The sequence below is a fragment of the Lachnospiraceae bacterium oral taxon 500 genome, from assembly GCA_002999035.1.
In the GTDB taxonomy this organism is placed as follows: Bacteria; Bacillota; Clostridia; order Lachnospirales; family Vallitaleaceae; genus W11650.
On the sequence record CP027241.1, the window covers coordinates 1182402 to 1240072 of the forward strand.

Here is a 57671-nt window from a genome sequence, read left to right on the forward strand (position 1 = left end):
CTTTTTCGGGATTAGCCGCCGCCGGCAGCAGCCCGACTTACCGGAAAAAGCAGGGAGATTTCAAAGAGCCCGGCAGCGGTCATTCTATTTTTGATGCCAAACAGTAGCAATTAGAACGCTTTTACTTAGCGGCTGAAAAGCCGGATGACAAACCGATAATGATTTAAACCATAAAGGAGAAAACCATGAGTTCGATGAGCAGCTTTTCCCGGGCAGTTTCCGGAATGATGAGTCATCAGCATGCACTGTCGGTGACGGCGCATAATTTTACTAATGTGAAAACCAAGGGCTACAGCCGGCAGTTGGTTTTATTCGGCGACGCGCCGTATGCTAAAGTCGGACAGAACGGCACGACACTGATGCAGGTCGGCATGGGGACAGATGTCCAAATGGTGCGTCAAGCCAGAGATATGTTCCTGGATCAGGCCTATCGGGCGGCCAACGGCAAAAAGCAGTTTTATGCCGGAATAGAACAGGCGATGTCAGAGCTGCAGACGATTTTGGGTGAACCGTATCAGCAGCAGTTCGGCAGTTCGCTCAATGATTTGGCCAGTTCCATGCATGAGCTGGTTAAACACCCGGACGGACTGGAAACTCGCGGCGTGTTTATTAAGAATGCCGGACATTTTTTGGAAAAAGCCAATTTGATTGGCCAGCAGCTGAGAGATTATCAGCTTAATTTAAACGAACAGATCAAGCAGAAAGTGAACCGGATCAATGAGATCGGACACCAGATTCGGGAACTGAATCAGCTTATTTCCGGCGAAGAAATCGGCCGGGATCAGCCGGGACTGTCGGCGAATGCCAATGATTACCGGGATCAGCGCAATCTTTTGCTGGATGAACTTTCCGGTTTGGTGCAGACCCGTTATTATGAGGAAAAAAACAGCGTGGTCAATGTTACGATTGAGGGAGTTCCCTTTGTGCAGGAGGATAAGGTGTATGAACTGGGCCTGATTCCGGCCCGGGAAAAAAGTCCGCTGGTCGATCCTTATTGGCCGCATTTAAGCAATAAAACAGCGACCCCGCCCCAGTATTATAAGTTGATTTCGTTTGAGAATCCGATCGGGCCGGAGTATGACAACAATTCCGGAGAACTCAAGGGCCTGCTGTTAGCGCGGGGCGATCATGCCGCTAACTATACGGAAATGCAGAATCAGGCCTATTATGAGAAATATATCAAGCCGTCGGCGGTCATGAATATGCAGGCGCAGTTTGACAATCTGGTGCATGATATTGTGACGATGATCAATAATGTGCTGGTGCCGAAAAAACCGTCGGCTACGCCGGGTAAGCTGGAACTGGATACGGCCACCGCACCGTATGGCTTAAAGGACGCAAACGGCAATGCTTCGCGGGGCGAGGAACTCTTTGTCCGCAAATACATTCCGCATCATTCCCAGACAGGCGGGCTGTATGAAGCCGAGGATCCGGCGAATGAGTTCAGTCTGTATTCGGCGTCCAACTTAAAAATCAATGAAGTCATTTTAAATGATTACAATAAACTGGCTCTGTCCCAGAATGTTCACGACCTGGCTGATTCCAAGTATGTTATCAACAAGATGATTGATCAATGGAACAACAATCGTCTGCTGATTGAGCCGGGAGCCACTTCCAAGGAATCGTATACTTCCTATTACCGGAGTATGGTTGACGGCCTGGCGAATCGGGCGCAGTCGGTGGAAAGTAAATTAAAAGGCGGTGAAGCCTTACTGAATAAAGTGGATTATGAGCGAAGTACGATCAGTTCGGTGTCGGAGGACGAGGAGTTTGGCAATCTGATTAAATATCAGCATGCATATAATGCCTCGGCCCGCTTAGTCAGCGTGATTGATTCGATGATGGATCGGTTGATCAATCAAACCGGTCTGGTCGGCCGGTAGGCAGAATGTAAAAAAGAAAGGAGCAGAAAATGAGATCATCATTTTTTGGGATTGGCGTAGCGCAGCAGGGATTATTTTCCGCCCGGGGCAATATGGACGTCATCAATCACAATATTGTGAATTCAAAAGTAGAAGGCTACAGCCGCCAGTACGCAATTCAAAGAGCAAGCCGGCCGATGCGCAGTCTCCATCGTGGCATGGTTGGCACCGGTGCGGAGATTCTGACCGTTGATCAGTACCGGAGCGGTTATCTGGACAGCAAGTACCGCAATTTTAATAAAGATTTGGGAGAATATAAATCCAAAGAGGAACTTTTAAAGCAAATGGAGTCGATTTTTAATGAGCCCTATTCCAATGGCTTATCGACTTACTTAGACCGGCTTTATGCCGGACTGCAAACCCTGACCACCGCGCCAAATGAGGATGCGGCCAGAACCAATGTGGTTCAGTTGCTCAAGGGCTTTGCCGATGTGATTAATGATACGTCTAAAAAATTGCGAACCTTGCAGAATGACGTCAATTTTGAGATAAAAAGTACGGTTGATCAGATCAATTCCTATGCTGAGCAGATTGCAGCGCTCAACCAGCAGATTCAGGACTCGGAAATCGGCGGCCACAAAGCCAATGATCTGCGCGATCAGAGAAACCGTTTGGTCGATAAATTAAGCGAGATTGTACCGGTTGCGACCCGGGAAGATATTGATGCGCTGGGCCAAAAAACCTTCCATGTCAGCATTAACGGTGCGCAGTTGGTGCATGGTCCGATTGCCAGTTATCTGGAAGTGCGGGCGCGGGAGTATCTAAATAATCCCGAGGATAATGCCGGTTTATTTGATGTTTACTGGAAAACCGGCCAGCAGCTGAATGTCAGCGCCAATAGCTTTGCCGGTAAGCTGAAGGGCCTGGTTGATTTGCGTGACGGAGTCAATAACCGCAACTTCCGCGGGCTGGTGGACAGCATGCCGGGGGCGATGAACTTGACGGTTAAAAATGTCAACCGTTTTGATTTGCCGAAGGTGGGCAAACTGACGATTAACGGCCAAGAAATCGAATATGAAGATTATGAAATCAATGAGGCGACCAAAGAAATTAAGTTCAAATTAAAGAATCCGGCCCCGGCCGGGCTGCATGGCAAGTATGCCATTATGGGCGAGGATAAAGCCTTCCGAGGAATCCCTTATTATCTGGGGCGCTTAAATGAATTGAGCCGGATTTACGCGCAAAAAATGAACGGACTTCATCAAAAAGGCAGAGAGAATACCGGCCTGCCGCTGTTTGTCGGACAGGGTAATTATGCCGGCAAGGTGGCCGTTACGACTGCCGGAACCGTGACCAACTTAAAGGTTTACTCCGATGAAGCGGGTGATGTGCCGAGCAAAGGGAAGCTGACCATTCACGGTCAGGATGTGGAATACACGGCAGCATCGGCACCGACTTTGGTAACTTTGCCGGACGGTTCCAAAAAATATGAGCGGACATTTACGCCGGCAGCGCCGCTGCCGGGAACGGACAGCCGGATGCAGGAGGGAGCCACGGTTCGGGTGCAGGATATTAACTGCGATAACCTGACGGTGAATCCGGAGATTGCCGCTGATTTGAAAAAACTGGAGCTGCACTATAGCAAAAAACCGATCGGTGATAAGAGCGACACGGCGCTGCTTCATGATATGATCAGTCTTCGTCAGGATACGAAGTTTTTTGACCGGGGAACACCCGATAACTTTGTCCAGGCTTATATGGGCGAGATGGGGATTGATAAATCGCAGGCGACTTCCTTTAGGGAAAGCAGCGGAGATTTGATGCGGATGGTTGATATTCAGAGAATGTCGGTTTCGGGCGTGAATGCCGATGAGGAAATTTCGGAAATGATGGCTTATATGCGAGTTTATCAGTATTCGGCCAAAGCCATGAGTGTGTTTGATCAGATTTACGAAACGACGATTAATATAGGAAGGTAGGTAAGCGATGAGAGTAACCACCAATATGATTCATAAAAATTTGATATATTCTCTGAATGAGCGGACCTTAGACCGTATCCGGCTGAACAATCAAATCTATACCCAGAAAAAGATCAGCCGGCCGTCGGAGGACCCGATTGCCGCCACCAGAATCCTGAAGTTCCGCACGACTTTGAGTGAAATCATGCAATATAAGACCAACGGCGAAGCAGCCCGTAACTGGGTGGGCATGACCGAGGGAGCAATGGAAAAAACCAAGGAAGTGTATGGGCGGATGTACAGCAAGTCGATTCAGGCATCCAATGATGTGCTCAACTTTGCCAATCGGCATTCGGTTGCCAGTGAGTTTAAAGAATTGCAGGAGCAGATTGCCACGCAGGCTAACGCTTCCTATGCCGGCCGCTATATTTTTTCCGGCTATAAGACCGATAAATCGGCGATGTTTGAGGAAAAGCAAAGCTTTACCACGCCTTATAAAATTGAGGAAAAGTTTACCAAGCAAAATGTGCAGAAAATAGAAAAAGCCTTTAACAACACGACCAATGAAGTGTACCGGGTTCGGTTAGGCTATTCTAATATTGATAACCTGACCATGACGCCGCCGCTGGTTCCGGCGGTGACCACGACGACTTCCGATGCCGCCGGTGCGTATGATGCTTCGGCCGGGCCTAAGTTTTTAAAGGATACGGGCGAGTTGATCATGACCAAGGCGCAGGCAGCGGCTTTTGCCGATACGACGGTGACTTATGAGAAAAAGGACTTTGCCAAGGGCGATTTGCGGCCGGAGATTTATTTTAATGTAACCGCGCCGGACGGAACCGTCTTTGAACAAAAGGAAGAAAATATTGACTATCAGATTAGCTATAACCAGAAGTTTACGGTCAATTTACGGGCGAAGGATGTCTTTACGGTCAATATGAAACGGGATATTGAAGAAATTATCCGCGATACCGAGCTTTTGGCCAAGTCCGACGATCAACTGACAGAAAACGATAAGGTTGCTTTAAAGCTTTTGGGGCAAAGATATCGGGATTTTGCCGATAAGATGCAAAAACATTCCGATCATATGTCCAATGAAATTGCCTTGGTTGGCGCCAAGGAAAGCCGCCTGATGCTGACGGTCAATCGTTTGGATGATGATAAATTAAACTTTCAGGAATTGCTGTCGGATACCGAGGATACTAATATCCCGGAAGCAATTACCACCTTATCCAGTGTCGACAATGCTTATTCCATGGCGCTGGCGGCCGGAGCCAAGATTATTCAGCCGACGCTGCTGGATTTCCTGCGCTGATAAGGGCATAAGCAAGGCAACCAATGTATGAACCGGAATACGAGAGGAGAAAATATGGTTATTCAAACAAAATATTTTGGAGAGATTCAGATTGATGAAACCAAGGTGATTCATTTTGAGCAGGGCATTTTTGGCTTTGAAGATCAAAAGGAATTTGCCATTTTGTATGAGGGTGAGGCGGATGATAATCCGTTTTGCTGGTTACAGTCGGTACATGAAGTTCATGTCTGTCTGCCGCTGATTGATCCTCTGATCTGGTTCCCGGAATATCAGCCGGATTTGCCGGATGAGGAAGTTCAGAAGCTGGGCGAGTTGAATCCAGAGATTATCAGTGTTTATACGGTGACGGTGGTTCCGGAAAACATTGAGCAGATGACGACCAATCTGCGGGCGCCGATTGTGCTCAATCTTGAGACCAAAAAGGGAGCGCAGATTGTGATTGAAGAGGGAGATTATCCGATTCGGGAAAACTTGTACCAGAGAATTAAGCAGACAAGGGAGGAATAATATGCTGGCACTTTCAAGACGCATAGGCGAGTCGATCATCATCGACGATAATATCGTGGTGACGGTAATCGGCATCAGCGGAGAGCAGGTTAAGTTAGGCATTCAGGCGCCGGGCCATATTAAGATCTACCGAGAGGAAATTCAGGAGCAGATCCGGCAGGAGAATGAAGCAGCGATGAATGTTTCCGATTCTTCGGCAGAAGCCTTGAAAAACTTGATAAAGAAGATATAATGTTTAAAAATAAGGGCTTGTCCGGCAGGGCGGGTCCTTTTTTCGGTTTGCCTGGTGCTATTTTTTATTTAAAATTTTCCCTGAAATTCCACAAATTGCGGTTTGCTTGTTGTCATCTTTCTCTATATCTCTTTTTCGTACGACAGTCGAACGGAAATGCTGTGCATTTCCTGCCTCTCTATGCAGACTGATTGCTCGCCGAGGCAAACTTTGCACATACTTTTGGGGCATTAAAATATGCCTGATTTTGAGTATGTGCTACAGACGACTTTTTTTAAAAATTTTTCCTTAAATTCCACAAATTGCGGACGACTTTTTTATGGAAGTGTGGTAGACTAAGAGTAAGGATAGCTATTCCGTAATTTGATTTTTCCTTGTCTGGAGCTTTTGCGGCCAGCATGGGAAAATCGAGGTCGTATTTTTGCTTTTCTAAGTGGAAAGGAAAAATATTTTGTTGGGCGGGAAAAGGAGAATGAGGTAATTTTTAAACTTTAAGTCAGTTCAAATGGCGGGAAGGCGGGGGAATCGTTAAAATTTAGGCAAAAGGATAAATTATTTACGTCTTGCAATTTAAAACAAGCTATGGTATACTTCATAAGTTGATGTTGCTTGCTTTAACCACCGGCGCTGATTGTGAAAACAAGTACAGCAGGCCGGCAGCATACAATCAGGCAGTAACTTGTCCTTGCTCCTATATAGGGGCCGCAGACCGTAAGGAGGTGTAAAATGAATAAATACGAATTAGCTCTTGTTATCAACGGCCGTTTATCGGATGAAGAAAGAGACAATGCGCTGCAGGCAGTAAAAGGCATTGTTGAAAGATTTAACGGCAAGATCGGAGAAGTTGAGGACTGGGGAAAGAAGCGTTTGGCGTATGAGATTCAAAAGATGCATGAAGGATTTTATTACTTCATTCATTTTGAAGCAGAATCATCGGCGCCGGCGGAAATTGAATCCCGTGTCCGTATCCTTGAGCCTGTTCTTCGCTATTTGATTGTGAAGGAAGGAGAATAAGGCGGTATGAATAAAGTCATATTGATGGGCAGATTAACCAGAGATCCGGAAGTCCGGTATTCCCAAGGGGCAAACTCGATTGCGGTGGCCAGATATTCACTGGCAGTAGACAGACGGTTTCGCCGGGACGGAGATCCGGAGGCAGATTTTTTTAATATTGTCGCTTTTGGCAAAGCGGCTGAGTTTACGGAAAAATACTTTAAAAAAGGCATGAAGGTTGTAGTGGTCGGACGCTTGCAGACAGGCAGCTATGAAAAAGACGGGATTACCCGTTATACCACCGATATTATTGCCGAGGAGCAGCATTTTGCCGAAAGTAAAAAAAGCTTTGAAGGAAATCAGGACAGCGGATTTTCCCGCCCGAGTTCAAGGCCGCAGTCGGCCGCTCCGGCCGATGACGGTTTTGCGCCGATCGGAGACGATTTCGATGATGATGATATTCCTTTCTAAATTAGAAGGAGGAGCAAAAGATGGCTTTTCAGAAAAAGCAGCAAAGACCGATGAAGAAAAAGACTTGTTCTTTTTGTGAAGAAAACGGCGAGAAATTAAGCTATAAAGATGTGAATAAATTACGCCGCTTCATTTCCGAACGCGGTAAGATTTTACCTCGCCGCATCACCGGCGTATGCGCCAAGGATCAAAGAACTTTGACCACGGCGATCAAAAGAGCAAGGCATGTGGCCCTGTTGCCGTATATTGAAGATTAATAAGGAACCGCCGAGCTTCGGCGGTTTTTTACTTTCTAACGATATTTTAATTGGAAACTCCCTTGATTTTTTGGGCTTGCTTGTGTATGATAAAGCAAGTAATCGGCTAACGAGTGTGTCTTGCCGATGAGAAATCATTTTTGAGGGAATAGGGCGCATTTCGGCCGGGCAAGGAAAGCGGATAGGTTTTTCCGGCTGCTTTGGCGGCGGCCGGGATTTTGACGTGTATGCCTGTTTCCATACCGGCGGCAAACAAGCTGCCCGGGCAGGATGAAAGGGGATTTATGGAATATATTACGTTAAAAGCGGGCAAGTATGAAGCGCATATTCTGCCGGAGCTGGGTGGAAATGTGATTTATTTTTATGATCATCAGCAGCAAAGAGAGATTTTAAAGGGAAGTCATGACCGGGAAGCGCTGAAAAACCGGCCGACGACATATGGCATGCCGTTTTTGTTCCCGCCCAACCGAATTGACGGCGGAAGCTTTCTTTATGACGGCCGTCAGTACCGGCTGCCGGTTAATGAGCCGGCGCGGAATAACCATATCCACGGCTTCTTTAAGACGGCGGATTACCGGGTGGCTGCGGAGCAGCATACGCCGGAAAGAGCGGAAGTCATTTTGGAATATGTTTTTGATGAAAATGACGCTAATTTTATTTATTTTCCGCATAAAATCAGGATTCGCAAGGCTTATGAGCTGACCGGGCAGGGTTTAAAGACGACGCTGACCATTACCAATCAAAGCAATCAAACGATGCCGGTGATGCTGGCGTATCATACCGCCTTTCCGCTGATGCCGGATCGGCAGCAGTCGGTGGCAATGAATGTCCGCTTGTCGATTAAAGCCCGGGTACAGTTAGATGACCGGCTTTTGGGCACGGAAAGCTATGTGGCCGGCGACCAAATTGCGGCGATGGCGGCCGAGAGCGGTTTTTCACCGCTGGCGGAGGTGCTCGATAATGTTTACCAGATGAAAAGTTTCGGCTTTCGGGGAGCAATCATCACCTATCCGGCTTACAAGGCGCAGACGGTGTATGAGGTCGATGATATTTTCCATTATTTTGTGGTCTGGAACAGCGGTGCAAACGGTGAAATTCTTTGCACGGAGCCGCAGACCTGCCGGAACAACGGCATTAATTTACCTTCCTGGCAAAAAGACGGAATTGATTTGCCGGCTGGGGAAGACATCCGGGTGGTGACGAAATTGTCCTCGGAGGATATGGCATAGGAACGATAATCAAAAACAAAGAAAGCAAAGGAGCAAAAGATGAAAAAGTGGATGAGTCTGGCACTGGTGTTGGTGCTGGCAGTCAGTATTTTAGCGGGATGCGGAAAAAAAGAAGAAAACGGGGCAAAAGAAGAGAGCAAGCAGGAAAATCAGGCAGAGAAGGATAAAGACAAGCAAGACGCCAAGACCCCTGAGCCGGGAAAGCTGCCGAATGATAAGGTGGTTTTAACGGTCGGTGATTATCAGATGACCAAGGCGGAAGCCAATGTTTATGTCTACACCACCAAGATGAACGTGGAAAGACTGGGGGGAGCGACAATTTGGGTGAACGAGGTGCAGGAAGGGAAAACCTTTGAGGCCTTGCAGCTGGAGCGGTTGAAGGATACACTGGCATATGTGGCGATTTTAAACGAGGAAGCCAAAAAACGGAATATTACTTTAACCGAGGAAGAAAAAACCGAGGCTTTTGCCGATATTGATGCAATTTTAGAATCCCTGCCGCAGAAGATAAAGGATTATTACGGATTTAACAGAGAGATTTTTGAGCGCTTTTTGCAATCGCAGGCATTGGGCGGCAAGGTTTTCCAGGATGAAATGAAGGATTATCCGGTTGACCAGGCTAAACTCAAGGAAAAATATGAAGCGGACAGCACTTATCAAAAACTGGAGGCGTCCGGAGATGAGCATTATTATGATAGGGTCAGAGCCAGACATATTTTAATCAGCACTTTGGACTCGGACCGGAAGCCGCTGCCAGAGGAGCAGAAAGCGGAAGCCAAGAAGAAAGCGGAGGAAATTTTGGCCAAAGCTAAGGCCGGAGAAGACTTTGCGGAGTTGGCCAAGACTTACACCGATGATCCGGGCAGCAAGGAGAACGGCGGCGAATATACTTTTGGCCGCGGCGAAATGGTGAAAGAGTTTGAGGACACTGCTTTTGCATTAAAGCCGGGTGAAATCAGCGGCTTAGTGGAAACGACCTTTGGTTATCATATTATTAAATTGGAAGAAGAGATGGCTTCAACGCCGGAACAGGTCGAGCAGGCCAAAGAATTGCGTAAGCAGATTATTTCCCAGTATGAGGACGAACTGAAAATGGAAGAGTTTCAGAAGAAGTACGAGGAAATGAAGAAAAATTACAATGTTGAGTTTGATGAAGAGGCTTTTGCTGATTTGAGCTTAAGCTATACCGTGCCGGCCGAATAAATTGCGGCCGCTTGCCGGGGTTAGGTAAGTCTTTGGCAATTCGCCGAAATGGGAGAATATGCTCTATTTCGGCGAATTACTTACTCGGCTTTTCTCTGTTCGGCCAAATGGCCTTTTGGGGCAGACTGCCCGGGCAGAAATGCGAAGCATTCAATCAGGCCGGGTTGTCCGTCAGGGCAGAAAAAAGATGAATTGCTCAAACGGCCACTAAATAAGTGGTTTCAACGATTTGGCGGAACAAAATTTTTAAAAGAAATATTAATAAAAAATTTAAAATATATTAAATTCAAAAAAGTAAATGTTTTTCTTGACAAGTCATAAGTTCTTTAGTATAATCTACTATGTTGCTTGACCACAAAGGTTAGCAAAAAAGGCCCAATGGTTCAGTTGGTTAGAACGCCGCCCTGTCACGGCGGAGGTCAGGGGTTCGAGTCCCCTTTGGGTCGTGAATAAGAAGTTTTTCTTATTAATCCCAGAGCTTTTTTAAGGGCGCTTAGCTCAGCTGGGAGAGCACCTGCCTTACAAGCAGGGGGTCACAGGTTCGAGCCCTGTAGCGCCCATACGATTGCCGACATGGCTCAATTGGCAGAGCAGCTGATTTGTAATCAGCAGGTTATCGGTTCGATTCCGATTGTCGGCTTATGGAGGGGTTCCCGAGCGGCCAAAGGGGGCAGACTGTAAATCTGTTGCTTTATGCTTCGATGGTTCGAATCCGTCTCCCTCCATTTTATTCATCGCGGAGTGGAGCAGTCTGGTAGCTCGTCGGGCTCATAACCCGAAGGTCGTTGGTTCAAATCCTTCCTCCGCTACTTCGCCCAGATAGCTCAGTCGGTAGAGCAGAGGACTGAAAATCCTCGTGTCGGTGGTTCGATTCCGCCTCTGGGCATTACCTCTGAATATCAAATTGGTTTTGGATTCGGAGTCAGAAAAGTTTATAAGATGGGTCATTAGCTCAGCTGGTAGAGCACCAGACTCTTAATCTGGGTGTCCAGGGTTCGAACCCCTGATGACTCACGAAAACAGCCTTATTGAAAAAGATAATTTCAATAAGGCTGTTTTTTTGCAGTTCAGGCAAGCGAAGTTATGGTTGGAGTGTGCAAAGAGCTTGCCTGGGGAAGGCTTTTTTAAGATAGGAATTGAAAAAGAAAGGATTATCTTATATAATGATATCAGTATCAAAAGTGTGAAAACCGGTCTGCCGCCGGAAAGTATTTGGCTTTCTGCGGGCTGCTTATTGCCGGTTGAGGAATGATTATTAAAGGAAGGGATAAAACGATGGCATATCGTCAGAAAAATAAAGCAGTTTCAGAAAAAACAAAGGCAAAGCGGGCCGGCAGCCGGCCAGCGGCAGAAATGCCGCGGTGGTTGGTTTTGCCGGTAATCCTGGTGATGGCGGTGGTTCCGCTTTTGGTCAGAGTCAGAACCTACCCGCTCGGCTTATCGCAATTTGCCTGGTTTAGCGGGCAGGAGGAAGGAGTCGAGCTGTTTTTGATGATCAAGCAGCAGGCGCTTATTTTGGCGGCAATCGTGATGTTTGTATTGACCTGTTACTATGCCGGCAAAGTGTTTGGGGGACGCGGCATACTGCCGGATAATTTTTTAACGGAAAACGGCAAATGGAAATGGGATAAGGCACTTTTTGCGCTGCTGGCCTATTTGGCGCTGGCGATTCTTTCAACCGTAGTTTCGCCTTATGCGTCCTATGGCTACCGCGGCGCGCATGAACAGTTTGAGTCGCTTTTTGTCCTTTTATCGTACGGCGTAATTGTGATTTATACTTTCTGGGCGGCGGGCAGTGAAAAAAGCATGAAACTGCTGGAAACCGGATTTTTGGTGGGGATTTCCGTTATGTGCCTGCTGGGAGTGCTGCAGTTTAGCGGCCATGATTTCTTTCGGACCAAGTTTGGCCAAAGCCTGATCTTACCCGGCGGCGGCGAACTCAAGTTTACTTTTCCGCCCAATCAGGTGTATCTTTCACTCTACAACCCGAACTACGTCGGCCAATATGTTTCTTTGCTGCTGCCGGTAATGGCGGCTCTGCTAATCAGCCGCGCCGATAAAAAAATGCGGATTTGGTACGGCCTTTTGATTTTGGGGCTTTTGCTTTGTCTGGTGGGTTCCGGCTCGAAGACGGCATTTATCACTTTGATTTTTTCGGTGTTTTTGATGCTGCTGGTTTACCGGCGGAAATTAAGGGAAAATAAAAAAGTTACAGTTTTGGGCCTGACTGGGGCAGCGGTTTTTGTGGCAGTCATGATCGCGCTGATGGGCAACAGCTTTTTTGAAAGGCTGGGGGCGGCGCTCCGGTTCCCGACCAACCCGGAATATGCTTTGTCGGCGCTGACAGCGGATGAAAATAAGATTCGTTTAACCTATCAGGGAGAAACGGCTGATTTAGTGGCAGACAGTAGCGCACCGGGCGGTTTTCGACTGCTGGCGGCAGACGGCCGGGAGATTCCGGCTCAGTTTGATGCGGCCACGCAAACTTATACCTGGCAGGAGGGAAGCTGGCAGCAGATTCCGCTGCAAATCTTTCCGGACGGTACGGGCGAAGCGGAAATGGCATGGCTGATTGCCGGCAAGAACTGGCATTTTTATTATCAGGCGACCGGATTTTACTATGTTACGCCCTACGGCAAAGCCGACCGGGTGGTGGAGATTGAAAAGGGGCTGTTTCAAAATCACGAGAGCTTTGCCACTTATCGTGGCTATATTTGGTCAAGAACTTTCCCGCTGCTGAAAAAATATTTGTTCTTGGGTTCGGGCGCGGATAGTTTTACTTTGGTTTTTCCGCAGCATGATTATTTGGGCAAAGTCCATAATAATTTTGACAATGTGCTGATTACCCGGCCGCACAATCTGTATCTGCAAATTGCCGTTCAGACCGGCGGTCTGTCGCTGCTGGCGGTGCTGGCCTTTTATCTGATGTATTTGCTGAGCAGTATTCGGCTTTACTGGCGCAGCCGGTTTGAGGATTATTACAGTCAAACCGGTGCGGCGGTGCTGATTGGGAGCTTGGGCTATATGGTTTCATCGGTTTTTAATGATTCGACGATTACAGTGGCACCGGTTTTTTGGGCGCTGATGGGGGTTGGTCTGGCGATGAATTATCAGGTGCGCAAAAAAGAAAGCGTATTAGAGTAAGCGTATAAAGCTAAGATTAAGGGAAACGGAAACGGGCGCAGTTTATTTGACATTTGTTCAAATTTCGAACAATTGAACTGCGTGTCAAAATAAAACGCTCCGTCCTGAAAAGGAATGATGCTGGGGAAAGAATGTTTTATGGACTTAAATAAGACGAACAAGGATAAGGGGAGCGGATTAAGGAGCGATGCTGGGGAGAGAATGTCTTATGGGCTTAAAACGAAGATAAGAGAACAGCGATGGAGAGAGGAACTTTTATGTATGTAAAATACGGTAAAAGGGCGGTTGATTTTGGTCTGGCGCTGGTCGGACTGATTGGTCTGGGCTGGCTGCTGGTGTTGCTGGCGTTTTTAGTGCGCCTGACTTCGCCGGGGCCGGCGCTGTTCCGGCAAAGACGGATTGGCCGGAATAAGAAGGAGTTTGAGATTTTAAAGTTTCGGACGATGCGGATAGATACGCCGCAGGATATGCCGACACATTTGCTGGCAGATCCGGAACGGTATGTGACACCGCTGGGGCGGTGGCTGCGGCGGACGAGCCTGGATGAGTTGCCTCAGTTTTTTAATATTTTAAAGGGAGAGATGGCGCTGATTGGCCCGCGTCCTGCGCTGTGGAATCAGTTTGACCTGATTGCCGGCCGGGAACTTTACGGCGTCAACCGGTTACGGCCGGGTTTGACCGGTTGGGCACAGGTCAACGGCCGGGACGAAATCCCGCTGGTCAAAAAGATTCGGCTGGATGCAGAATATGCTAAGCGGATCAGTTTGCGGTTTGACCTGAAAATCTTTTTTATGACGGCCGGTAAAGTCATAACCGGGGAAGGAATTAAGGGATAACGAGATGTACAGGATTTTGATTATCGGCAAAAACAGCTATATCGGTAAAAATCTGAAAAACTTTCTGGAATTATCATCGGCGGCGGAAAAACAGGAATGTAAAAATTATTTAGACCAAAAACCCGGTGTTCAAAAAACGAACAAAAAAGAAGAGTTTGGGCCGGAGCCAAATAAAGTGGCCGGCCAAACGGAAGTAAAACGATGGGATTCGGAAAAGTGTCGGCTTTGGACGGTTGACAGTGTCAGCGGTCAAAACGGCGAATGGCAGGATATGGATTTTTCCGGTTATGATGTGGTGGTGGTTTGTTCGGCGCTGGTCCATAAAAACGAAAAAAAGCTGGGCTGGCCGGCGTACTTGCAGGCCAACGCAATTTTGCCGGTACAGATTGCCGAAAAGGCCAAAGCGGCCGGGGTGAACCATTATATTTTTTTAAGCAGTCTGGCCGTGTACGGGCGCGGACAGGAACGGATTACAGCCGGACAAAGGCCCAGCCCGGAAACCTATTACGGGCATTCCAAATATTTGGCGGAGCAAAGCCTGCTGCCGATGGCCGATGATGCTTTTACGGTCACGATTGTCCGCCCGCCGATGGTATACGGCGAGAGGGCCAAAGGCAGTTACCGGCAGCTGCAAAGGCTGGCAGCGGTGCTGCCTCTGTTTCCCCAGATTGAAAATCAAAAGAGCGTGATTTCCCTGCAAAATCTATGCCGGTTTTTACGTGCAGTCATCGATTCCCGGGCAGGCGGAATTTTTCACCCGCAGGACAGGGTTTATCGTTCGACAACCGAGCTGATGCAGATGGCAGCCGGAACAAGAAAAATATGGCTGATTCCCTTTCCGCCGGCGCTGAACCGGTGGCTGGCCAGCAAAAGCAAGCTGTGGCGCAAGGCTTTCGGCAATTTAACGGTGGAAAGGCAGGGATTTTGACCGGAACCTCGTAAAAAAGCGGTCGTAAAATCAGCGAAGCAAATGGAAAAAATGAATATAGGAAAGCGAGGACTTTACTTTGCCGTGAAACAGCCGATACTATAAGGGACTAAGATTGATGATGAAAGAGCTGCCGAAAGGAAAGAGAATATGCTGTCCATTTATAATAAAGCTTTGATGAAAGAATTGAATGCTCCCTTGCTGGAGCAGATGGAAAAACTGGAAAAAGAGGGTCTTGGCCGCACCCGGATTGAAAAAGCGGAGAACGGGCAAAAAGCTTTGGTGCTGACCCAGGATAATCGGGAGTATTACCTGACTTCGCGGTATAACCCGGAATATGAGGCTAAAAAATTAGTTGATTCATATTCCGACTTAAATAATGAAAGCAGTATTATTTTTTTTGGAGTGGGCCTGGGCTATCATATCAAAGAGGTTTTGCGCCGCTATCCGGGGATTAAATATTTTTTGGTCGAGCCGGATGAGGAGATTCTGTATCGTTTTTTAGAGCAAAATGAGCTGAAGGATATGCAGCTTAAAAACTTAAACGGCGTGGAAACAGACTATAAAAGAATGGAAATAACGCTGGCTGAGTTCGGTCGTAAGTTCAATCGGCAAAATGTCCTCTTTTTTCTAAAGAGCTATGTTCATTTCTTTAAGGAAAAACGGCAGGAGTTTTATGAAAAATATTTGCTCACATATAAAAAAGAAAAGGATTCGGCAATCGGCGGACTGATATTGAGTAAACCGATGATTGAATCGATCATGATTAATATGAAGCCAATTTTGACAGGGCCTAATTTATTTTGGCAGGATTTAACCCAATTTGCCGGCAAAACCGCGATTTTAGTAGCGGCCGGGCCATCGCTGGATGAAGAAATTGAAAATCTGCGGATCATTAAAGCGAAAAAGATGGCGGGTATTTTTGCGGTCGGCAGTGCGATTAACGCGCTGTTAGCCAAAGACATTTATCCGGATGCGGTATTTTCCTATGACCCGACGCCGGCAAACCAAAAGGTGCTGCAGCAAATCAAAGATCGCAACATCATCGAGATTCCGCTGTTTTACGGAACAGAGATCGGTTATCAGTCGCTGCAGGGATATCCGGGAAAAACCTTTTCGATTTTGTCTGTCGGCGCGACTCAGCAGAATTATTTTTTAATCGGCAAAAAACCGCTGCCGGAGGTCGGAGTAGGGCGCACGATTTCGGTTTTGGCGCTGGATACACTCCGCTATTTAGGGTTTGGCCGGATTATTTTGGTTGGTCAAAATCTGGGAATCAAAGGAAGCAAGGTTTATAGTTCCGGGATTTCTTATATTGACAGTGATAAGATAGGTGAGCAATATTCGGTTGAGGCAAAAGATGTTTACGGCAATACCATGCGGACAGCTTCCATTTATGTGACCATGAAAGAAGATATTGAAGATTTGCTTTCCTTATGGGGGCCGGGCGAGGTTGAAGTATATAATGCCACTCAAGGCGGGGTGGCTATCAAAGGAACCCGGTTTAAAGAGTTATCAGAGTTGATGAAGACGATGCCGGAAAACGACATTGATTTTCACTGGGATGAAAAGGCCGAAGGCGAATATGACCGGAAATATATGGCAAAAAGGATAAAAGAAGTAGCCGCTGACCGGGATATTTTAGAGCGCTATATTGCCAGCTGCAAAACGATTCTTAAGGAAATTGAAAAAGAACGGAAATTAGGGCACTACGACCGTCTGCGCAAAAGCTATGTTAAATTAAATCTGGCTTTGAAACGGCTGGAAGAAAACCTTTTCAGCACTTTGTTTGTGATGCCGATAAAAGAAGTGGGATATAAAAATCTGGTAGACAAAATTGAATATTTTAATGAAATTCAAGATCCGGCGGAGCAGGCGCAGACAATTTGGCAGGAATTTAATCGGTTTTTAACCGAATATGAGCCGACATATAAAAAACTGAAAGAAGACTATAAGCAAATGGAAGCTGCGATGCAGGATTATGTGCGGGAAGGGGAGAAGAAATGAAGCTATCCATCAGACAAACCGAAAAAGAATATGGTACCTGGACGGCTGAGCAGATTTGGCAGGAAATAGAAGCGGAGCTGGAAAAGCAGGGGCTGTTGCTCAACTATATCATAGCGGACGGTGAGGAAGTCTGGGAAAACTTTTCCGAGTACCTAGTGGAGCGGCAGGGAAAGCTGCAAACAATAGAGGTGATGGCCCTGACTTTGGCCGAGTATACTGCTTTTGCCGCCGGCGATTTGGCGGCAGCCGCCAAGGCCGGAGCGGAGGAAGCACTGCGTTTAAGCGACTCATTTTATGGCGAACAGGCATCCGGCGAGAATTGGCCGGGGCTGAGCGCGATATTTGAAAAAGTTTCGGCGGATTTTGCCGCGGTTGAGCTTTTGCACTCACTTCTTCAGGCACAGCCGGGCAGGGAGGAGCAAGCGGCGGCAGTGGAAGAACTTTATAGCAGACTGCAAGCGGATTTAAAACTCTTTCAAAAGCCCTTGGCCGAAGAGGATGTGATTTATATTGCCGATTTGCTGCATTTTGAACTGGAGTCTGACCTGCGCGAACTGGCGCGCTGCTGCGAAACGATTAGGGACTGAGGATTCGCTGCTTAGAATAGACTTTTCACTTATCGGCACAAAAGGGTTTCGCCTTTTTGCCGGCGGATTACGCGCCTGCACAGCAACCTGTGTGTTGCAGCCGGGCGCGGAATGATGATAAAATCAGAAAGGAAAGCATATGGCCAAAGTATTGGTAACCGGAGCGGACGGCTTTATCGGCAGTCATTTGACGGAGGAGTTAGTCAGAGCCGGTCAGGAAGTAAAAGCGTTTGTTTACTACAATTCATTTAATTCCTGGGGCTGGCTGGACAGCCTGCCTCCGGAGATTTTAAAGGAGATTGAGATTTTTGCCGGCGATATTCGCGACCCGAATGGTGTTCGGACGGCAATGCAGGGTCGGGAAGTGATTTATCATTTGGCGGCGCTGATTGCGATTCCCTTTAGTTATCATTCGCCGGATGCTTATGTTGATACCAATATCAAAGGGACTTTAAATGTTTTGCAGGCGGCTCGGGATCATCAGCCGGAGCGGGTGCTGATTACATCAACTTCCGAAGTTTACGGCACGGCGCAGTATGTGCCGATTGATGAAAAGCATCCCTATCAGGGGCAGTCGCCCTATTCTGCTACCAAGATCGGAGCAGATCGTTTGGCGGAGTCTTTTTACCGCAGTTTTCAGCTGCCGGTCACGATTGTCCGGCCGTTTAATACTTATGGGCCGCGGCAGTCGCTGCGGGCGGTGATTCCGACGATTATCACCCAGCTCCTCAGCGGCTGTCAGACAATTAAGCTGGGAGCGCTGTCGCCGACGCGGGATTTTAATTATGTGAAGGATACGGTGGCCGGTTTTATGGCGATTGCCGCTGCCGAAAAAGCAATCGGCGAGGAGATCAATATTGCGACCGGGCAGGAAATCAGCATCGGTCAGTTAACCGAGGAGCTGATCCGGCAGATTAATCCGCAGGCAGTGATTGCGTGTGATGAGGAGCGGCTGCGTCCGGAGAAAAGTGAGGTCAACCGGCTATTGGGTTCAAATGAAAAGATTAAAGCGATGACCGGCTGGCAGCCGCGCTATGACTTAGCGGCGGGTCTGGCGGAAACGATTGAGTTTTTCCGGCATCACCTTGACCGCGATAAGGTCAATATTTATAACATTTAAGAAGTATGAAAATTCGGTGAAAGAATTTATCATTTTTTGATGTGTTAATAATTGTGGCTTACGAATATTGCCGGCAGGAGCTGCAGGAGCGTTAGCGGGGCAATCTCGTATTCTGAATGACATTTATATACGGAAAGGAAAAACTATGAATCAAACATGGATTCCTTTATCAGTACCGAACTTAAAAGGGAATGAATTAAAGTACGTTACCGCCGCCGTGACTGGGGAATGGGTATCGACGGCCGGAGCGTATGTCGGTGATTTTGAGCAAAAAATAGCGGAATATCTGGGCGTGAGCGGAGCGGTGTCCTGTCAAAGCGGAACAGCCGGCCTGCATGTCGGCTTACAGCTTTGCGGCGTAGGGCCGGGCGATGCGGTCATTGTCCCGACGCTGACCTTTATTGCGGCGGTTAATCCGGTCAAATACTTGGGCGCAGAGCCGATTTTTATGGACTGCGACGACAGCTTATGTATGGACATGGAAAAGCTGGAGCGCTTTTGCCGTGAGGAATGTGACTGGAAGGACGGTCAGCTGATCCACCGGGCCGGCGGCCGGCCGGTGAAAGCGGTTGTGCCGGTGCATATTTTCGGCAATCTGGCGGATTTGGACAGGTTAATGCCGCTGGCGGAAAAATATGGTTTAAAAGTGGTTGAGGACGCAACCGAAGCGCTGGGCAGCCGCTTTTTGAGCGGGCGTTACGCCGGCCGCTACGCCGGTACCATCGGGGATTTCGGGGTATATTCCTTTAATGGCAATAAAATCATTACTACCGGCGGCGGCGGGATGATGGTTGCCCGGTCGGAAGCAGACCGGCTGCATGCTAAACATTTGACGCAGCAGGCCAAATCGGATGAGGTACGGTTTGAGCATGATGAGATCGGTTACAATTACCGGCTGACCAATTTACAGGCGGCGCTGGGCTTGGCGCAGTTAGAGCAGTTAGAGAGCTTTATCGGGCATAAAAAAGAAAATTATGAGCGCTATCAAAAAGCCATTCGGGAATTGCCGGGTTTAAAGTTCTTGGATTTCCGGCCCGATATTCGGGCAAATTATTGGTTTTACTCGCTGTATTTGACAGATGAATTTCCGCTGAGCCGGGAAGACCTGATGCAGTACCTGATGGAACAGAAAGTTCAAACCCGGCCGATTTGGGGCCTGATTCATCAGCAAAAGCCCTACCAGGGCAGCCGGACATATCAAATCGAAAAAGCCGTCAGCTATCGTGACCGCGTACTGAATCTGCCATGCAGCACGAACTTGACCGCAGCCGATGTTGATCGGGTCATTGCCGTCATTTGTCAAGCAGGGAAATAGAGGAAAGGCACGGCCGAAGAAGCGGGGCGAGTTGCGAGTATTGGCAGTGATTGCGGCGGCGTTGGGAACAAGCGAGACTTGCGGACGGGGGCTGACAATTGCCCGGCAGGGAAATAGAGAGGAAAGGAACGGCGGAGCGGGATAAGTTACGAGTATTGGCGATGATTGCGGGAGTATAAAGTAATCGGCCGTCGTGGCTATGATGTAAGGGAATGGATAGGAGGGCGTATGGAGATCAAGGACTTTTTAATCCCGGAAAGCTTTCGGATTATTGACGCAATGCAAAGGCTGGATACTTTGGGCAAAAAAACTTTATTTGTCGCGGAAAACGGCCGGCTCCTGGCGGCAGTAACCGATGGTGATATCCGCCGCTGGATTTTAAAAAACGGAAACTTACAAAAATCCGTTAAAGAAGTGGCCAACTATCGGCCCAAATGGCTTCCGGCGGAAGAAAGAAAGCAGGCTTACCGGAAGCTGAAAGAATGGGAAGTGGATGCCATTCCTCTGCTGGCGGATGAGCGGAGAATTGTCAGTATTTTTTTGTGGAACAATGAAGAAATTCGTTCCGGCAGAAAGCTTCTGATTCCGACAGTAGTTATGGCCGGCGGCTTTGGTACCAGGCTGTACCCCTATACCAAGATATTGCCCAAGCCGCTGATTCCCATCGGTGAGATTCCGATTGCCGAGCATATCATGAACCGTTTTCACAGCTTTGGTGTAAATTCCTTTTACCTGGTGGTCAATCATAAGAAAAACATGATTAAGGCCTATTTCAGCGAGAACAATAAAAACTATCAGATTTATTATATTGATGAAGACAAACCGCTGGGTACGGGCGGTGGCTTGCAGCTTTTGGCCGGGCAGATTACGGAAACTTTTTTCCTGACCAACTGTGATATTTTGGTGGAAGCCGATTATGAGCAGATTTACCGCTGCCATCAGGAGGCGGGCAATCGGATTACCATGGTCTGCGCCCGCCAAAATATGAAGATTCCCTATGGTGTGGTGGAAGCCGGTGAGCAGGGGAAACTTTTAACGATGAAAGAAAAGCCGGAGCTGTCGTTTTTAACCAATACCGGCTTTTATGTGGTCGAGCCGGTGGTGATTGAGCGCCTGGAGAAAGATGTTCCGATCAGTTTCCCGGAGATTATCGCCGATTGCCAACAAAGAGGAGAGCGGGTTGGTGTTTACACGGTTGAGGCTGACCAATGGCTGGATATGGGCCAGATTGAAGAAATGGAAAAAATGGAGAAAATGCTGACCGGACTGGAGATGGAAAAATGAAGTGGCAAGGCCTGCCGGTGGTAATCTTAGGGACGGGTGATGTGGCCCGGGAACTTATCTATTTAATAGAAGAAATTAATTTGGCCTGCCGTCAGCCGGTGTATCAGGTGCAGGCTGTGGCGGCGGAAAATGAGGAAACCGCCGGGCAATGGAGCGGCGCTGTGCCGGTTATTGCCGAAGCGGATTTGGCGGCCTTTGCCGGGCGTTTTCCGCTTTTGGGGGCGGCGATTCCGATAGGCAGCCCAATGGTTATAAAAAAGATATATCAGAAAATAAAGACAATTCCCAATTTTGTTTACCCCAATTTTGTTCACCCTCATGTGAATCTGCGTAATATTCGATTAGGCATGGGCAATATTATTCAGGAAAATGTGTCAATTTCCATTGGGGCGGAACTGGGGGATTTTAATCTCCTCAATTACGGCTGTTTTTTAGGACATGATGTCAAAATAGAGGATTTTACGGTGATAGGCCCGCAGGCCAAAGTTTGCGGCCGGGTGACAGTCGGCGGAGAAAGTCTGATTGGCGTGGGGGCAACCGTGCTGCAGGGACTGACCATCGGCCGCCGGGCAGTAGTCGGAGCCGGAGCGGTTGTAGTTTGCGATACGGCGGCGGAAGAAATGATGTTGGGCGTACCGGCACGGCCGAAGCGGAAAGGATAAGCGTTTGCGGTGGTCGGAGCAGTGCGGACAGTGTCGCTGCATCCGGCTGATGGCAGGACATTCGCGGCGGAAAAGAACAGGAGGTCAGCGCAATGAAGCAAAAAGTATTTATTATCGCCGAAGCGGGCGTCAATCATAACGGCGAACTGGCGTTAGCCAAAAAGCTGGCGGACAAAGCCAAAGAAGCGGGGGCTGATGCCGTTAAGTTTCAGACCTTTCGAACCGACAAGCTGGTAGCGGCGAGCACCGCTCAAGCTGCTTATCAGACGGTGAATATCGGCAAGGAAGAAAGTCAGGCGGAAATGCTGCGCCGTTTGGAGTTGTCCTATGCCGATTTTCGGGAATTGCAGGCCTATTGCCGGGAAATCGGCATTTTATTTTTATCGACCGCCTTTGATTTGGAAAGCATTGATTTTTTAGAATCCCTCAGTTTGCCGGTGTGGAAAATTCCATCCGGCGAGATTACCAATCTCCCTTATTTGGAAAAAATTGCCGCCCTGCAAAAGCCGATGATTCTGTCGACCGGCATGGCGGAAATGGATGAGATTCGGGCGGCGCTGGCCGTTTTGGAGAATGGGCAGGAAATTACGGTGCTGCACTGCACGACCGAATATCCGGCTCCGGATAAGAGCGTCAATCTGCAAGCGATGCTGACACTGAAAGCGGAACTGGGGCGTCCGGTCGGGTATTCCGATCATACCGAGGGGATTGTCGTGCCGATTGCAGCAGCGGCGCTGGGGGCGGTTGTGCTGGAAAAGCATTTTACTTTGGATAAAACCATGTCCGGACCGGATCATAAGGCCAGTTTGGAACCGGCCGAGTTAACCGAGATGGTCAAAGCGGTACGCCGAGTTGAGCTTTGTCTGGGCAGCAGCGAGAAAAGGCCAAGCCAGGCCGAACTGGAAAACCGCCGGGCTGCTCGTAAATGTATTGTGGCGGCCGGGGCGATTGCTGCCGGTGAAACTTTTACTCCGAAAAACATTACGGTCAAAAGAGCCGGCGCGGGTATCAGTCCAATGCAATGGTATGAGGTTTTGGGACAAAAAGCAATCAAAGATTTTGCGCCGGACGAGCAGATTTGCCTGAAATAAGAATTCCCCCAGTTTCTGAACGAAACAAGGCTTGAGAGAAAAGCCGGATGTGAAATCGCTGAGCATGATTTTAAAAGGAAGCAAAAAATGAAAAAAATTTGTTTTATAACTGCGACCAGAGCGGAATATGGTTTGTTAAAGCCGGTTATGATGAGAGCGGCGGCGGATTCGGAGATAGAACTTCAAATTTTGGTGCTGGGGATGCATCTGTCGCCGGAGTTTGGCTTTACCTACCGGGAAATTGAAAACGACGGTTTTGTCATCACCCGAAAAACGGAAACGCTGCTCAGCAGCGATACGCCGGCCGGAATCAGTAAGAGTATGGGATTGACCATGATTTCGGTGACGGACGCTTTGCTGGAATTAGCCCCGGACATGGTGGTGGTTTTGGGCGATCGCTATGAGATTTTTGCGGCGGTCAGTGCCGCTTATACGCTGCGAATTCCGGTGGCACATCTGGCCGGCGGCGAGGTAACGGCCGGTGCACTGGACGAGGGCTTTCGGCATAGTATTTCCAAAATGAGCCGGCTGCATTTTACCGCCAATGAAACTTATCGCCGGCGGGTGATTCAGTTGGGGGAAGCGCCGGAAACGGTCTTTGCGGTCGGTGATACCGGAGCGGAAAATATTCGTCGCCAGTCCTTGCTCAGTCGGCCGGAGATTGAGAAAGAGTTAGGCATTAAGCCGGACGAGCCTTATTTTTTGATTACTTATCACCCGGTGACCTTGGGGCAGGGGGATGCGGCCGAGGAAGCGGAAAGGCTTTTGTCAGCCTGTGCGGCCTTTCCCGATATCCGGTTGATTGTGACTGCGGCCAATGCCGATGCCGCCGGCCGCCGGATCAATCAAAAATGGGAAGAATACCAAATCGCTGAACCAACCAGGATTCAGCTCTTTTCTTCCCTGGGACAGCTTCGTTATTTAAGTGCGATGAAATATTGCAAAGCTGTGCTCGGTAACTCTTCCAGCGGCATATTAGAAGCTCCGACCATGGGGCGGCCGTCGGTCAATATCGGCAGCCGGCAGGAAGGGCGGCTGCGGGCCGAATCGGTGATTGACTGTCCGCCGGAAACCGAAGCCATCAAAGCGGCCATCACCAAGGCATTATCGCCGGAATATCAGGACGGCAGCCATTTTCGCAATACCCCCTACGGCCAGGGACAGGAAACTTCAGACAGCATCCTTCGAGAAATCAAGCGCTTTTTTGTACAGCCGCAGCCGCCAGCCAAGCGGTTTTATGATATATAGGGAAAGGGCAGCACCGGTAAGCAGGCGTGGCTGCAGGCAGGCATTACATATTCCGGATAAGAAAATGGGAGCAAAGCGATACGGCCGAAGGGAGCGGGAATATTTCCGGTGGCTGCGGAAGAGCAGAGTAATCGCCTTTCACAAAGCTTTATATTAAGGAGGAGAAAATGACAGCACATGGAGTGATGTTTCATCATTTTCATGATGAGGCAAATTATATTAAATCACAAGGCAGTATTAGCGCCCGGGAACTGAGAGAACTGCTGGAATACTATAAAACTAAAGGCAGGGATAATGCGGGATATAAGCTTTTACCTGCCGGAGAGTGGCAGCGGAAGGCACTGGAGAACACATTACAGCCGGACGAAGTTTGCTTAACTTTTGACGATGGCTTAAAGTGCCAGTACGAAGTGGCGTATCCGGTTTTAAAAGAGCTGGGCTTAACTGCTTTTTTCTTTATTCCGACCCAAAGATTTTTGGGGGAAGCGGAAAAACTGGAGATTTACCGGCATTTTCGGTTTGCCTGTTTTGCGGAAATTGATGATTTTTATCAGGCTTTTTTTGCGGTTTTAAAAGAAAGCAAACGCATTTCCGATTTGGGCCAAAAGCTGAGGGCGCCGGAATGTCTGGATTATTTGCGGGAGTTTAGCTTTTATACGGACAATGACCGCCTGTTTCGCTATGTGCGGGATAAGCTGCTGACCGAAGCTCAGTATCATGAGTTGATGGCGGAAATGATGGCACAGCGCGATTATGATGCAGCGGAAACCGAAAAGAAAGTATATTTAAATAAGGAAGAAATAGGGGCGCTTTTTGCCGAGGGCAATGTGATCGGCCTGCATTCACATACGCATTATACATCGTTAGTCGATACCGGTTATGATCGGCAGAAATGGGAATATACGACCAATCGGTGGGTATTGCAGGAAATCATCGGCGAGCCGGTGGAAACGGTTTCTTATCCGTCAAATTCTTATAATGACAAGACCTTGGAAATTATGCGGGAAATGGGAATTCGGCTGGGATTTCGGGCGAATATGGAACCGGGTTTTGCTTCGGTTTTGGATTTTCCGCGGGAAGATCACACCAATATTATCAGGAGAATGCGTCATGAAAATCACGGTATTTACCAGTAATCAGCCACGGCATATTCATTTATTGAAAAAGTTAGCGGGCATTGCCGAAACGGTTTATGCGGTGCAGGAATGTAATACGGTCTTTCCGGGACAGGTTAAGGACTTTTTTAATAATTCGGAGGTGATGCAGCAATATTTTCAGCGAGTAATGCAGGCGGAGAAAAATATTTTCGGTCAGGTTAGCTTTTTGCCATCGAATGTGAAATCGCTGGCGATTAAGATGAAGGATTTGAATCAGCTGCCGTTGCCTGCATTGGCGGAAGCGCTGCGTTCCGACTGTTATGTGGTCTTTGGCTCCAGCTTTATTAAAGGCGAACTGATTGAATTTTTAGTAAAAAATAAGGCGCTGAATATCCATATGGGGATTAGCCCGTATTTTCGGGGAAGTTCCTGCAATTTCTGGGCGGCTTATCTGGGGCATCCAGAAATGGTGGGGGGCGACGATTCATATGCTGAGTGCCAGATTAGACGCCGGTGATATGCTGTATCATGCTTTGCCGGAAGCAAAAGAAACAGAAGCCTTTGACTTGGGGATGCAGGCGGTGGCGGCGGCGCATAATTCCCTGACGGAAAGACTGCGAAGCGGTCAGATTTTTGACTTTGTGCCGGTGGTGCAGGATAAAACCAAAGAAATAAAATATACCGTCAATGCCGAGTTTAATGATGAAGTGGCGGCGGATTATCTCAGGCATTTGCCCGGCAGGGAAGAAATTCAGAAAAAACTAGCCGGCCGGGATTTGTCCATGTTTTTAAGACCGTATATAGGGTAACTCAACTTTCCCCTGATCGAAGTGCTTCGCACTTCTGCCCGGGCGGGCAGTCTGCCATAGTCTTTTTTGACTCTATCCCGCTCGGAGAGCGGGTGCATGGACTCACTCTCGCGATTTGCTTTGCAAATCGCATTCCGTTCCTGTCCATGCAACGAGTCTAAAAAAGACTGTTCTGGCGAACATGGGAAAGTTGAGTAAGGTAATAAATAAAAAAGTTGAATGGAGAATTAATGCAGCCGCAGCCATTGGCGGCGGATTCGGCAACAAGAGGACAGAAGATGAAAAATATAGCAATCATCCCGGCCAGAAGCGGGTCAAAGGGACTGAAAGATAAGAATATCAAGCTGCTGGGCGGTAAGCCGCTGTTGGCCTATACGATTGAAGCGGCAGCGGCGTCGGGCTGCTTTGCCGAGATTCATGTCAGCACCGATTCGCCGGAGTATGCAAAAATAGCGGAAAACTTCGGCGCGGCCGTTCCGTTTTTGCGGGCGGAAAGTTTAGCCGGCGATACAGCCGGCAGTTGGGAAGTCGTTAAGATGGTTTTGGATAAATATGAACGCAGTGGTCAAGTCTTTGATACCGTGGCACTGCTGCAGCCGACTTCGCCGCTGCGGACGGCCGAGGATATCCGAAACGGTTATGCGCTGCTGACCGAAAAAAGGGCGGATATGATCGTGGCGGTCTGTGCTGCCGAACATAGTCCGCTGTGGATGAACACACTGCCGGAGAATCAGTCGATGGACGGCTTTCTGGATTTGAACCGGCTGGCCGGCAACCGGCAGGCGCTGCCGGTTTATTACCGGATTAACGGCGCTCTCTATATCGGGCGAACCGATTTTATCCGGCGGCAGACGAATTATTATCAGGCCGGAACATACGCTTATGTCATGGCTAAAAATGCGTCGGTCGATATTGACGATGCACAGGACTTTGAGTGGGCCGAGTATTTACTGGCCAAGCGGGAAAACAGCAATAGGAAATTTATAAGCATTGATAAAAAAAGCTAAGATTTTTCGGCTGTCGGCCGATAATATTATAGACGCTCAACAAGGACGAGCAAGCAACAATATCCAAGGAGGAAGAATTATGAGAATTGAAGGAAGTACGGAAGCGTTTACGCTGCCCAAAATCGCTTCCAGCGTTCAGGCGGAAGTTGCGGCAGCAGAGGACAGGCGTGTTTCAGCGGAACCCTCATCGGCCGAAAAGATGAAGGTAGAGCACGAAAAAGCGGCTCAAACCCAGGAAATCCGCCGGGAAATGTCGGAGGATGAGATTTTTAAGCAGGTCAAGGATGCCAACCAAAAATTGAAGACCTATGACCGGCGGTTGGAGTTTTCGATTCACGATGTGACCAAGAAAATCATGGTCAAGGTGATCAACACCAACGACGACAGCGTAATCCGGGAAATACCGTCGGAGAAGGCTTTGGACATGCTGGCCTATGTCTGGAAGATGACAGGTATTTTACTGGACGAGAAGAGATAGGAGGAAAGCAAAATGGCAGTATCAAGAATGACACTGGGAGGATTGGCTTCCGGTATGGATACCGACAGCATGATTGAAAAGCTGATGGCGGCCCAGCGCTACCGGGTCGATCGCTATAAGAAAAGAAATATCAGCAAGGATTATCGCCGGGAAGAATGGAAGAAGATGAACTCCAAAATCTATTCCTTCTTTAATAAAGATTTGACGGCAATGCGCCTCAAGGGGAATCTGATCAAAAATAAGGTCAGCAGTTCCAGCACGGCGGTAGCCGATGTGGAGGCGGATGCCAATGCCCCCAAAGGTACGCATGAGTTGGAGGTCGTCCAGCTGGCGAAAACGGCGGCAACTGCCAGCGGCAGGCTGACTAAGCCGGATGGCACTCCAATGACGGAGTCGACTACCTTTGGTGAGATGGGCTTTACCGGTGCCCCACTTAGAATTACTTATAAGGATGAGCATGGTGTGGAGCAAACCATCGATATCACAGCTGAAGCGGATGATACGCTGAAAAGTTTCGCTGAGAAGATTAAGAAAGAAACCAAGGGCAAGATTGATCTGGAAGCCAATGCCGATATTAAAAACGGCCGGCTGTTCCTGTCTACCAAGAAAACCGGAGAAAAGCAAAACTTTCGCATAGGTGGTGCGCTGGCACCGGTGTTTGGCTTTACTACCGACGAAGTGAAAGGGCAGGATGCCAAGTATCGCTATAATGGCATGGATTTTACCAATGACAGCAATAATGTTGAAGTCAACGGCTTGAAAGCAACCTTAAAATCCGTCGGCCAGACCACCGTATCGGTAACGAAAGATACGGATGCCGCTTATAAGCAAATCATTGACTTCTTTAAAAAGTATAACGCTTTGGTCAATGAAATGCAGGATAAGGTCAATGTTTCCGTCCCCCGGAGCCAAAGAGATATGGAGCCTTTGGTTGACACCGAAAAGAAAGGGATGTCGGAGGCCGATATTAAAAAGTGGGAAGAAACCCTGCGCGGCCGGGTTTTCAAGGGCGATAAAGACCTGAAAGGTATTTTAAGCGATTTTCGGACTTCCTTTGCCATGACCACGGTTGAAGGCAACGGCAAATACAATGCGTTAAGCAGTTTGGGTATTTTAACCGGCGATTATAAGCAGGGCAGCGGTGCGCTGATGTTTGTGGACGGCGACAGCGAGCTGGGCGGCAAGCGCTCGGATATGCCCAACAAGTTGAAGGCAGCTTTGGAAGAAGATCCGGAAGCAGTGTCTGAACTGATTTCGACGGTGGCCAAAAATTTGAGCGATAAGCTGTCGGAGCGGATGAAATCAACCACCCTGCGCAGCTATATGAGCTTTTATGACGATAAAGCTCTTCAGGAAGACTACCGGCAAATGGAGAGAAAAATCCAGACCCTGGAGGATAAGCTGATTGATATCGAGGAAAAATACCGCAAGCAGTTTGCAGCCATGGAAAAAGCATTGGCCAAGTCGAACAGCACATCCAACTGGCTGTCCCAGCAACTGGGCGGCGGACGGTAGTTTTGGGCCGAAGAAAGAAATTGCTTGCCGGCCGGCGGCAATGTAGCAGTAAGCGGGGCCGGCGATATGCATAGTCGTTTATAAAAACCGCAGGAGGAAAGAAACATGGATAACTGGTCAAGACTTTTTGAACTGCTGGCGGAAGAAGCCACCTTGTGGCGGGAAAGCCAAAGCCAGGCAGAGCAGCAGCTGGCGGCCTGGCAGGCAAAAGAAATAACAGTCGAGGAAGCGGAAAGCTATCTGACCCGACAGGAACGCTCACAGGCCCTGCTCCTGCAGAAGCAGGCGGAGATTGAGCAGCTTCAGGCGGAGATTGAGGCGACGGCGGAAAAACTTTCGGCTGAGCGGCAGGCAGAACTGGAAAGGGTAGTGCAGGCCAGAGCGGAGCTGCAAAAGCTGCAGGCCAAACTGACAGTCCAAAATCAAGAGTTACAGGTCGGGCTGCGCAGCTTCGGCGAAAAGCAGCGGAACTTGATTCGGGAAAGCCGAAGCCGACAGGCGGCGCAGCAGACGTATCAAACGGTTCCGCTGGCGGCTGAGTCAGCCTTACTGGATCAAAAAAAATAATTTTGCGAAAGAGGGTTAAGCTTTGACCGAAACAACCGATAAATAATATTGTAAGGGCTTAGGAAACCAAAAGCCAATTTGACAGGCGACAGGAAGTCGCTGCACATTTTCAATCCAAGGAGGAAGAAACAATGAGAATTAATGCAAACATTATGGCGATCAACAGCCACAGACAATTAGGAACCTTAAACAGCCAGCAGGCAAAATCCACTGAGAAATTATCATCCGGTTTCCGGGTTAACCGGGCAGCCGATGATGCCGCCGGTTTAGCAATTTCCGAGAAGATGCGGGCACAGATTCGCGGTATGAATCAGGCTTCGCGTAATGCCCAGGACGGTATCTCGGTTGTACAGACGGCGGAAGGCGCAATGGATGAAATCCATGCTATGCTGCAGAGAATGAAGGAACTGTCGGTTCAGGCTGCCAATGATTCCAATCAGGATACGGATCGGGAGTTAATCCAAAAAGAAGTTGATCAGTTACTTGGTGAAATCAACGCGATTTCTGAGAAAACGCAGTTCAATAAGATGAAGTTATTGGATGGTACCTTTAAATCAAAAGATTTCCAGGTAGGTGCTAATAAAAGCGATGCCGAAAAGATCACGATTACTATCAGCTCGGTCAAGGCAAGTGGTTTGAAGGTCAGCGGTATGACCGTAAAGACCAAAGCCAGTGCTCAGAAAGCAATCAGTACGGTTGAAACTGCAATCGTTAAGTTGGCAGAACGTCGTGCAACCTTAGGTGCAGTTCAAAACCGTTTGGAACACACCATCCGGAACCTGGACAACTCAGCTGAGAACCTGACGGCTTCCGAATCCCGGATTCGTCACACCGATATGGCCAAGGAAATGATGGAGTTCACCAGAGTTAATATCCTGACTCAGGCTGCTCAATCGATGTTGGCTCAGGCTAACCAACTGCCGCAGGGCGTATTGCAGCTGCTTAGATAATTGCAGTTTGACAAGAGCCGGCCGGTGTATTTGGCTGAAAATTGAAAAACAAGAAAAGCCCGGTATTTTACCGAGCTTTTTTGCGTCCAGTTCAGGCAAGCAGATGGTAATGCTTGCCTGAACTGTAATTTTTTGGTTGTTATTTATTCACCGGAGCAAACGTTGCACATACTTTTTGGGATGACAAAGTATGTCCGGTTTTGGGTTTGTGCTTGATTCCCAAATGCAGACGGATTACTTACCGAAGCAAACTTCGCACATACTTTTGGGGTATCTAAATATGTTCGATTTTGAGTATGTGCTAAAGACGACTTTCTTTTTTGCCAAGATAGTTGTATCGAACAGAATATTTTAGTATAATGAAAGAAAAAAAGCATGAGGAAGCATAAGAATAAAAAGTATAGAGTCGGAGCAGCAGCCGGAAAGCTTGAAGACTGGAAGAGATTGAGAAGCAAAAAAACATTGATAACATGGGCTTTACCGTCCGCAATGATTATGCATTTAAGAAATTGTTCGGACGGAGAAAATCATTATCTTGCGGAAATTTCTGTCAGTGGTGCTGGCACTGAATAAGGAAGAACTTAGTATAAATGGTGAAATATACCGGTCTGACGGCGGAGCAGATTGCGGAACTGTGAGTAACGAAGAGAATATCCTCTTAAAAGTATCCAGTCAACAGCAAAAAGATAGGAAGAGATAAAGAGATGAGCGGATTAGAGGGCAGAAATCTGGCCAAGGTTAAAAAACAGAATATGGCGGCAGTCAAAACAATTCTATATCGGCAGGCACCGCTCTCGCGGGTCGAGATTGCGGAGCAGCTGGAGCTGACACCGCCGACCATTACCAATATTGTGTCGGAACTGATTCAGGCGGGCGTTGTGCAGGAGCTGACGGCTTCCGATTTGCCCAATCGCGGAATCGGCCGTAAGCCGATTAATATTGATTTAATTCCCCAGGCTAAACTGGCGCTTGGGATTTCCTTGGGGCGTGACCGGACGCGCTACTGTGTGACCGATTTACGCGGTAGTTTTTTGCTCAAAGGGGAAACTGAACTGGTGGCTGAAAATTATGAAATTATGCTGCAAAACTTGCTGAATTGGCTGGATCAGTTTAAAAAGAAGCATACCAAGGAATGGCAGCGTCTGCTGGGTATCGGGATATCGATGCCGGGGATTGTGGATACTCATGCCGGGGTGCTCAAGAGCTTGGATAATGAGCGGATCAGCTGGCGGGATCAGCCGCTGGCGGAAAGCATCAGCCGCTGGACGGGACTGCCGGTTGTACTGGAGAACAATGTACGGGCCAGAACCAGTGCTATTAGCCTGTTTCATCCGAAGCTGGTCGGGGATTCTTTAACCTTTGCTTTTTGTCATATTTCCTGGGGAATTGCCTGTCCGGTGGTACTGGATAACCGTAATTTTCGGGGCGAAGATGCGGCGGCCGGTGAGATTGGCAAAATGATTCTTGATCCGCAGGCGGCTTTTGCCGGGAAACATGGCCGGCCGGGAACGCTGGAAACTTTATCCGGTGTTTCCGCCATATTGGAACGCTGCCGGGAGGCACTGGAGCGAGGGGAAAGTCCGTATCTGGCTAAGTTATGTTCCGTCCCGCAGGAACTGACTTTGGATCAGGTGCTGGAAGCACAGCGGCAGGGCGATCCTGTCGTGTGCCGGATTCTGGAGCAGGCCATGCTCTTTTTGGGCATTGCCCTGGCTAATATTGTTGATTTTTTAAACCCGCATTTAATTTTTTTAAGCAGCGCGTTGTTCAAAAACTCCGAAAACTTTGCGCTGGTGGAAAAAAGCCTGTATCAATATGTTTTTCGTTCCGGAGCCGAAGAGTTGAAGCTGGTGCCGGTTGATTTGGGCGAGTACGGCGGTGCGGCCGGTGCGGCGGCCAGATGTATCGACCGTTATTTTGTGCGGGAGCTATAGTTGATATCGACGGGGAAAAGGGCTGGTGGTCTGTATGGGAAAAGGATTGGTGTGAAGAATAAAAAGTCTTTTGCCAGAACGAAGCTGGACAAATCTCCCGGAAAGGAAGCAGCATGAAACCGAATATTATTATTTTTAATCCGGATCAAATGCGGGCGGATGCCGTATCGCATTTGGGTAAGGTAAAAGGCACGACCCCGTTTCTGGATGAATTTGCCGCGGCAGAGGCGGTATCCTTTCGTTATGCATTTTGTCAAAATACGGTTTGTGTGCCGAGCCGGTGCAGCTTTTTAACCGGCCTTTATCCGCATGTGTATGGGCATCGGACAATGCGTTATTTGCTGCATGGGAAGGATTCGACCCTGTTTTCCGAACTGAAAGGCGCCGGCTACTATGTATGGATGAACGACCGGAATGACCTTTTGGCCGGACAGGAGGAAGAACTGGCGGCCAGGCATGCTGATGAGATTTTTTATGCCGGCGGGAACGGCGCGCCGGCTTTGCCGGAAAATCCCGATTTTCGGGGCAGACCGGGCGATAAAAATTATTATTCCCATTATATCGGCCGGCTGAAAACGGATGAAAGCGGCCGCCACTATTCCGATGACGATTTGGCGGTGGATGTCGCTATTGAAAGACTGCGCCATCCGGTCGATGACCGGCCGGTTTGCATTTTTTTGGGCTTAATGTACCCGCACCCGCCCTATGCGGTGGAAGAGCCTTATTTTTCTATGTTTGACCGGCAGGCTTGGGCTGACCGGGCCGGGATTGGTGAACATAAGAGCTATATGCAGGAGGTACTGCGGAAAAATATGGGCATGGCTTACGATGAGGCTGATTATGCCGAGATGCGGGCCTGTTATTTGGGTATGTGCCGCAAGGTGGATGATCAGTTTAAGCGGTTATGCGCCGCTTTAAAGGAAACCAATCAGTACGAGAACACGGCTATTTTCTTTTTCAGTGATCATGGGGATTTTACCGGTGATTACGGCTTGCCGGAAAAAGCCCAAAACTGCTTTGAAGACTGTCTGACCAATGTTCCGTTTTTGGTGAAGCCGCCCGCGGGGGTGGATTTTCAGCCGGGAGTGCGGGAAGAACTGATCGAGCTGGTGGATTTTTACGCAACGGCCATGGATTTTGCCGGCGTCATGCCGGATCATGACCAATTCGGCCGGAGCCTGCGGGGGCTGCTGACCGGTCAGGCGGCAGAGCATCGATCCTTTGTCTTTTGTGAGGGCGGACGGCTCCCGCATGAGTTTCAGTGCAACGAATACCATTCTTCGGCCGGGGCCGACGGAAAAGTGCCGACCGCCAGTATGTACTGGCCTCGGCAAATGGCGCAGACCGATGACCGGGCGCATGCCAAAGGCACGATGATTCGGACGGCGAAAGTAAAATATATTCACCGCAGTAGTGGCGAGCATGAGTTTTATGATTTGAGCAAAGACCCGCTGGAAGAGAATAATGTTTATGACCGGGCCGAGTATGCAGATTTGATTTTGGAGCTGCGTCTGAAGATGCTGGACTGGTATCAGGCGACCTGTGATATCGTGCCCCGGCAGTACGACCGCCGTTTGTCGGTGGAAGCAATGTGGAACCGGGTGAAAAAAAGCTGCCGGCCTGAGTGGGAGGATGCAATCCGCCGCTTAATCCGGGATGGTGCGGGGTTAGCCATGATTCAGGCGGAAATTGAGCGGCGTGAGGCCGTGCAGCTGGAGAAAGCCTGACGAAAGAATAATGTCTGTTTGTAAACACGAATAGCGTTTCCGGCGAAAGGAAAATTCTGATTATTCCGTTTTTGTTTGCCGGAGCCGGGATTGCCAAAGGTCGGCGGATTCAAAGTCCGGTCAGCCTGATAGATATGGGCGCGACGGTGTGCGAACTGGCCGGAGCCAAGGTGCTGCCGGGTGACGGTAAGAGCCTGGCACCGCTTTTACGCGGAGAGGGGAGCGATGAGGAGCGGATTGTCATCAGCGAGCAGTATACCTATTGCAGTGATGGCCGGACTTCATTGGGACGGATGTGCCGCTATAAAAATTGGAAATATATTACCTATTCCGGTTTCCCCGGACAGGATATTTTATTTGACCTGGCAAATGACCCGGCCGAGCGGACGAATGTGCTGGCCGGGCAGCCTGAACTGGCGGCTTTGCTTGCGCGGCAGCTTTCCGGGTTAAAGGATTATGATACGGTGATGCAGCATGAAAACTGGGTCATGGAGCAGTTAAAGCTGCTGATTCGGTGTAATTATGATGATACCGGGGAGCGGTGGCAATGCCCGGTTCTGCCGGAACTGGAAAGTCCGGTTCGGCGTAAAACGCCGTTCAGCGTAACGCCGTGGGCAGTTCAGTTTCGCAAAAAACTGGAACTGTAACATACTTGAGTTTCCCATGTTGACAGAGCGGCCTTTTGATATACGTTTCGCGGAAACGGCGTTTTTCTAAGGGGCAGGTCATGTATCATGTGCGCCCGGTCAGGGTTTTGACCAAGAGAAAATTAAGAACATAAAAAAGGGTTGATAATAATAAAGGAAGGAAGGAAATCAAATGATAAAAGGCTTTAAAATGAAGTTATATCCGGGGATGGCGGCCGAGTATGAGAAGCGGCATAATGAGTTGTGGCCGGAAATGGCGGAGATGATTCGTGAGCATGGCGGCAAAAATTATTCGATTTTTTGGGACAAGGAAACCGATATTTTATTCGGCTATATCGAAATCGAGGACGAAACCAAATGGGCGGCGTCGTCGAATACGGCCATCAACCGAAAATGGTGGGATTTTATGGCGCCTTTGATGGAAACGAATCCCGATAACAGTCCGGTCAGTAGGGACTTACAGCTGATGTTTCATTTGGATTAAGATAGATGCGGCTGCCGGAGAGGGCTTTAGCCTGACGGCAGCCGCGTAAAAAAATTTAAAAAAGCTCTTGACTTTTCTCAAGATTCTGGTATAATGATTTTTGTTGCTGGCAAACAAAAGCGGGTCTGGCAGACAAAACGCTTGCGGCATGATAATTAAATAGTTTTTTCTTTATGCGCGAATGGCTCAGTGGTAGAGCATCGCCTTGCCAAGGCGAGGGTCGCGGGTTCGAATCCCGTTTCGCGCTTTTTGTTGGGCATTAGCCAAGCGGTAAGGCACAGGACTTTGACTCCTGCATTCACTGGTTCAAATCCAGTATGCCCAGTCACAGACGATGAACAGACGATATCCATCGTCTTTTTTTATTGCTGAAACATCAAAAAGGACAGCCTGTTGATATCAACAGGCTGTCCTTGAGAGGGAGAGAAGCGAATTAATCGTCTTTGCGTTCTTGGTCGGAATCTAAGATTTTACCGGTCAGAGCATCGATTTCGTAGTCATATTCGGTTTGGCCGAAGGTGAACTCTACGTCATAGACTTGTCTGCCCTTTTCCGTTTCCAGTTTTGCTTTTACAAAAGCGACCTGGTCTGCGGTTAAGCGGGCATCAGCCAAGGCAATGCTTTTTGCCTTTTCCGTACCGATAAGCTGGGTATTGGTATTATTGTTGTTATTATTGGCATTATTGTTGTTATTGTTGTTTTGGCCGGGAACAGTGAAGTTTTCAATATCCAGGTCTTTATCCAGGATAGCACCGGTCAGAGCGTCGATTTCGTAGTCGTATTCGGTTTGGCCGAAGTAGAACTCGATGTCATAGACTTGTCTGCCCTTTTCCGTTTCCAGTTTTGCTTTTACGAAAGCGACCTGATCTGCGGTTAAGCGAGCATCAGCCAAGGCAATGCTTTTTGCCTTTTCCGTACCGATAAGCTGGGTATTGGTATTATTGCTGTTATTATTGGCATTATTGTTATTGTTATTATTGTTGTTTTGGCCGGGAACAGTGAAGTTTTCAATGTCCAGGTCTTTATCCAGGATTTTGCCGGTCAGAGCGTCGATTTCGTAGTCGTATTCGGTTTGACCGAAGTAGAACTCGACATCATATACTTTGATTCCGTTTTCCGTTTCCAGTTTTACGTTTACAAACTTCACGTCTTTACTCTTTAAGCCTGCATCACTAAGAGCAATTGCTTTTGCTTTGCTAGTTCCGATGTATTTCTTGCTGGCCGGTGCTGCAAATGCAACTACGGAGCCGGAAATGATGGTAAGGGTTAAAATTAATGCAATCGCGATAAAAGATGATTTTCTGTTTTTATTCGTTTTCATAATAGCCATGAGCCTCCTTTTTATACTTAATTTTTTTGCGTAAAAGCAAGTGGTAAAAGCAACTTGATTTTTGCTGTTTCTTTCGATCATACTGATAATAACTTCGCCGTAGAACTGCCTGTAATCAGAATCACGATTTTTTAAAACAGCTTCATCACAACAAACTTCGCCATCCCCTTGAATGGAAGGGTAGCATAAATAGACAATTGGATTGAACCAGTGCAAACTTACAGCCAGAGTACCTAACAGGTTGATGTATAAATCCTTGTGCTTATAGTGTGTTAACTCATGCTCAAGGATTAATGCCATTTCATCTTCGGGAATCTCTTTATTCGGAAGAAGAATGGTTGGCTTGAAAAAGCCGGTCAGCATTGGTGTGGTGATAGAGGGGCAAATCATCAGTTGAATGTTCTTCTTTTGTAAGCCCATATCTTCTTTTACTATGTCAAACAATTCCAAGGTTGCAAGATCTTCGACAGGTTTTGACCAACGACGTATCATTTTTTTAAACTGATAGTAATGATAAAGATGTCTGGAAAAAGAGATAAGAGCACCAAGCAGCCACGCGCCTAGGATAAGGGCTATCGGTGTAATCTTCTTTTTCATCAGGTCGAAAACGCTTTCTTTTGCAGCATCTTTTGCCTCGATCGTCGAAGAGGGTGCTAAACTCTCAGAACCGGTAACATTTGCATTGGAGTTTACAGATAACTCGGTGCTAATATTACTTCGATTTTCCGTAGTGATATTATTGGCGGCAGCTTCTTCTGCCAGCTGGGCTTCCAGTACTTCCAAGGATTCCATTTGCCAGGGCAGCTCAATGGTTATGAGTCCGCTGCCCAGAATCGGCCGTACCGGTACAATCAATCCGACGAGGATGATAATCCAAATAAAGTATCTGGTCTTTCCGGAAAATTGTTCCGGGAAGAAGGAAAAAAGTGCTAACGCTAATAAAATAATGACGGACATCAATATACTGGTGGATAAAATAAGAAAGAGAAAATTCATTTAATTCATTCCTTTCTGAGAAAGTAGAGCACGTAATTCTTCAATTTCTTTCTTTGATAAATCATTATCCGCACACAACGCTTTTACTAAATCTCCGATTGAGTTACCGGAGTATCTGCTTAAAAAGTTTCCTGTTTCGATTTCTAAGTATTCCTCTTCGGTAATCAATGCGGTGTAGCAACGCTCGCGTCCTTTGCGTTCGCTGTTTAAAAAGCCTTTCTCTGTCAGTCGGGCTAATATGGTCAACAAGGTTTGTGGTTTCCATGAGATGTCGGAACTAAGATGTTCGTTAATCACAAGAGTTGTTATTGGCGACTCTGAATGCCAAATGGCTTTCATTACTGTAAATTCTGCATCCGGTAATCTTTTGATTGTATTATCCATAATCATTTCTCCATTCGTTCTACAACTGTCTAATTGCATTCTACACTTGTCTAATATAAAAGTCAATACCTTTTTAAAGATTATTTTTTTTTAAATATTTCTTTATAAAAAATGAGTATTTGGCGAAGACGAAAATCAATCAAACCTTTATAAATAAAGGCTTTCATAAGATGATACGGAAAGCTGTCAGAATTGAAAATTTCATATGAAATGATATTATGCTTGATATTAGGAGGCAAATCCACTATTATCTATTAGTAAGAGTTGCACCGTGAGTCGAAAGTTCAGACAGGCAGCTGACGGAAACCGAATATGAGAAATTAACGAAAACAGAAAAGGAAAGTAAGATGATAACAAAAAAAGCGATAAAGACGATTTTGGAGCGATTGGACGAGCAGTACGGCCGGGAGTTTGTCTGTTATTTAAACTATACGCCCGGGCGAGATTATGAGCTTTTATTTGCCACTATATTAAGCGCCCAATGCACGGATGAGCGGGTTAATCTGGTGACGAAGGATTTATTTAAAAAATATAATTCGTTGGCGGATTATGGGAAAGTGCCTTTGGCGGAGCTGGAAGAGGATATCCATTCGACCGGTTTTTATCACAACAAGGCTAAAAATATTCAAAACTGTGCCCGCATGCTGCTGGAAAAATATAACGGTCAGTTGCCGCGGACGATGGAAGAAATGACGGCGCTGCCGGGAGTCGGCCGAAAGACCGCCAATGTGGCTTTGGGGCATTTATACGGAATGGCCGGTATCATTGTCGATACCCATGTGAAGCGAATTTCCGGGAAATTAGGGCTGACGGCCGAAACCGATCCGGTCAAGATTGAGTATGATCTGCAAAAAAAGATTCCCAAGGAGCATTGGCTTCGTTATAATACGCAGATTATTGCTCTTGGCCGAACCATCTGCAAGGCGCGCAGTCCTCAGTGCGGCCGCTGCTTTTTGCTGTCTGAATGCCCGTGGGGCAGGGGAAAAACAAGGGAAAGTTGAATCGCGGTTCAACTTTCCCTTACTTTCACGCGTTTTTTTCGCCGAAACCTTCAAAATAATGATATTGTGCCAGCACTTTTTTTAAGATAACATGACCGATCAACAGAGCCGATAGGGCCGGCAGGAAGAATAAAACAAAGGAATATTCAATATAGCCGAAAAAGGAGATGATAAAAACAAAAACAACCGCTGCTCCCGGCAGGGTACAGAGAAAGACCCACGGTAAATGTTTATTGGCAATAATAAAGCTGATTTTAATCAAATCAAAAAAGCGCAAATTCCGGTTCTGTGACAGAAGCGGCAAAGCTACTGTGCCAAAGAGCGATAATTCCATGAAAATGAAAAAGTAAACCGGCAGCAGCCAGAGTGCGCCGAACCGGCCGGTAAAGGTCAGGTAAAGGTTAAAGAGCGACAGTGCCATAAAAATAAAGTAAAGCAGACAAAAAGCCAACTGAAAGAAAAAGCGTTTTTTCAGGGAAGACAAAAATTCCTTAAAAAAATAACCCTCCTGTAAAACCGTACTTTGATAAATACTTTGATACAGCGCTAATGTCGCGGGGCCGGACAAAATTCCGGCACTGAATATCGTTAAAAAAAGCCAAAGCAAATTGGCAGCCAATAAATCAAAGACCATTCCACCGTAATGCTGAAAAGGCCCATCCAAATCAAAAAGTTTCAAGGGAACTCCTTTCTGTAAATTACAATAAACTCAGCTTGGCAATCGCGTCATTTTCCATAATCAGATCACAATGTTCCTTGTAATATTCAAAGGAAACGGCATTGTTTTTATAAACGCTGCCAAACTCTGCCAGCAGACCGGAAATAAGAATCCGCAAATCCTTGGTCGTGCTCCGGTTTTTAATCAGTAAAATATAGGTATCGCCTTCCTGGTACAAATCACTTTGACTGATTCGGTACTTGACCAGCTCATGGGCGGCGGCGACTACGGCTTCTAAGCTGTCAAAGACATAAGCAAAAGAAACATCCGTCAGCTCATTCTTCTTATAGGCATTTAAATCCTGAAAAACGGGCTTGGAAACCTGCGGATTGCTGTCAGCCTTGCGGATATTGGGACTGCCCTCTTTACCGGCCGGCTGCGGCTGTTGAAATTCCAAAAACTGGTCATCAATATCGCTGGGGTCTTCCACCCTAGTGATAATCAGCATAATACTGTCGTAAGATACCGGTACGATTTCAATCATAATTGGCACGCCTTGCATATCAAAGCCCAATTCCTGAAAGGCTTTGGTCATCATGTCCTGAAATAAGCGCTGGGTTTTGGGATTGCCGTAAGCAATTTCCGAAAAGTTCAGCTCCCGTGCGGAAAGATCGCTTTTATTTAAATAACATTTAATTTGATTGCTGTTGACTCGCTCCATTCTCATTTGCTCACAACCTTTCTATGAAGCCGGGAATATCCGAATACAATCTTCCCATGACCGCCGGTTTTTGGCGGACACAGACAAGTCTAAAAGCGGATAATACTCCCCTCATAGCATATTATATCAAATTTTATGAAATAGTAAAGAGAAAAATGGGGAGCAGAATGGTCACTTAAAAAAACTTATAGATTTTTTATAAAGAATTCATTGCTTTTATAAAGGAGCTATGGTATAATTCAAATCGTGTAAGAGATGAGTACTCTTACATAGTAATACTCTCCCCCTCACCCTTTATATAGCACCAAAGAGCATTTGGTGCCTTTTTTTGTCTAAAATTCAGACAAGCAGAAAGTTATGTATGATACTGCTCGGGAAAGCTTGCTTTCACAGGCAGTATCATACATAACTTTCTATTTGCGGAACGCACACACCCAGAATTCGCTGTAAGCGAATTCTGGGTGGCTTGCCTGAGCGAACGCTATCTATAGCGGATAATTATATATGATACTACTCTGGGGAGCTTGCTCTCCCAAGGGATATCAAGTGCAGCTATCCATTTGCGGTGGCTTGTCTGAACTGTAATGTTTTTATCCTTTTTCGGGAAATCGATTGGGGTGGGCAAGCTGTTCTGTTGAAATGTTATGCGTTTCTGTTTGGACGGGCGGCCTGCCCTGATCGAACGCTCCGCTTTCTGCCGGGCGGGCAAGCTGCCAGAAAAGACTGTTCTGACAAATATAGGAAAGTTAAGCAACACAATAAAAAGCAAGAGGGAAAATAAAATGGAAAAAGTTTTAGGCTGCTGCCGCAGCAAAAACCGGCAGGGCAATAAGAATAACGAAAATCAAAGAAGCAGCCGCCCCAAAAGAATAACAGGGCTTTTCGCTGCCGGTATTTTCTTTTTTCTGGGGATAGCGCTAATGCTGCTGACAATCGGCTGCGGACGGGCATCTGCCCCCCGAACGGCCTATAAGGTGTTGATTGGCGCGGCAGCCGAGCAGTTGATGGATTGCCGTAACTGCGACCTTTTAGTGGTTGATGCCGAAAGCTTAACCGCCGAGCAGGTGGAAAAGCTGCATCAAAACGGCAATAAAGAAGTGTTTTCCTATTTAAATATCGGCTCGATTGAGCGCTTTCGGGCGGACTATGAGGAGTTTTCCCCGCTGACTTTAAGCGATTATCAGGACTGGCCGGAGGAACGCTGGGTCAATGTTGCTGCGAGGGCATGGCAGGACAGGATTGCCGCGAAAGCCGAAGAATTGATGGCTAAAGGCATAGACGGACTGTTTTTGGATAATGCTGATATCTATTATCAGTACCCGAATGAGGATATTTATCAGGGGCTGTTGGCCATGCTAAAACAGTTAAACGGCTTAGGCAAGCCTCTGATGATAAACGGCGGTGACGCATTCGTGCAAAAGGCAATGGCGGCGGATGATTTGCAGCAGTTGATTGCTGCGGTGAATCAGGAAACGGTATTTACTGCGATTGATTTTGCGGCGGGCAGCTTTGGCCGGCGTACTGCTGAAGACAGGGAATACTATCAGGCCTATCTTGGGCGTTGCCGGGAATACGGCCTGGCCGTTTATTTACTGGAATACGGGGCGACCAGGGAACTGGAGCAGGAAATTGCCGAATATTGCCGCCAAAACGGTTTTTTCTATGCAATCGCCGATTCGCTGGAGTTGGAGAGATAAGCGGTGCAGCGCGGGCAGCGCAGAGCGCGATAATGGACCGCAATGTACCGTGGGTACCGTGGAGTACCGGATTGTGCGATAATGTATCGCGACGACCATGAAGTACCGGATTGTGCGCTAATGAACCGCGATGTACCGAGGAAGTATCGCAGAGTGCGATAATGAATCACAGTGTACTGCGGGAGTACCGCGGTGAGCGATAATATACCGCGTTGTGTCGTAATGTATGATAGCTGTAAAAATAAAAAACAGCCGCCGCGCCTAAATAACGATGGTGCGGCGGCTTGTTGCTAAGTACTTTTCTTTTGGACGCAGGTTTGATTAAAAGCCTTACGCTAAAAGGATTTTTCCAAAGAGAGAGCGTTAAAAGCTCTTTGAAAGCCGATTCTGATGAGTCGGTCAGAATTGGCTGCGGAAATTAAAGATCTTGCTTACTTCGTCGGTTCGATTCGGTCAAAGCCGGTAAACTTCTGTAAAGCCGCCGGAATCAAAACCGAGCCGTCCTTTTGCTGGTGCTGTTCTAAGATGGCCGGGATCAAGCGGCTGGTGGCCAGACCGGAAGCATTTAAGGTATGCAGGAATTCGGCCTTTTTCTCACCCTTGCGCTTAAACTTCATATTTCCGCGGCGGGCCTGATACTCCCCGGCATTGGAAGCCGAACTGACTTCCTTATATACACCCATGCTTTCAATCCAAACCTCAATATCGTAAGTTTCCCGCATCGAAGCCGAGCAGTCGCCGGCAGCCAGCTGCGAGGTTTGATAATGAAGCTCTAAGCCTTCGAGCAGGCGCTCGGCCTTAGCAATCAACTCTTTCAGAGCGGCATCGCTTTGCTCCGGAGCGGTATACTGGAACATTTCCACTTTGTTGAACTGATGGCCGCGAATCATGCCCCTTTCCTCAGAACGGTAAGAACCGGCTTCCTTGCGATAGCAGGGGGTATAGGCAAAGTATTTTTTGGGCAGATCGGCTTCGCTTAATACCTCGTCGCGGTGAAAATTGATTAAGGCCGTTTCCGCTGTCGGCAGCAGGAACTGCATATAGCCTTTGTCTTCTTCCAGTTTGAAAACATCGTCAATAAACTTCGGAAACTGACCGGCGGTATAACCGGACTGATAGGTTAGAATATGCGGCGGCAGCATAAACTCGTAGCCGTCTTTTAAATGTTCGGCAATGAAATAATTCAGCAGTGCCCATTCTAAGATTGCGCCCTTGCCGGTATAGACCCAAAAACCATTGCCGGCCAGCTTGGCGCCTCTTTCATAATCAATCAGACCAAGCGAAACAGCCAACTCCACATGATCTTTGGGCTGGAAATCAAAATTAGGCTTTTGTCCCCAGACCTTAACCCGGACATTGCTTTCCTTGCCGCCGGCCGGGGTATTTTCGCCGGGCAGATTGGGCAGGCCACTGACAAAATCAAAGATTTTTTTATCCAGTTCGCTTAATTCACTGTCTAAGCCGGTAATTTCATCTTTCAGGCGGGTCATATCGGCCAGCAGTTCGGATACGTCCTCACCGGCTTGCTTTTTTTTCGGGATTTCCGGTGAAATCCGGTTGCGCTCGGCTTTTTTCTCCTCAACTACCTGAATAATTTCGCGGCGGCGCTTGTCCCAAAGATTAAATTCGGAAAAATCCGCCTGATAATTTCTTTTAGCCAGTCCGGCTTTGACTTTTTCCTGCTCATTGCGAATCAAATTGATATCCAGCATTCTTATTTCCTCCTGAGTGGTAAATGAATTGCTCAACTTTTCCCTGTCCGGACGCTTTGCGCTTCTGCACACCGATAATAAAAAAGCGGTGCAATCGAACATAGGAAAGTGGAGTATCTGGCTTATCCCGATTTTGTGCGTGCAAGCAAACAGCGGTCGCTTGTTGAAAAAGGCTGTTCTGCCGCGCGGGAAAAGCTAAGTTTATTTGTCTTGATTATTTATCAATATAGCATTAACAAAGGGATTTGTCAAGAAAGGGCATTTGAGGGCTAAGAAAGGGTTTGCCGGAACGGGAAACAAACAAAAAGCTCGCTGCATTTGCAGCGAGCCGACAGCGATAGTGGGAATCGAACCCACATCTTATGAGTCAGAGTCATACATGTTAGCCTTTACACCATATCGCAATAGGGAAAGATTTTGCCGTTTTCCTTGAGAAAACTTTTATCGCAAAACATCTCTCACGGAAAATTATTATACACCATTTCCGGAGAAATGTAAAGGGAATTTTTGAAATTTTTCACTTTCGCGCTTTGCCAATGCCGCAGAACTTGGAAATCGGCTGCCGGGCGATATCTTGCCGTAAGAGGTGTTTTTGTGGATTCTGGGTGGTGCCATCCTTATTTATGCCGGCTTATCAGGACAGTTGCGACTGCTTGTTTAAGCGGAACAAAAAATATAAATGGTAAAATAAGGTGTTTGCTTTTTTAGGCCAGAAGAATCGTTTGATAGGGAAGAAAAAATAAAAAAACCGCTTGATTTTAAAAAAAGAATATGATATTATTTAAAAATATGAATGAGAATAAAAATCATTAGCAACAGTCATAAAAGCCGGTGCTTTGCGCGGCGCGAAAGTGCGTCAGCGGGCAAGCCGGCTTAAAATATGACATCACGGTTCGGTCCATCGAACCAAAGAGGCGCTTCGCTTTCGGCGGCAGCGCTCTTTTGCGGTGTGGCGAAGCTGGTGCAGAACAGATGATTTTTACTCTGATTTGTTACTGATAGAATGGTCATTTTGACCGCCACAACATTATTTTCTATTAAGGAGGAAATATGAAAGCAACTATCCAAAAGGGCATAAGCCTGATTTTAAGCTTTGCCCTCTTATTCAGCACGTTTTCTTTCGCCGCCGAGGCGCCGAAGCATTGGGCGCAGGAGCAGGTGGAGAAGGCAAAGGAAAAAGGAATCATTGAAGGGGGCGCGGAAGATTTGCGCTTAGACCAAAGCGTCAGCCGGGCGGAAGCAGTGCAGATGATTAACCGCGTCTTTGGCTTTACTGAGAGAAAAGAAACCGGTTTTACCGATATTCAAAATCACCCGGCCAAAGAAGCGATTGAGATTGCTTTTACTGCCGGTTATATCAAAGGAACTTCGGCCACGACCTTTTCCCCGGAAATGGGTCTGACCAGAGAACAGGAAGCAGCCATGCTGTACCGGGCATTTGGCTTTGCGCCGGTGCAGCCGTCACAGCCGCCGTTTAAGGACTGGAATCAGATTGCCGATTGGGCGAAAGAAGCCATTGCAGCCTTGGCGGACAGGCAAATCCTGAAAGGCTATCCGGGCGGAGAGTTTAAGCCGCAGGCGGGTTTGACCAAAGCGCAGGCGATTAGCGCCGCAGTGGCAGCGGAGGAAACTTATCAGGTTATCAAAGCGGAGAGTGCCAAACCGGGGAATGTAGGATTGCCGGAAAATGCGAAGCCCAAGCCGGAAGAGAAAAGACCTGATTCCGGTACAAATGAGAGTCAGCCGCCGCTTTTGCCTTTGCCGGACGAAAGCCTGACCAACCCGATGAAGCTGCGGCAGGCAGCGGAGCAGCTGTTTGTTGTTTCGGTCAACGAGGGCGAAGATTTTGCTAAGATTCGGCAGGATATTTTGACCAATTACAGTCAAATCAAAGAGGAAAACCTGCATTTGGCCAAAATTTTTAAAGACAGCCGCAAGGTGCTGGCCTATATCGAACAGGCCGGGCTGCATTTTCCGGAACTGCCGGCGCCGGAGGAAACCGTCAGCGGTTTTTATGCCCTGACCGGCAAGGACTTTGCTTTGCTTGAGGACAGCGATGCCGCCGACCGTCAGGACTGCCTTTTGGTGGTCGGTCAGCCGGAGAGAAAGACCCCGATTGCTGTTGGCCGGAAGATTTTGGGCTATCCGCAAAACTCTTTAACGGTAGGCCTTGACTTAAACAAGGAAACCGTTTTAGTTCGGGGGCTGAACTTTAATCTGTCCAAAGCGCCGAAAGAAGCGCTGGTGATGCAGGCAGCCATTACCCAAAGCGGCCGAGTTACCGAAAATCCAAGCAATTTAACCATTGCTCAAAACCGGATTGATATGGGCGAGGACAGCGAAGCCGTCAAATACGGAATCCGGATTATGATTCCGGTTGAGGAGGGCGAGCTGCGGATTGAGCACAATATCATTACCGGCAGCGGTGATATCAAAAATAAATCCCGCAGCGCCGAAGCGATTTCTTTGGGCAATCGCGCCAAGGCCAATACCAAAGTGGTTGTCAAAGACAATCAGATCAAAGATTATAAGTTTCACGCGATTGGCATTACTGCCGGTAAGGATTCGGCGGTGGAAATCAGCGGCAATCATTTGGAAAACATCGGCCAAAACGGCATCGGCGTCTTTGTTTTTGATACGCTGAAGGACTTGACGATTAAGAATAACCGGATTGACAGCTACGGCACCAAAGAAATCAAATCCGGCGCATTCGGTACCGAGCCGAAGGTCAGTGCCGAGTCGGAAACCGGTATCAGTTTGGAATATATTGATATGGTTTACGGCGTTAAGGTCAATCAAAAATATTACAGTCAGGCGGCCTTGCTGGCGCAGGATTTGGCCGTGATGGATAATCAGGTGGCCGATAAAGCTAAAAATGACGCGCTGGACGGTGTTTTGGACTGTACGCCGGTTTACATCGGTCAAAGAGGCAAGTTCGGCGACCCGGTGCAGGCCTTAAACAGCCGCACTCGTTTGCATAAAAAAGATGTAATCGTCGTTAAAAGCGAGGACGATGAGATGACGCTGGGCGTCAACCCCTCTGATCCGGCGGCCGCCCGGCAGGTAAAAAGCCTGTATTTGACCGGCAATGGTTCAGGGCGAGTGGTTTTAAGTGAAAACCTGGAAATTTTGGAAGATTTAACCATTGATTTACCCAATGCGATGGTGCAGAACAAGGCAAAAGTCAAGGGCAACGTTCACATCTTGAACATGAGAGATAATGATGCTTCTGCTTTCCGGCTGATCGTGGCCAAAGATAAAATTTTTAAGCATAACAGTGAGGATATTGCACTTTTGCTGGAGGACATCAAAAACCAAAAGGGACAGGTGGTTGCCAAGGAGCAGTCCAATTTGGCGGCAGGCTTGCGCTTATTTGACGGCAAAAAGGAACTGGCCAAGGAGAGCTATGAGATACTGGATGCCGAAGATAAAATTATTCTGAAAAAGGAACTTTTAAATACCTTAAAAGAAAGCACCGACTTTGCAGTAGAGTACAGCGACCCGCAAAATCAGGTGCAGCGGGTGCAAAAGAGCTTTACCATTGCGGTGGAGGACTATTCCGCCGGTAAGCTTGCCTTTACGGATACGTCGGCGAAAAAGATTATTTGCGCGTTTGCGCCGGCCGAAGGAATTCAGATTCAGGTGAGCGACCTGAAAAATATTATGGGCGAAGCGGTTTCCGCCGGCGAAAGCCATCTGACCGGCAATCTGGAAGTGGCGGTCAGTTATCTGAAAGCAGCGGCGGAAGATTTTGAAGTTGATGAAGAGAGGGATATCATTACCCTGAAAAAAGCTCTGCTGGATAAGGTACCGACTCCGGCGTGGGGCAGCACTCAGCCGATTAAGCTGACGGTTAAAGATGCCGGCAATAAGATTGATGAAATTAGGCTGACTTTGGAATTGGGCGTGATCAACCATTCGATTGATCAAGGCACCGTTACCGGCAAAACGCCGCTGACCTTTACCGAGGGCAATGCTTTGCCGACCGGCCTGGTTTTTGAAATCAAGGGTCTGAAAAATGCCAAGGGTGATGTCCTGACGGCGGCGGAAACGGATTTGACCCACTATCTGGAAATCGAGCCATTCCCGGTGGACTGGCAGCTGGAAATGGAGGGCAGCGGCGAGAATATTCACTTTAACCCGGCGCATTATGAAATCGACGATGCCAACGACACGATTACTCTGAAAAAAGCGTATCTGGATTTGATTAAGGCCAATAAGCGCGACACCGAATACGGCGTAAAGCAGTATATTTTCAAATACCGTGATCCGCGTCTGGGGACGGAGTTCCGCAGCAAAAAAGTGCTGGTGCATATCAAAAAGCAGCTGATTCCGCTGAATACGCAGACGAAAATTACGTCTGATACTTTGCAGATTAGTGAAAGCGGCATTACTTCCGGCCAGACGACATTGACCGCCGATATGACGGTGCGGGAGTTTCTGGCGCAGATCAAGCGGGGCAATCCCAGACAGACACTGCGGCTGTATCGCCCGGCGGAACTGACGGACGGCAAGCTCCCGGAGCAAAATCTGTATCATTATAAGAATGAGTATGAAAACATTGAAAACGGTGATGTTTTGGTCGTAACTGCCGAGGATGGCAAGAGCAGAGCCTATTATCCGATTCACTTTGCGGCAGCGGTGGAAGAAGCAATGATTACCGGTGTTTTGGATGCCGATATTGTAGCGCAGCTGGGCGGCAATTTTATTCGGGTGAAGGGCGAGCAGACGGTGGGCGCACTGCTGGGCGCACTGAGTTACGCACCGGAAGTGGAGCACTCGGTGCTGAAAAACGACAATCCGGTCGCAGGCAGCGAAATGATTCAGGAAAATATGATCTTGCGTCTGAAAAAAGGCGAAAAGGTGCAAAACAGGGTAATTAAAGTAGTCAAAAACCCGGTTTACCGGGCGCTGATCGTTGCCAACTCGGATTACCCGGGCGAAAAAAGCGACTTGGTGGGACCGGTTGGTGATGCTAAGCTGATGAACCGGGTATTTGCCGCACAGAACTTTAGCGCCGGCAAAATGAAGTCAGTTACGGTTAAGGAAAACCTAAAAAAAGCCGAGTTTTTCGAAGCCATTCGGCAGGCTTATGCCGGAGCGAATGAAAATGACATTTCCTATTTTTATTATTCCGGCCACGGCTATAACAAAGACGGAATCAGCTATCTGTGCATGGTTGAAGCGCCGCTGGGCGGCAATGATCCGTTGGGGCTGTGGGTTTCGGTTAATGAGCTGCGGGCAGCGCTGGATCAGGTGCCGGGCACGAAAGTCTTGATTTTAGACAGCTGCAACTCCGGCGGCTTTATCGGCAAAAGCGCACTTGACGGCAGCAGCAGTGCAACGCCGACGACAACCGGCGCTTATAGCCGGGATTTTGTGGAAACAGTGATGCGGGAGTTTAAAACCGAAGCGGCCAGCCCGAACTATCTGATTGGCAATGAGTATAAGGTTTTGGCAGCCAGTTCGGAAAATGAGTTTTCCTATGAGGATAAACTGGAAAAGCTGGGTAAGTTCACCAAAATATTAGCCGAAGCCGCCGGCAAAGACGGCGACTTAAAGGCTGATGCCAACGGCGATAACAAGGCCAGTCTGGAGGAGTTGTATGACTATCTGGATAAAAATGTGATTTATACCTCGCATATTCAGGCCTATCCGCGGCAGGACAGCTTTGTGATTTTTGAAGCGCCGGAGGCAGCCGCACCGGAAAGCGATAATGTCGATGTCAGCGCCAAGGAGAATGCTTATAAGGTTATCATCAGAGGAAAAGCGCGTATGATCAGCAAAGGTAACATTGCGATTGATACCAATATGACAGTGGAGGAGTTTTTAAGCCATATTCAAAAGGGCGAGGAACATCAGCAGCTGGCAGTCGTCCCCAAGCATCAGCAAGGAGTGGCGGAAAGAGAAAAAGACTTAACGGAAAAAATGGAAAGTCTTGACCGTTTAAAGGTTACTGCCCAAAACGGAAAGACGGCTTATTATATGATTACGGTGAAACAGCCGACTATACCCACCCCGCCGAAACCGGCCAGTCCGGCAGCAATTGAACTGCCGGACTTTGGCGGCAAGTATAAGCTGTCGTATAATAAGAAAAATATCCTAAGCGGTGACGAGAATCTAACGGAAAATACCGAAGTCGGTGCTTTTTTGGCGGCGCTGACTAATCGGGCCGCATATGACGAGGTTAAGGTGTTAAAGGCCTATACCACGGACGAATTCAAACAGGACAGTAATACTCTCGAAAATGACGATAAGCTGTTCCTGAAAAAAGGCGATGAAAAAGCGACCTATATGCTGCAAGTGGAAAGCGGCGGTTTGGTTGTACCGGGAGGATTAAGCGGTCAAACGGTCTTAAACAGCCGGATTTTACGGCAGGAACTTTTGCCGATCCGCAGGTAGGCGCAGCCTAAAAAATCCCCTTGCCGTCCGGGATGTTGGACAGTAAGGGGATTTTTTGAGTTTAAAAACTTATCAGCACAAAAAGCTGGCAGGAGAAGCAGCGATGTTTTGCCCCCAAAAGCGGAGCAAGCAGTTTATTTCCAATGGGTTAAAGCTGCTTTGGGCCGTGTTTGGCTAAAAAGCTGTTGTGATAGCGGGGGTCGTGGCTGACATTTTCCCGAAACCAAGCCGGTGGCTGAAAAGCCCCGGCTTCTTTTTCGGAGGCAAACTCAACCTCGGCTAAGACGAAACCGGTGAAAGCTCCTTTAAAGATATCCAATTCAATCGTATATTCTTTGCCACCGAAAAAGTAAGGAATCCGGTAGCGCCGCTTTTGAATCAAATAACCCTCCGCTTTGGGAAGCAGTCCGGCGTATTCTTCGGCGGTCAGCGGCAGTTCATATTCGAGGTGTTTAACCTGCCCGCTGCCTTTAACGGTTAGAATATAGTCACTGTCCATCCGCCGAATCCGGATTACCGGCGCGGCGCTGATATAGGCCTGCTCGATTTCGGCGAAAGGGAACTTTTCATAGTCTATTTGCGATAAGTCAACCAGATATTTATATTCGATTTCGTAATTGGTATGGTTAGCGGGATTGGAAGATTTCATCATGTGCTCCTTGCGCTTGCATTTTGGCGGTAAAATGTGTAAAATAAAAAAGGGTTCCTATTCCTGCAAAACGATCCGCTTTTTACCCGGCGGGCTTCTTCTTTGATGAAAGCGCTATGTGCGTCTGCTCGGACGGATAGCCCTGATGGAAACATGGTGCGTTTCTACAGGCGGGAAATCAGTTGTGATTGAAGCATTGCGGCCTTCTGTTCAGCGGCGTTGTTTAAAAAGGCTGTTCTGCCGAACATGGAAAAGTTGATTTCCTAACTTAAACTTTATCATATTTTCAGTCAAAAGGCAAGGCGAGAGTAGTGCTGTGAATGTTGTGGCAGGCAGAAAACAAAGCGGAGTAAGAAAGCCGCCCGGGCAGAAACGCACAGCTTTCGACTAGGGTAAGAAAGCCCGGTACTTTGCACGGGGAAAGTTAAGTAAAAAATGAAAAAATTGAAATTTTATATAAGAGAAAGGAGCTGGCAAAATGGAAGTAAAGAAAAAAGCATTGGTATTTTTAGCGGATGGCTTTGAGGAAGTGGAAGCGCTGACACCGGTTGATATCCTGCGCCGGGGCGGGGTTGAGGTGTTGCTGATTTCGGTCAGCGGCCGAAAAATGGTAGAAAGCGCGCACGGAATTCGGCTGGAAGCCGACTGTCTGCTGGAGGAGCTGACAGATACGCAGAAAGAGGCAGATGCGTATATCCTGCCGGGCGGTATGCCGGGGTCAACGACGCTGGCCGAACACAAAGGAGTGCAGGCGCTGCTGCTGGCGGCAAACGAGGACGGCAAACTTTTGGCAGCCATTTGCGCTGCGCCGATGGCGCTGGGCGGTTGGGGACTTTTGCAGGGGAAGGAAGCGATTTGCTACCCCGGATTTGAGAAGTTTTTAACAGGTGCAAAAGTTTCCTCAAACCGAGTGGCGAAAGACGGCAATATCATCACCGCCAAGGGCGTCGGTGCCGGATTTTCCTTTGGCTATGCCATCTTAGGCGAGCTTGTGGGCGAAGAGGCGGTCAGCCGGCTCAAAGAGCAGATGATTTGGCAGGATTAGCCGATTAGTCAGCGCCAGGCCAAAGAGATTTTGTATATTTTTATGAGCTGTCAATAGGGAAAGCCAATTTATGCTGGCTTCCCTATTTTTTGCTGCCGAGTCTTGTCTGAGCGGTAACTTTTTTGGATGCTTGGCCGCCACAGGGGAGAATTTTTGGCATATTTTATGCCTGAAATTTGGCAAGGTCATTTTAACATTACCTATTGAAATGAACGTGACTTGCGGTAAAATGATAGTGATGACGATGTCAAAATTGTGAAAGCCCGATATGGGGCTTAAACGGAAAGGATTTCTCATGCTGTGGCGATACTGCTTTTCGGGCTGCAGAGTTCGGCTTGGAAACACGCCGCGCGGTAATATAGTGACAGGTAGAGATTAAGGAGGTTTATCATGGCAAGATTTTGTACAAAGTGTGGAACGCAGATGGATGATCAGGCCAGGTTTTGTCCTAATTGCGGAGTGCCGATCGCGCCCGGGTCAGCGGCTCCTTCCGGTTGGGTGCAGCCATCGGCTGCGCCGTTTAGTCAGACACCGGTTGCGCCCGGGCCGGCGGCTCCTTCCGGCTGGGTGCAGCCATCTGCCGCACCGTTTAGTCAAGCACCGCTCTATGCCGCTGGTGCTGAGCGGCGAGGTATCCCTTTCCCCGGGTTTTCTGACCGGGTCAACCATCCCGAAATTCTGGCCGCTTTCAGGAAAAGTCGAAAGGCGTCAAAGGGCTTTGCCTTTATTTTAGCAGTCATTCCCTTGATCGGATTTCCGATTTACAGCCTGAGCGATGATAAAATGGAGCTGTCGCAGGCTATTATGTACGGCGGAATTCTGTCGGCGATATTTCTTGGTTTTGCCGTGTTTGGTTTTATTCGGGCGAATGCTAAAAACAGTTATGAGGCAACGGTCATTGACAAAAAAACGCGTGCAATCTACAGCCGGGACAGTGCCGACAGTACGCGGTATATTACTGTGGTGCGGACGACGACTGGCAAGCAAAAGAAGATTGTGGAGCATGACAGCTCACAGCTTTGGGCATGGGATTATCTGCAGGTGGGTGCTCGCTTTCGGTGCCATCCCCAGTTTAATTTCCCTTATGAGCTGTACGATAAATCCAGAGCGCCTTACCTTGCCTGTGTCAGCTGTGCCACCCAAAATTCTATCGAATCCGATCGCTGCCGCAGGTGCAATCTGCCGCTGTTGAAATGATGAGGCAAAGCGGAAGCCTGATCAAATGAGAGCGATAGTGGTAACGAATTTTAAGCTCGCTTTCATGCCAAATTTATGGTATAATACTGCGTACTAAAAGCGTGAGTGCAAGCTGGAGGAAAAATGCGGAGCACGCTGGCGTGCGTAAGCGTTTTTTCCGGACAGGCTATATGAGCGCTGATGCGGAGAGAAAATCCTATGGATTTTCTCGCACACACGCTGAGTTTATGGTATAATCATGCCCTCAAAGAATCTGGCAATTTCAACTTTCTCTTATTAGGGTATTTTGAACTATGCGAAAGTTGAGTGATGATTTCGCTTAATAAGGAGGAAACTATGCCGCAAATTATTCCGATAAAAGAATTAAAGAATACATCCGAGATTTCAGATATGTGCCACCGGGCAGATAGCCCGATATACATTACGAAAAACGGCTATGGTGATATGGTGATTATGAGCATGGAGCTGTATGAAGGCATAATGGACAAAATGGCCATGTACCATGATATTGAAATATCAGCCAGGCAAATTAAGGCGGGGCAGGTCAAAGACGCTAAAGCTGCATTGAAAGAGACAAGGGCGAAGTATGATTTATAAACTCCTTATCACTGAACATGCCGATGAACAGTTGGATAAATTAGTCTATCATTTGATTTACCGACTTAAAAATAAAGAAGCCGCCAAACGTTTGCTGGATGCCATAGATGATATCTATGACCGGCTTATCTCCAACCCGCAGCAGTTTCCGCTTAGCGGTGATGCCTATTTAGCTGCCCAAAATTATCACGAAGCAATCACAGTGCCTATGAATTATAAAGTGATATTTGAGATTGAGTCTGATGCAGTCAACGTGCTTGGTATATTCCATCAACTGGAAAATTATGTGCAAAAATTATAGGGATTAAATCATCGCAAACCCCACCATCAGCAGGAAAGTAACGCCGCTGGCTAAGAGCAGGGGCAGCGTCATGGTCGAAGAAGGCGAAGTGTAGAGATATTTTTCCTTCAAGATCGTCTTCAGCTCTTCTTCACTGGCGGCGGAATATTCCTCCATCAGCTGGCTGCGGTGGTGTTTGAAGAAAAAAGTGCGCACCTGCTTGACCGAATAGCGCAGGCCGTTAAATAAGCCGCGTTCCGCCACCAGGCTCAGCAGGGCATAGCAAAACACAGGGATATTGATAAAAAACAGGCTGCTGTTCAGGACATGCCAATAAGAGTGTCCGGCGGCGTTGCCTAAGGTATAATATAATAAGGAAGAAACTAATACCAAAAGCCATAAAAGCCCGAAGCAAAGCAGGGCTTTTTTTGTGGAAAACTTTTGATGAAAGCCGTTATCTGTATTTGATTGTTTGGATGAAAGAGACATACAAACTCCTTTCCATGTATTTTGCCAAAAATTGTGTTTGTCTGCTTTATCATACCCGATTCAGCCGGATTTGAAAAGGGGAAAAGAAAAAAAGTTACCGTTCAGGCAAGCCGCTGATAATTCGCAGTAAGTGAATTATCAGCATGTTCCGCAAATGGAAAGTTACGCTTGATATGCCTTTGGTGAGCAAGCTCCTCCCGGTGTATCAAGTGTAACTTTCCGCTATAAATAAAGTGTGTTCAGGCAAGGCACCCAGAATTCGCTGGCGCGAATTATGGGTGTGTGCGTTCCGCAAATGGATAATTACATAGGATACTGCCTGTGAAAGCAGGCTTTCCCGAGCAGTATCCTATATAATTATCCGCTTGCCTGAACTGTAAGCAAAATGAATGTTTTTTTGATGGAACTTGCATTTTCTGCTTCAAAAGAAGAAGTGCTAAAAATGAGAAAATGAAAGAAACGGCATTTTTTCGGGGGTGAAAGATTTAAAATTAAAAATGGCTTGCAAGTTTTCCTTTACAAAAATTAAAAACTATATTATAATAGGCATATTACAACTCAATATTCTCATATTTTAAAGTTGACTGTCCGCAGGGCGGTGACGCTGAGGAACTTGGTATATAGAAAGATAAGAGATTTCAGCGGTTTGCTCCCGCAAAGCTTTGGCCGAAGCGGGCCCGGTTTAGGCGAATAGGCGGCTTTTGACCGAGAAAATGAGGAAAGTAAGGCAAATATTTGATTTTACGCGGTCGATTGATTTTAAACCGGCAGCGGCAAGGTCAAGCTAATGGTTATTATACCGGCAAAAAGAAAAAGGAGGATAATGAAGTATGAAGAAAGTTTTATCATTGCTGATGGCGCTGGCGCTGGTCGTATCGCTGGCAGCCTGCGGCGGTCAAACTAAGACTGATCAAGGCAAGACCGACACGAACAACACCCAGCAGACCGATACCAAAGACAATAAGGACACACAGACCCCGGCTGACCAATCGGCGCCGAAAAAGGTAATCAGTCTGATTGAGACTTCCAATATCCCGACCATGGTTTCGTGGTTGGCGACCGACAGCGTTTCGTTTGGAATTATGGGTAATATCACATCCGGTTTGTTTATCATGAATGATGAAGGTGCAGTGACCCCGGAATTGGCTAAGGATTTTGAAGTGTCCGAAGACGGTTTGACTTATACCTTCCATTTAAGAGATGCTGACTGGGTAACGGTTGATGGCGAGGTTTACGGTCCGGTTACGGCTCAGGATTTTGTGTATCCGATTAAGAAGATTTTGGATCCGAAGGAAGCTTCGCAGTATGCTTTCATGATTCAAACCGCCGGCATTAAAAACGGTGCGGCAGCGGTTGCTTTATCGGAGGGCTTGGTTGCTTATGAAGGTAACCTTTCCAAGCTTGAAAACATGAAAGTTACCGATTTTAAGGATACGGATACTCAGACCGCTCAACAGCAGTTTGATGCAGCAAAAGCATCCTTAGAAGAAAAAATCAAAGCGGAAGAGGCTGAATTTGTTGGTCAGTACGGTTCTATTGAAAAGGCCAATGAGGCAATATATGACCTGATTGAGAACATCGGCGTGACCGCAGTTGATGAAAAGACGCTTAAGTTCGAACTGGAAAACCCGGTTCCGTACTTCCAGTCCGTTTTGACTTTCCCGTCTTTCGGGCCGGTTAACCAAAAGTTTGTGGAAGAAAAAGGTGAAAAATACGGCAGCAGTGTAGACAATCTGCTCTACAACGGACCGTTTATTTTCAAAGAATGGAAAGTATCACAAAGACATTACCTGGAAAAGAACCCGAAATACTGGGATGCTGAAAACGTTAAGCTGGACGGCATTGATTACCGTGTCATCGAAGGCGTTGACAACGATACCGTAGTTAATATGTATTTGGACGGACAGCTTCATACTGCTGGCCTTGCCGGTGAAAATGTAGAAAAGTACGGCAATCGTCCGGACGTTGTTACCTATGAAGAAGGTGCGATGTTCTACATTCAGATGAATCAGGGTCAGGGCGAGCCGACCGCAAATAAGAAAGCTTTGGCTAACCCGAAGGTTAGAAAGGCCTTGAACATGGCAGCGGATAAGGAATATATCAGCAAGACTGTACTGGCTAACGGTTCGTTGAATGCTGATTATCTGGTGCCGGTTGGACTGCAGGTCAGTGAAAAGCATGACAACAAGGACTTCCGGAAGGTAGCTGCCGACTTGTATAATGGCGAGCAGGGCTATAACAGCTATAATGTCGAAGAAGCCAAAAAGTTGTGGGCGGAAGCCAAGCAAGAATTAGGCATTGATAAGCTGGAACTGGAATTATTGCTGTTCCAGGCGGAAACTTCCAACAGCATCGGTACGCATTTGAAAAATGAATGGGAAAAGAACTTAGAGGGCTTTAGCCTGGTTTTGAAACCGTTGCCGTTCTCCGAGAAAATCGGACGGGCAAACCGCGGCGACTACGAGCTGGACTTTTCCGGCTGGGGTCCGGACTTCCCGGATGCGGTTACTTTCTTGGATATGTGGATCACCAACGGCGGCCACAACAACACCGGTTATTCCAATCCGGAATATGATGCGATTATCACTTCGGTGAAATCCGGTGAATTGACTGCTATTGATAAGGTGAAGGAAAGATTTGAAGCTATGGTCAAAGCAGAAAAGATCCTGCTGGAAGATGATCAGGTTATTATGCCGATCTTCCAGAGAGGGCGGACGGGTCTGCGTGATCCGAAGATCACAGGCTGGAGATTGCAGCTGTTTGGACCGGACTTTATCTTTAAGTATGTTGATTTGACAGAATAAAGTTCTTGCCGTCATATGCTAAAAATCTGATGATGTCAGCTAATTTAGGCAGAGCCTTGCTCTGCCTAAATTGTGTTTTTTGACTACAGTTCAGGCAAACGGAAAGGCAACAGGAGTAATTCGGCGAAATCATTTTTATAAAGCGTGTTTTTATTTCGAAGAATTACGAATGGCAAGCGGAAACGGTAGTGCTTCTTGTGTCTTTTTTGGTATGGCACAAGGGTATTGTACCATACCAAAAAGAC

At 47.7% G+C, this 57671-nt stretch carries 52 protein-coding genes, 10 tRNA genes and 1 pseudogene (1 of these 63 only partly in view); 55 read left to right on the forward strand and 8 right to left on the reverse strand.

Annotated elements, in window-relative coordinates:
* The 46 genes and pseudogenes from C3V36_05430 to C3V36_05655 all read left to right on the forward strand — a co-directional run.
* A protein-coding gene (locus C3V36_05430) for a hypothetical protein (GenBank protein ID AVM68729.1) crosses the window boundary here: on the forward strand, positions 1–107 show its 3' end. The gene continues 409 nt to the left of window position 1, outside the view; 107 of the gene's 516 nt are visible here — the last part of the coding sequence; its start codon lies beyond the left edge, outside the window; the stop codon is at positions 105–107.
* Positions 108–185: 78 nt separating this feature from the next.
* On the forward strand, positions 186–1883 hold the full coding sequence (flgK, locus tag C3V36_05435) for a flagellar hook-associated protein FlgK (GenBank protein ID AVM68730.1): 1698 nt from the start codon (positions 186–188) through the stop codon (positions 1881–1883).
* A gap of 29 nt (positions 1884–1912) precedes the next feature.
* Positions 1913–3841: a flagellar hook-associated protein FlgK gene (flgK, locus tag C3V36_05440; protein AVM68731.1), complete on the forward strand. Its 1929-nt coding sequence runs from the start codon at positions 1913–1915 to the stop codon at positions 3839–3841.
* A 7-nt stretch (positions 3842–3848) separates the two neighbouring features.
* Complete coding sequence (gene flgL / locus C3V36_05445) at positions 3849–5135, forward strand: flagellar hook-associated protein 3 (GenBank protein AVM68732.1); 1287 nt, start codon at positions 3849–3851, stop codon at positions 5133–5135.
* A 27-nt stretch (positions 5136–5162) separates the two neighbouring features.
* Complete coding sequence (locus C3V36_05450) at positions 5163–5642, forward strand: flagellar assembly protein FliW (GenBank protein ID AVM68733.1); 480 nt, start codon at positions 5163–5165, stop codon at positions 5640–5642.
* Position 5643: 1 nt separating this feature from the next.
* Positions 5644–5874, forward strand: a complete 231-nt coding sequence (gene csrA, locus C3V36_05455) for a carbon storage regulator (protein AVM68734.1) — start codon at positions 5644–5646, stop codon at positions 5872–5874.
* Positions 5874–6065, forward strand: coding sequence for a hypothetical protein (locus C3V36_05460; protein ID AVM68735.1), 192 nt, complete (start codon positions 5874–5876; stop codon positions 6063–6065). The genes csrA and C3V36_05460 overlap by 1 nt, the downstream gene beginning before the upstream one ends.
* A gap of 535 nt (positions 6066–6600) precedes the next feature.
* Positions 6601–6888, forward strand: coding sequence for a 30S ribosomal protein S6 (rpsF, locus tag C3V36_05465; protein AVM68736.1), 288 nt, complete (start codon positions 6601–6603; stop codon positions 6886–6888).
* Between the two features lie 6 nt (positions 6889–6894).
* Positions 6895–7338, forward strand: coding sequence for a single-stranded DNA-binding protein (locus C3V36_05470; protein ID AVM68737.1), 444 nt, complete (start codon positions 6895–6897; stop codon positions 7336–7338).
* Positions 7339–7358: 20 nt separating this feature from the next.
* Positions 7359–7595 (forward strand): 30S ribosomal protein S18, encoded by a 237-nt coding sequence (gene rpsR / locus C3V36_05475; protein AVM68738.1) that lies wholly within the window; start codon positions 7359–7361, stop codon positions 7593–7595.
* A gap of 200 nt (positions 7596–7795) precedes the next feature.
* A complete protein-coding gene (locus tag C3V36_05480) occupies positions 7796–8824 on the forward strand; it encodes a hypothetical protein (GenBank protein AVM68739.1) in 1029 nt (342 codons plus the stop codon).
* Positions 8825–8863: 39 nt separating this feature from the next.
* Complete coding sequence (locus C3V36_05485) at positions 8864–10027, forward strand: hypothetical protein (protein ID AVM68740.1); 1164 nt, start codon at positions 8864–8866, stop codon at positions 10025–10027.
* A 48-nt stretch (positions 10028–10075) separates the two neighbouring features.
* A complete protein-coding gene (locus C3V36_05490; protein AVM68741.1) occupies positions 10076–10348 on the forward strand; it encodes a hypothetical protein in 273 nt (90 codons plus the stop codon).
* A 51-nt stretch (positions 10349–10399) separates the two neighbouring features.
* A tRNA-Asp gene (locus C3V36_05495) sits at positions 10400–10473 on the forward strand.
* Between the two features lie 41 nt (positions 10474–10514).
* Positions 10515–10587: transfer RNA gene (locus C3V36_05500), tRNA-Val, on the forward strand.
* Positions 10588–10594: 7 nt separating this feature from the next.
* Positions 10595–10667 (forward strand) — tRNA-Thr (locus C3V36_05505).
* 3 nt (positions 10668–10670) lie between these two features.
* A tRNA-Tyr gene (locus tag C3V36_05510) sits at positions 10671–10752 on the forward strand.
* Positions 10753–10762: 10 nt separating this feature from the next.
* Positions 10763–10836: transfer RNA gene (locus C3V36_05515), tRNA-Met, on the forward strand.
* Positions 10837–10840: 4 nt separating this feature from the next.
* A tRNA-Phe gene (locus C3V36_05520) sits at positions 10841–10913 on the forward strand.
* Between the two features lie 55 nt (positions 10914–10968).
* Positions 10969–11044 (forward strand) — tRNA-Lys (locus tag C3V36_05525).
* Positions 11034–11279 carry a hypothetical protein gene (locus C3V36_05530; protein ID AVM68742.1) on the forward strand — a complete coding sequence of 82 codons (246 nt, stop codon included), beginning with the start codon at positions 11034–11036 and terminating at the stop codon, positions 11277–11279. Before C3V36_05525 ends, C3V36_05530 begins: the two co-directional genes overlap by 11 nt.
* Positions 11276–13171, forward strand: coding sequence for a hypothetical protein (locus C3V36_05535; protein AVM68743.1), 1896 nt, complete (start codon positions 11276–11278; stop codon positions 13169–13171). The genes C3V36_05530 and C3V36_05535 overlap by 4 nt, the downstream gene beginning before the upstream one ends.
* Before the next feature lie 257 nt (positions 13172–13428).
* Positions 13429–14007, forward strand: a complete 579-nt coding sequence (locus C3V36_05540) for a lipid carrier--UDP-N-acetylgalactosaminyltransferase (GenBank protein ID AVM68744.1) — start codon at positions 13429–13431, stop codon at positions 14005–14007.
* 4 nt (positions 14008–14011) lie between these two features.
* Positions 14012–14935, forward strand: coding sequence for a hypothetical protein (locus C3V36_05545; protein ID AVM68745.1), 924 nt, complete (start codon positions 14012–14014; stop codon positions 14933–14935).
* A gap of 150 nt (positions 14936–15085) precedes the next feature.
* Positions 15086–16942, forward strand: a complete 1857-nt coding sequence (locus C3V36_05550; protein ID AVM68746.1) for a hypothetical protein — start codon at positions 15086–15088, stop codon at positions 16940–16942.
* Positions 16939–17529, forward strand: coding sequence for a hypothetical protein (locus tag C3V36_05555; protein ID AVM68747.1), 591 nt, complete (start codon positions 16939–16941; stop codon positions 17527–17529). Before C3V36_05550 ends, C3V36_05555 begins: the two co-directional genes overlap by 4 nt.
* A gap of 139 nt (positions 17530–17668) precedes the next feature.
* Positions 17669–18649: an NAD-dependent dehydratase gene (locus tag C3V36_05560; protein ID AVM68748.1), complete on the forward strand. Its 981-nt coding sequence runs from the start codon at positions 17669–17671 to the stop codon at positions 18647–18649.
* Between the two features lie 145 nt (positions 18650–18794).
* A complete protein-coding gene (locus C3V36_05565; GenBank protein ID AVM68749.1) occupies positions 18795–19964 on the forward strand; it encodes an aminotransferase DegT in 1170 nt (389 codons plus the stop codon).
* 228 nt (positions 19965–20192) lie between these two features.
* The gene (locus C3V36_05570) at positions 20193–21248 is read left to right on the forward strand and encodes a nucleotidyltransferase (GenBank protein AVM68750.1); all 1056 of its coding nucleotides are present in this window, start codon (positions 20193–20195) and stop codon (positions 21246–21248) included.
* The gene (locus C3V36_05575; GenBank protein ID AVM68751.1) at positions 21245–21910 is read left to right on the forward strand and encodes a hypothetical protein; all 666 of its coding nucleotides are present in this window, start codon (positions 21245–21247) and stop codon (positions 21908–21910) included. The genes C3V36_05570 and C3V36_05575 overlap by 4 nt, the downstream gene beginning before the upstream one ends.
* A gap of 92 nt (positions 21911–22002) precedes the next feature.
* Positions 22003–23001, forward strand: a complete 999-nt coding sequence (neuB, locus tag C3V36_05580; GenBank protein ID AVM68752.1) for an N-acetylneuraminate synthase — start codon at positions 22003–22005, stop codon at positions 22999–23001.
* Between the two features lie 87 nt (positions 23002–23088).
* Complete coding sequence (gene neuC / locus C3V36_05585) at positions 23089–24249, forward strand: UDP-N-acetylglucosamine 2-epimerase (hydrolyzing) (GenBank protein AVM68753.1); 1161 nt, start codon at positions 23089–23091, stop codon at positions 24247–24249.
* A gap of 167 nt (positions 24250–24416) precedes the next feature.
* On the forward strand, positions 24417–25385 hold the full coding sequence (locus tag C3V36_05590; GenBank protein AVM68754.1) for a polysaccharide deacetylase: 969 nt from the start codon (positions 24417–24419) through the stop codon (positions 25383–25385).
* Positions 25360–26155, forward strand: a pseudogene (locus tag C3V36_05595) (methionyl-tRNA formyltransferase). The gene C3V36_05590 and the pseudogene C3V36_05595 overlap by 26 nt, the downstream one beginning before the upstream one ends.
* A gap of 278 nt (positions 26156–26433) precedes the next feature.
* Positions 26434–27162 carry a CMP-N-acetlyneuraminic acid synthetase gene (locus tag C3V36_05600; GenBank protein AVM70453.1) on the forward strand — a complete coding sequence of 243 codons (729 nt, stop codon included), beginning with the start codon at positions 26434–26436 and terminating at the stop codon, positions 27160–27162.
* Positions 27163–27241: 79 nt separating this feature from the next.
* Positions 27242–27640: a flagellar biosynthesis protein FlaG gene (locus tag C3V36_05605; GenBank protein ID AVM68755.1), complete on the forward strand. Its 399-nt coding sequence runs from the start codon at positions 27242–27244 to the stop codon at positions 27638–27640.
* Positions 27641–27652: 12 nt separating this feature from the next.
* A complete protein-coding gene (locus C3V36_05610) occupies positions 27653–29155 on the forward strand; it encodes a hypothetical protein (GenBank protein AVM68756.1) in 1503 nt (500 codons plus the stop codon).
* A 105-nt stretch (positions 29156–29260) separates the two neighbouring features.
* Complete coding sequence (locus C3V36_05615; protein ID AVM68757.1) at positions 29261–29722, forward strand: hypothetical protein; 462 nt, start codon at positions 29261–29263, stop codon at positions 29720–29722.
* A 131-nt stretch (positions 29723–29853) separates the two neighbouring features.
* A complete protein-coding gene (locus C3V36_05620) occupies positions 29854–30672 on the forward strand; it encodes a flagellin (protein ID AVM68758.1) in 819 nt (272 codons plus the stop codon).
* A gap of 375 nt (positions 30673–31047) precedes the next feature.
* Entirely contained in the window at positions 31048–31245 is a 198-nt protein-coding gene (locus C3V36_05625; GenBank protein ID AVM68759.1) for a hypothetical protein, read from the forward strand.
* A gap of 131 nt (positions 31246–31376) precedes the next feature.
* On the forward strand, positions 31377–32606 hold the full coding sequence (locus C3V36_05630; GenBank protein AVM68760.1) for a hypothetical protein: 1230 nt from the start codon (positions 31377–31379) through the stop codon (positions 32604–32606).
* Positions 32607–32719: 113 nt separating this feature from the next.
* Positions 32720–34333, forward strand: coding sequence for a sulfatase (locus C3V36_05635; protein ID AVM68761.1), 1614 nt, complete (start codon positions 32720–32722; stop codon positions 34331–34333).
* Positions 34334–34404: 71 nt separating this feature from the next.
* The gene (locus C3V36_05640) at positions 34405–34980 is read left to right on the forward strand and encodes a hypothetical protein (protein ID AVM68762.1); all 576 of its coding nucleotides are present in this window, start codon (positions 34405–34407) and stop codon (positions 34978–34980) included.
* A 172-nt stretch (positions 34981–35152) separates the two neighbouring features.
* Positions 35153–35464, forward strand: a complete 312-nt coding sequence (gene rhaM, locus C3V36_05645; protein ID AVM68763.1) for an L-rhamnose mutarotase — start codon at positions 35153–35155, stop codon at positions 35462–35464.
* A gap of 175 nt (positions 35465–35639) precedes the next feature.
* Positions 35640–35711 (forward strand) — tRNA-Gly (locus C3V36_05650).
* A gap of 6 nt (positions 35712–35717) precedes the next feature.
* Positions 35718–35792, forward strand: a tRNA-Gln gene (locus C3V36_05655).
* 105 nt (positions 35793–35897) lie between these two features.
* Here the strand turns inward: C3V36_05655 and C3V36_05660 are convergent.
* Complete coding sequence (locus C3V36_05660; protein ID AVM68764.1) at positions 35898–37790, reverse strand: peptidase M56; 1893 nt, start codon at positions 37788–37790, stop codon at positions 35898–35900.
* Positions 37791–38174 (reverse strand): transcriptional regulator, encoded by a 384-nt coding sequence (locus tag C3V36_05665; GenBank protein AVM68765.1) that lies wholly within the window; start codon positions 38172–38174, stop codon positions 37791–37793. It abuts the gene before it with no gap.
* 347 nt (positions 38175–38521) lie between these two features.
* On the opposite strand from C3V36_05665, the gene nth reads away from it, so the two are divergent.
* Positions 38522–39175 carry an endonuclease III gene (gene nth, locus C3V36_05670; GenBank protein AVM68766.1) on the forward strand — a complete coding sequence of 218 codons (654 nt, stop codon included), beginning with the start codon at positions 38522–38524 and terminating at the stop codon, positions 39173–39175.
* A 25-nt stretch (positions 39176–39200) separates the two neighbouring features.
* Here the strand turns inward: nth and C3V36_05675 are convergent, their stop codons facing one another.
* Both C3V36_05675 and C3V36_05680 read right to left on the reverse strand, forming a co-directional pair.
* Positions 39201–39854, reverse strand: coding sequence for a hypothetical protein (locus C3V36_05675; protein AVM68767.1), 654 nt, complete (start codon positions 39852–39854; stop codon positions 39201–39203).
* Between the two features lie 19 nt (positions 39855–39873).
* Positions 39874–40560, reverse strand: coding sequence for a hypothetical protein (locus C3V36_05680; protein ID AVM68768.1), 687 nt, complete (start codon positions 40558–40560; stop codon positions 39874–39876).
* A 638-nt stretch (positions 40561–41198) separates the two neighbouring features.
* On the opposite strand from C3V36_05680, the gene C3V36_05685 reads away from it, so the two are divergent.
* A complete protein-coding gene (locus tag C3V36_05685; GenBank protein ID AVM68769.1) occupies positions 41199–42251 on the forward strand; it encodes a glucanotransferase in 1053 nt (350 codons plus the stop codon).
* A gap of 431 nt (positions 42252–42682) precedes the next feature.
* On the opposite strand, the gene C3V36_05690 is transcribed toward C3V36_05685, so the two are convergent.
* Together C3V36_05690 and C3V36_05695 are read right to left on the reverse strand one after the other, a co-directional pair.
* Positions 42683–43963, reverse strand: a complete 1281-nt coding sequence (locus C3V36_05690) for a serine--tRNA ligase (GenBank protein AVM68770.1) — start codon at positions 43961–43963, stop codon at positions 42683–42685.
* Positions 43964–44295: 332 nt separating this feature from the next.
* A tRNA-Gln gene (locus C3V36_05695) sits at positions 44296–44367 on the reverse strand.
* 646 nt (positions 44368–45013) lie between these two features.
* On the opposite strand from C3V36_05695, the gene C3V36_05700 reads away from it, so the two are divergent.
* Positions 45014–50365 (forward strand): hypothetical protein, encoded by a 5352-nt coding sequence (locus C3V36_05700; protein ID AVM68771.1) that lies wholly within the window; start codon positions 45014–45016, stop codon positions 50363–50365.
* A gap of 148 nt (positions 50366–50513) precedes the next feature.
* Here C3V36_05700 and C3V36_05705 read toward each other — a convergent pair whose 3' ends face one another.
* Positions 50514–51014, reverse strand: coding sequence for an adenylate cyclase (locus C3V36_05705; GenBank protein AVM68772.1), 501 nt, complete (start codon positions 51012–51014; stop codon positions 50514–50516).
* A 478-nt stretch (positions 51015–51492) separates the two neighbouring features.
* Between C3V36_05705 and C3V36_05710 the strand changes: the two genes are divergently transcribed.
* The 5 genes from C3V36_05710 (at position 51493) to C3V36_05730 (ending at position 54154) form a co-directional block, all read left to right on the forward strand.
* Complete coding sequence (locus C3V36_05710) at positions 51493–52059, forward strand: DJ-1 family protein (GenBank protein AVM68773.1); 567 nt, start codon at positions 51493–51495, stop codon at positions 52057–52059.
* A 70-nt stretch (positions 52060–52129) separates the two neighbouring features.
* Entirely contained in the window at positions 52130–52318 is a 189-nt protein-coding gene (locus tag C3V36_05715) for a hypothetical protein (protein ID AVM68774.1), read from the forward strand.
* A 131-nt stretch (positions 52319–52449) separates the two neighbouring features.
* A complete protein-coding gene (locus C3V36_05720; protein ID AVM68775.1) occupies positions 52450–53256 on the forward strand; it encodes a hypothetical protein in 807 nt (268 codons plus the stop codon).
* Between the two features lie 336 nt (positions 53257–53592).
* Positions 53593–53853: a type II toxin-antitoxin system Phd/YefM family antitoxin gene (locus tag C3V36_05725; protein AVM68776.1), complete on the forward strand. Its 261-nt coding sequence runs from the start codon at positions 53593–53595 to the stop codon at positions 53851–53853.
* The gene (locus tag C3V36_05730) at positions 53843–54154 is read left to right on the forward strand and encodes a type II toxin-antitoxin system RelE/ParE family toxin (protein AVM68777.1); all 312 of its coding nucleotides are present in this window, start codon (positions 53843–53845) and stop codon (positions 54152–54154) included. Before C3V36_05725 ends, C3V36_05730 begins: the two co-directional genes overlap by 11 nt.
* Before the next feature lie 3 nt (positions 54155–54157).
* Here the strand turns inward: C3V36_05730 and C3V36_05735 are convergent, their stop codons facing one another.
* Positions 54158–54622, reverse strand: a complete 465-nt coding sequence (locus tag C3V36_05735) for a hypothetical protein (protein ID AVM68778.1) — start codon at positions 54620–54622, stop codon at positions 54158–54160.
* Positions 54623–55452: 830 nt separating this feature from the next.
* On the opposite strand from C3V36_05735, the gene C3V36_05740 reads away from it, so the two are divergent.
* Complete coding sequence (locus C3V36_05740; protein ID AVM68779.1) at positions 55453–57426, forward strand: peptide ABC transporter substrate-binding protein; 1974 nt, start codon at positions 55453–55455, stop codon at positions 57424–57426.
* Positions 57427–57671: the final 245 nt, after the last annotated feature.

Excerpts from the sequence above, each read along its gene's own strand:
- flgK (AVM68730.1), top strand. The coding sequence starts at position 186 with ATGAGTTCGATGAGCAGCTTTTCCCGGGCAGTTTCCGGAATGATGAGT.
- flgK (AVM68731.1), top strand. The coding sequence starts at position 1,913 with ATGAGATCATCATTTTTTGGGATTGGCGTAGCGCAGCAGGGATTATTT.
- flgL (AVM68732.1), top strand. The coding sequence starts at position 3,849 with ATGAGAGTAACCACCAATATGATTCATAAAAATTTGATATATTCTCTG.
- C3V36_05450 (AVM68733.1), top strand. The coding sequence starts at position 5,163 with ATGAACCGGAATACGAGAGGAGAAAATATGGTTATTCAAACAAAATAT.
- csrA (AVM68734.1), top strand. The coding sequence starts at position 5,644 with ATGCTGGCACTTTCAAGACGCATAGGCGAGTCGATCATCATCGACGAT.
- C3V36_05460 (AVM68735.1), top strand. The coding sequence starts at position 5,874 with ATGTTTAAAAATAAGGGCTTGTCCGGCAGGGCGGGTCCTTTTTTCGGT.
- rpsF (AVM68736.1), top strand. The coding sequence starts at position 6,601 with ATGAATAAATACGAATTAGCTCTTGTTATCAACGGCCGTTTATCGGAT.
- C3V36_05470 (AVM68737.1), top strand. The coding sequence starts at position 6,895 with ATGAATAAAGTCATATTGATGGGCAGATTAACCAGAGATCCGGAAGTC.
- rpsR (AVM68738.1), top strand. The coding sequence starts at position 7,359 with ATGGCTTTTCAGAAAAAGCAGCAAAGACCGATGAAGAAAAAGACTTGT.
- C3V36_05485 (AVM68740.1), top strand. The coding sequence starts at position 8,864 with ATGAAAAAGTGGATGAGTCTGGCACTGGTGTTGGTGCTGGCAGTCAGT.
- C3V36_05490 (AVM68741.1), top strand. The coding sequence starts at position 10,076 with ATGGGAGAATATGCTCTATTTCGGCGAATTACTTACTCGGCTTTTCTC.
- C3V36_05530 (AVM68742.1), top strand. The coding sequence starts at position 11,034 with ATGACTCACGAAAACAGCCTTATTGAAAAAGATAATTTCAATAAGGCT.
- C3V36_05535 (AVM68743.1), top strand. The coding sequence starts at position 11,276 with ATGATTATTAAAGGAAGGGATAAAACGATGGCATATCGTCAGAAAAAT.
- C3V36_05540 (AVM68744.1), top strand. The coding sequence starts at position 13,429 with ATGTATGTAAAATACGGTAAAAGGGCGGTTGATTTTGGTCTGGCGCTG.
- C3V36_05545 (AVM68745.1), top strand. The coding sequence starts at position 14,012 with ATGTACAGGATTTTGATTATCGGCAAAAACAGCTATATCGGTAAAAAT.
- C3V36_05550 (AVM68746.1), top strand. The coding sequence starts at position 15,086 with ATGCTGTCCATTTATAATAAAGCTTTGATGAAAGAATTGAATGCTCCC.
- C3V36_05555 (AVM68747.1), top strand. The coding sequence starts at position 16,939 with ATGAAGCTATCCATCAGACAAACCGAAAAAGAATATGGTACCTGGACG.
- C3V36_05560 (AVM68748.1), top strand. The coding sequence starts at position 17,669 with ATGGCCAAAGTATTGGTAACCGGAGCGGACGGCTTTATCGGCAGTCAT.
- C3V36_05565 (AVM68749.1), top strand. The coding sequence starts at position 18,795 with ATGAATCAAACATGGATTCCTTTATCAGTACCGAACTTAAAAGGGAAT.
- C3V36_05570 (AVM68750.1), top strand. The coding sequence starts at position 20,193 with ATGGAGATCAAGGACTTTTTAATCCCGGAAAGCTTTCGGATTATTGAC.
- C3V36_05575 (AVM68751.1), top strand. The coding sequence starts at position 21,245 with ATGAAGTGGCAAGGCCTGCCGGTGGTAATCTTAGGGACGGGTGATGTG.
- neuB (AVM68752.1), top strand. The coding sequence starts at position 22,003 with ATGAAGCAAAAAGTATTTATTATCGCCGAAGCGGGCGTCAATCATAAC.
- neuC (AVM68753.1), top strand. The coding sequence starts at position 23,089 with ATGAAAAAAATTTGTTTTATAACTGCGACCAGAGCGGAATATGGTTTG.
- C3V36_05590 (AVM68754.1), top strand. The coding sequence starts at position 24,417 with ATGACAGCACATGGAGTGATGTTTCATCATTTTCATGATGAGGCAAAT.
- C3V36_05600 (AVM70453.1), top strand. The coding sequence starts at position 26,434 with ATGAAAAATATAGCAATCATCCCGGCCAGAAGCGGGTCAAAGGGACTG.
- C3V36_05605 (AVM68755.1), top strand. The coding sequence starts at position 27,242 with ATGAGAATTGAAGGAAGTACGGAAGCGTTTACGCTGCCCAAAATCGCT.
- C3V36_05610 (AVM68756.1), top strand. The coding sequence starts at position 27,653 with ATGGCAGTATCAAGAATGACACTGGGAGGATTGGCTTCCGGTATGGAT.
- C3V36_05615 (AVM68757.1), top strand. The coding sequence starts at position 29,261 with ATGGATAACTGGTCAAGACTTTTTGAACTGCTGGCGGAAGAAGCCACC.
- C3V36_05620 (AVM68758.1), top strand. The coding sequence starts at position 29,854 with ATGAGAATTAATGCAAACATTATGGCGATCAACAGCCACAGACAATTA.
- C3V36_05625 (AVM68759.1), top strand. The coding sequence starts at position 31,048 with ATGAGGAAGCATAAGAATAAAAAGTATAGAGTCGGAGCAGCAGCCGGA.
- C3V36_05630 (AVM68760.1), top strand. The coding sequence starts at position 31,377 with ATGAGCGGATTAGAGGGCAGAAATCTGGCCAAGGTTAAAAAACAGAAT.
- C3V36_05635 (AVM68761.1), top strand. The coding sequence starts at position 32,720 with ATGAAACCGAATATTATTATTTTTAATCCGGATCAAATGCGGGCGGAT.
- rhaM (AVM68763.1), top strand. The coding sequence starts at position 35,153 with ATGATAAAAGGCTTTAAAATGAAGTTATATCCGGGGATGGCGGCCGAG.
- C3V36_05660 (AVM68764.1), bottom strand. The coding sequence starts at position 37,790 with ATGAATTTTCTCTTTCTTATTTTATCCACCAGTATATTGATGTCCGTC.
- C3V36_05665 (AVM68765.1), bottom strand. The coding sequence starts at position 38,174 with ATGGATAATACAATCAAAAGATTACCGGATGCAGAATTTACAGTAATG.
- nth (AVM68766.1), top strand. The coding sequence starts at position 38,522 with ATGATAACAAAAAAAGCGATAAAGACGATTTTGGAGCGATTGGACGAG.
- C3V36_05680 (AVM68768.1), bottom strand. The coding sequence starts at position 40,560 with ATGAGAATGGAGCGAGTCAACAGCAATCAAATTAAATGTTATTTAAAT.
- C3V36_05685 (AVM68769.1), top strand. The coding sequence starts at position 41,199 with ATGCGTTTCTGTTTGGACGGGCGGCCTGCCCTGATCGAACGCTCCGCT.
- C3V36_05690 (AVM68770.1), bottom strand. The coding sequence starts at position 43,963 with ATGCTGGATATCAATTTGATTCGCAATGAGCAGGAAAAAGTCAAAGCC.
- C3V36_05700 (AVM68771.1), top strand. The coding sequence starts at position 45,014 with ATGAAAGCAACTATCCAAAAGGGCATAAGCCTGATTTTAAGCTTTGCC.
- C3V36_05705 (AVM68772.1), bottom strand. The coding sequence starts at position 51,014 with ATGAAATCTTCCAATCCCGCTAACCATACCAATTACGAAATCGAATAT.
- C3V36_05710 (AVM68773.1), top strand. The coding sequence starts at position 51,493 with ATGGAAGTAAAGAAAAAAGCATTGGTATTTTTAGCGGATGGCTTTGAG.
- C3V36_05715 (AVM68774.1), top strand. The coding sequence starts at position 52,130 with ATGCTGGCTTCCCTATTTTTTGCTGCCGAGTCTTGTCTGAGCGGTAAC.
- C3V36_05720 (AVM68775.1), top strand. The coding sequence starts at position 52,450 with ATGGCAAGATTTTGTACAAAGTGTGGAACGCAGATGGATGATCAGGCC.
- C3V36_05725 (AVM68776.1), top strand. The coding sequence starts at position 53,593 with ATGCCGCAAATTATTCCGATAAAAGAATTAAAGAATACATCCGAGATT.
- C3V36_05730 (AVM68777.1), top strand. The coding sequence starts at position 53,843 with ATGATTTATAAACTCCTTATCACTGAACATGCCGATGAACAGTTGGAT.
- C3V36_05735 (AVM68778.1), bottom strand. The coding sequence starts at position 54,622 with ATGTCTCTTTCATCCAAACAATCAAATACAGATAACGGCTTTCATCAA.
- C3V36_05740 (AVM68779.1), top strand. The coding sequence starts at position 55,453 with ATGAAGAAAGTTTTATCATTGCTGATGGCGCTGGCGCTGGTCGTATCG.